We start from the raw sequence: 50,073 nt of genomic DNA, 5'->3' as shown, positions 1-50,073 counted from the left end.
AGCAATCTGCCCGCCAGCGCCTCCATTCCCGGCTCCGCCACCGCCACGCCGTCCTTCGCGCCCACCAGCGCCCCGCCGCCGCTGGACCCGAAGGAGTTCATCTCCAGCGCCAAGAAGGACACCGCGCCGCTCGGCCCGGACACCCTGTTCCCGGGCACGCAGCTGACCATGGACGGCACGGTGTACAAGAAGGGCCCGACGGCCGACACCAAGAGCTGCGCCGCCGTCGCCGGCGGCTCCCTGCCGGGGATCCTCACCGCCAACGGCTGCACCCGCCTGATGCGGGTCACCTACACCAACGGGGGCGTCGCGGCCACCGTGGGCGTCGCGGTCTTCGACACCGCGGAGCGGGCCGCGAAGGCCAAGGCCCAGACCGACGACCGCAGCATCGTGCGCTCGCTGTTCGGCAAGGGCGTCAAACCGTTCTGCGACGGCGCCTTCTGCCGCTCGACGCGGAACTCCTACGGCCGCTACGCCTACTTCACGATCTCCGGCTTCACCAGCGGCAAGAACGTCACCAACAAGGACACCAAGGTCTTCCGCACCGGAAACGACCTGGCCCAGTTCACCGCGAACCAGATCAACCGCCGCGGCCAGGCCCAGGCCTCGGCCGCGGCGGAGCGGTAGCTAACAGGTCGCGCAGCCGGCGGCGCGGGGAAGCGAGCGCTTGTTCCGCGCCTCCCTGTTCCGCGCCGCGAGCAGCTCGTCGGCCGGGTAGCCGACCTCCTCCAGGGTCAGCCCGTGCGGTCGTACGACATGCACGGCGGAGTCCCGCACGCCCGCGGCCAGCACCTTCCCGGGCCACTCCGGCCCGCGGTGCCCGTCGCCGACGAACAGCAGCGCGCCGATCAGCGAGCGCACCATGTTGTGGCAGAAGGCGTCGGCCCGCACGGTGGCGGTGACGATCCCGTCGTCCCCGCGGACCAGGCTCAGCTCCTGGAGGGTGCGGATGGTGGTCGCCCCCTCCCGCTTCTTGCAGTAGGCCGCGAAGTCGTGCTCCCCGAGCAGCGCCCGGGCGGCCTCGTTCATCGCGTCCACGTCGAGCGGCCAGTCGTGCCACAGGACGTGGCCCCGCAGCAGCGGATCCACCCCGCCCGGGTTGTCGGTGACCCGGTACGCGTACCGCCGCCAGACCGCCGAGAACCGGGCGTTGAAACCGCTCGGCGCCTCCCTGAGCGCCCACACCCGGACGTCCTTGGGCAGCCGGCCCGCGAGCCGCTTGAGCAGCTTCTCGTGGTGTTCACGCCAGACGCTCTCCGGCAGGTCGACGTGCGCCACCTGCCCCCGGGCGTGCACTCCGGCGTCGGTGCGGCCGGCGACCGTCAGCTCGTACGTCTCCCGCGACCGCGTCACCGTCCGCAGGGCGTCCTCGATCTCCCCCTGCACGGTCCGCTTCCCGCCGGCCTGCTTGGCCCAGCCGTGGAAGGCGGTGCCGTCGTAGGAGAGGTCGAGCCGGAGCCGGACGTGACCGGGCTGTACTTCGTCACTCACGTGGGAATCCTCTCAGGGCCGCACCCCGTGCGGAAAACCGGAAAGCGGGCCCGCCCCGAAGGGCGGACCCGCTTTCCGTGTCAGGCGGAGCCTCAGGCGTCCTTGGACTCCTCGGCAGCGGCCTCCTCGGCCGGGGCCTCGGTGGTCTCGGCAGCCTTGGCCTCGTCGGCCTCCTTGACCGCACGCTTGGTGGCGGCCTCGGCCTCACCCACGGCGTTCTGCTGCACCGTCAGCGCCTCGACCAGCTCGATGACGGCCATGGGCGCGTTGTCGCCACGGCGGTTACCGATCTTGGTGATGCGGGTGTAGCCACCGGGACGGTTCTCGTACCGCGGGCCGATCTCGGTGAAGAGCGTGTGCACGATGCTCTTGTCCGTGATGACCTGGAGCACCTGACGGCGGTTGTGAAGGTCGCCCTTCTTCGCCTTGGTGATCAGACGCTCGGCGTACGGGCGCAGGCGGCGGGCCTTCGCCTCGGTGGTGGTGATGCGGCCGTGCTCGAAGAGGCTCTTCGCGAGGTTCGCGAGGAGCAGCTTCTCGTGCGCGGCACTGCCGCCCAGACGGGCACCCTTGGTGGGCTTCGGCATGGTTCTTCTCCTGTGTGTCTGCCCTGGCCGTATCAGGTACCAAGGTCAGTATCCGAGCAGGCGGTTGCCTGTCGGAGATCCGGACGACGGCCCCGAGGGGCATGTCGCCCGGAAGGGGCGCGGGGAACTGCGCGACAAGCCACAGCGCACCCGCACCGGAGTACGGACCGGAAGGCCCGAGCTCTTAGTACTGCTCGGTCTCGACGAATCCGGCGTCCGCGTCGTCGTCGGCGCCGAAGGCGTCCGCGGCGGCGGTCGGGTCGAATCCGGGCGGGCTGTCCTTGAGGGCCAGGCCCATGCCGGCCAGCTTCGCCTTGACCTCGTCGATGGACTTCGCACCGAAGTTGCGGATGTCCAGCAGGTCGGCCTCGGAGCGCGCCACGAGCTCACCCACGGAGTGGATGCCCTCACGCTTGAGGCAGTTGTAGGAGCGGACCGTGAGCTCCAGCTCCTCGATCGGCAGCGCGAGATCGGCGGCCAGGGCGGCGTCCGTCGGGGACGGACCCATGTCGATGCCCTCGGCGTCGATGTTGAGTTCACGCGCCAGACCGAACAGCTCGACCAGCGTCTTGCCCGCGGAGGCCATGGCGTCACGCGGACGCATCGCCTGCTTGGTCTCGACGTCGACGATCAGCTTGTCGAAGTCGGTGCGCTGCTCGACACGCGTGGCCTCGACCTTGTACGTGACCTTCAGAACCGGCGAGTAGATCGAGTCGACCGGGATACGGCCGATCTCCTGGCCCACCTGCTTGTTCTGCACGGCGGAGACGTAGCCGCGACCGCGCTCGACGGTCAGCTCCATCTCCAGCTTGCCCTTGCCGTTGAGCGTGGCGAGGACGAGGTCGGGGTTGTGCACCTCGACACCGGCCGGGGGCGCGATGTCGGCGGCGGTGACCAGACCCGGGCCCTGCTTGCGCAGGTACATCACGACCGGCTCGTCGTGCTCCGAGGAGACGACCAGCTGCTTGATGTTGAGGATCAGGTCGGTGACGTCCTCCTTGACGCCCGGCACGGTGGTGAACTCGTGCAGCACGCCGTCGATCCGGATGCTGGTGACAGCGGCGCCGGGGATCGAGGAGAGGAGGGTACGGCGGAGCGAGTTGCCGAGGGTGTAGCCGAAGCCCGGCTCCAGCGGCTCGATCACGAACCGGGAGCGGAACTCGTCGACGACCTCTTCGGTCAACGAGGGACGCTGAGCGATCAGCATGTGTGGATCAGATCCTTCTTTCGTGGACGCCCGCTATTTGACGTCCGACGGAAACCGCACCCGTGAGAAGTGCGGGTACTGCAAGGGTACGGGCGATACGGCCCGTTGCACGGGGCCGTACCGCCCGGAAAACCCTGAAGCAGCCGGTGCGTCAGACGCGGCGGCGCTTCGGCGGGCGGCAGCCGTTGTGCGGGGTCGGGGTGACGTCCTGGATGGAGCCGACCTCGAGGCCCGTGGCCTGCAGGGAGCGGATCGCGGTCTCACGACCGGAGCCCGGGCCCTTGACGAACACGTCGACCTTGCGCATGCCGTGCTCCTGGGCGCGGCGGGCAGCCGACTCGGCGGCCATCTGCGCGGCGAACGGCGTGGACTTCCGGGAGCCCTTGAAACCGACGTGGCCGGCGGAGGCCCAGGAGATCACGTTGCCGGACGGGTCCGTGATCGAGACGATCGTGTTGTTGAACGTGCTCTTGATGTGCGCGTGGCCGTGAGCGACGTTCTTCTTTTCCTTGCGGCGCACCTTCTTGGCAGCGCCCTGACGACCCTTGGGGGGCATCTACTAACTCCTACGGGAGGTGGTCGGTCCTACAGCGAAGACCGTGGACAGGTGTCCGCTGCGGACTACTTCTTGCCCGGCTTCTTCTTGCCGGCGATGGCGCGACGCGGACCCTTGCGGGTGCGAGCGTTGGTGCTGGTGCGCTGACCGCGGACGGGCAGACCGCGACGGTGACGGAGACCCTGGTAGGTACCGATCTCGACCTTGCGGCGGATGTCGGCCTGGATCTCGCGACGGAGGTCACCCTCGGTCTTGATGTTGTTGTCGACGTACTCGCGGATCGCGACCAGCTGCTCTTCGGACAGGTCACGGACGCGGGTGTTCGGGTCGACGCCGGTCGCAGCCAGCGTCTCCTTCGAGAGGGTCCGGCCGATGCCGAACACATAGGTGAGGGCGATCTCCACGCGCTTGTCGCGCGGGATGTCGACACCGGAAACGCGTGCCATTCAATGGCTCCTGGTGAGTCTTTCGGAGGTCTTCCACAGAACCGGCTCCCGGCCGCCGTACTAGGTACGAACCGGGTCCCCGGCCTCCGACCGGGGGTGTCGAGCCGTATCGGGCGGCTCGGGTCCTGCGTATGAACATTTCAGCTCGCGTCGCGCGAATCTCTGCGATGGAGGTGCAGAGGGTGATGGTCGTGCGTCAGCCCTGGCGCTGCTTGTGGCGCGGGTTCTCGCAGATGACCATGACCCGGCCGTGACGGCGGATCACCCTGCACTTGTCGCAGATCTTCTTGACGCTCGGCTTGACCTTCATGGGGTGAGGTTCTCCGGGTCAGTGCCATCGCACCGGGCGGGCCCGGGGCGCGGGCAAGATCTACTTGTACCGGTAGACGATCCGGCCACGCGTCAGGTCGTACGGAGACAGCTCCACCACGACCCGGTCGTCAGGGAGGATGCGGATGTAGTGCATACGCATCTTGCCGCTGATGTGTGCCAGGACCTGGTGGCCGTTCTGGAGCTCGACCTTGAACATGGCGTTCGGCAGAGACTCGACGACAGTGCCCTCGATCTCGATGGCACCTTGCTTCTTGGCCACGCTTCGCCCTTCGAATCGACTACCTTGATCGACTCTCAGGCCATCCCTGGGATTCCCTTGCGGGAGCATGCGGACATGCGGGTGCACGAGAGCCGACGAGTCAGTCTACGTCGGCGCACCCCGAAAGGCGAATCGAGGAAGTCTGCCCTTCGGGGTGATCGTTAAGCAAGCGGATCCGGCGCGGCCGTGATGCCGTACTCGGCGAGCTTGGCCTTGCCCCCGTCGGGGGCGGTGAGGACGAGGGGGCCCTGGTCCGTCAGGGCGACCGAGTGCTCCCAGTGGGAGGACCAGGTGCCGTCGGTCGTGATGACCGTCCAGTCGTCGGAGAGGACCTCGGTCCGCGGGGTGCCGAGGGAGACCATCGGCTCGATGGCGAGGCAGAAGCCGGAGACCAGCTTGGGGCCCTTGCCGCGGCGGCGGTCGACGTAGTTCAGCAGGTGCGGGTCCATGTGCATCTCGGTGCCGATGCCGTGGCCGCCGTAGTCCTCGATGATGCCGTAGCGACCGCCGCCCGGCTTCGGCTGGCGGCGGATGTACGTCTCGATCGCCCGGGAGACGTCGACCAGGCGGTTGCCCTGCTTCATGGCGGCGATGCCGGCCCACATCGACTCCTCCGTCACCCGCGAGAGCTCGACCAGCTCCGGGGAGTGACCGGAGCCGACGAACGCCGTGTAGGCGGCGTCACCGTGCCAGCCGTCGACGATCGCGCCGCAGTCGATGGAGATGATGTCGCCGTCCTTGAGGACGACGTCGTCGGAGGGGATGCCGTGCACGACCACGTCGTTCACGGAGGTGCAGATGGTGGCCGGGAAGCCGCCGTAGCCCAGGAAGTTCGACTTCGCACCGTGCTCGGCGAGGACCTTGCGGGCCACCTCGTCCAGGTCCTTCGTCGTGGCGCCCGGCACCGCGGCCTCACGCGTCGCCGCGTGGATGGCGGCTACGACCAGGCCCGCCGCCCGCATCTTCGCGATCTGCTCGGGGGTCTTGATCTGCACCATGGGGGCCTGCGCTCTCCGTCACTCACGTCGACTGGGGGTACCTGTACAACAGTACGGCCGCGGCGCCCGGCAGGGCACCGCGGCCGTAGGGGCCGGGAACTACTTCCCGGCCTTCTCGCGCTTGAGAGCCTCCAGCGCCCGCTCGGTGATCTCGGCCACCGGGCCCAGGGAGGAGATCGTCACGACCAGGCCCTGTGCCTTGTAGTAGTCGATGATCGGCTCGGTCTGCGTGTGGTAGACCTCCAGCCGCGTGCGGACGGTCTCCTCGCGGTCGTCGTCGCGCTGGTACAGCTCGCCGCCGCAGACGTCGCAGACGCCCTCCTGCTTCGGCGCGTTGTACGACACGTGGAAGACGTGGGAGGAGTCGTTGCGGCAGATGCGCCGGCCGGCGATCCGCTTGACGACCTCGTCCTCCGGGACCTCCAGGTCCAGGACGGCGTCCAGCGTGATGCCCTCGTCCTGCAGCAGCTGGTCCAGCGCCTCGGCCTGCGAGACGTTGCGCGGGAAGCCGTCGAGCAGGAAGCCGTTCTCCGCGTCGGGCTGCTCCATGCGGTCCTTGGCCATCGCGATGGTCACCTCGTCCGGGACGAGGTTGCCGGCGTCCATGTAGGACTTCGCGAGCTTGCCCAGCTCGGTCTGCTGACTGATGTTGGCCCGGAACAGGTCGCCCGTGGAGATGTGCGGGACGGCCAGCTTCTCTGCGAGCCGAACGGCTTGCGTTCCCTTACCGGCACCCGGCGGCCCGACGAGGACGATACGCATCAGCGGAGGAACCCTTCGTAATTGCGCTGCTGGAGCTGGCTCTCGATCTGCTTCACCGTCTCAAGGCCGACACCCACGATGATGAGGATGCTGGTCCCGCCGAAGGGGAAGTTCTGGCTTGCCCCAAAGCCCACCAACGCCATTGTCGGTACGAGAGCGATCAGACCCAGATACAGCGAACCCGGCCAGGTGATCCGGTTGAGCACGTAGCTCAGGTACTCAGCGGTCGGTCGGCCAGCCCGGATGCCCGGGATGAAGCCACCATACTTCTTCATGTTGTCGGCTACTTCCTCGGGGTTGAAGGAGATAGCGACGTAGAAGAACGCGAAGAAAACGATGAGCAAGAAGTACGAAACGATGTAAATCGGGTGGTCGCCCTTGGTCAGGTTCTGCTCGACCCAGGTCTTCCAGCCCGACTTGCCTCCCGCGAACTGCGCCACCAGCGCCGGGATGTAGAGCAGCGAGGAGGCGAAGATGACGGGAATCACACCCGCCTGGTTCACCTTGAGCGGGATGTACGTGGACGTACCGCCGTAGGAACGGCGCCCGATCATGCGCTTCGCGTACTGCACCGGGATGCGCCGCTGGGCCTGCTCGACGAAGACGACGAGCCCGACCATGACCAGGCCCACCGCGATGACGGTGCCGAACTCGATCCAGCCGCCGGCCAGCGTGCCCTGCTTCTTGATGGCCCACAGCGCGGAGGGGAAGGTCGCGGCGATCGAGATGAACATCAGGATCGACATGCCGTTGCCGATACCGCGGTCGGTGACCAGCTCACCGAGCCACATGACGACGGCTGTACCGGCGGTCAGGCAGATGACCATCGTGATGGTGGTGAAGATCGCCGGGTCGGGGACGATCTGGCTGCCCACGGAGCACCTGGCGAACAGAGCGCCGCTGCGCGCGGTGGCGACGAGGCCGGTGCCCTGCAGGATGGCCAGCGCCACGGTCAGGTAACGGGTGTACTGCGTGATCTTCGCCGTACCCGCCTGCCCCTCCTTCTTCAGGGCCTCCAGACGCGGGATGACCACGGTCAGCAGCTGCAGGATGATGCTGGCCGTGATGTACGGCATGATGCCGAGCGCGAAGATCGTGATCTGGAGCAGCGCGCCGCCGCTGAACATGTTGACGAGACCGAACAGGCCCTGATTGCCGGACGCCTCTGTCACACACGTCTGGACGGCCTTGTAGTTGACGCCGGGGAGCGGGATGTGGGTACCGACTCGGTAGACCACGATGATGCCCAGCGTGAAGAGCAGCTTCTTGCGCAGGTCGGGCGTCCTGAACGCCCGGGCGAACGCGGTGAGCACGGTGCCTCCTGCGACCCCCGCGTGTGCGCGCGTGAGGTGACGACTTAGGGGTTGATGGCCTGAAGAACGAGATTACGGCATGCCAAGACAGCGCTGGGTGCCAGCGGCACAGACTACCTACATCAAGTGCGCTTCGGGGTAGTGCTTCACGAGCCCACCGTGGACACCCCACCCCCCTTTATCGAACCCCTGTTCGGAAACCCGTTGACCACAGCATGCACATGCCATAGCATCCGATCACACGGCTGATCGTACGGCCGTACGGCGCCAGAGGCAGCGGCCTGACCACCGCGCTTCACTCTCTGGCGAAAAACCACTGGGGGTTCAACAATGCGCATCAAGCGCTCCATACTGACCGTGACCGCCGCCGTAGCGGCCAGCCTGACGGCCGGGCTGATGCTGGCACCGGCGGCTGGTGCCGCGACGGGTGACGGCAAGTGCACCAGCACGGAACTCTGCGTTTTCAATGACTACGGGCACGAGAAGAGCAAGGGTTACTACGACCTGGACTCGCCGGCCCTGAAGAACTTCCACGGCAGGTACTACTTCAACGACGGTGCCTACATCGGCGACTCGATCTCCAGCTGGATCGCTGGTTCGGGCACTTCCTGTGACGGTTACAAGGTCTTCGTCGACGTCGACTTCAAGGGCGCCAGCCTCAAGATCGACAAGGGCACCAAGGGCAACTTCGACAGCCCCTTCACCGGCCCGTACAACGACATCATTTCGTCGTACTCCAAGTTCGGCTGCTGAGCTCGTCCTCCTCGAACAGCGGAACAGTTGATTCAGCTGCGTGGCCCCCTGCTCCGATGCAGGGGGCCACGCGGCGTTTCCCCCAAGGAGGACACGTGGCACCCCAGAAACCAGCTTCCCTTCTCGCCGTCGGCGCAGTGCTGCTGGCTGGTTGCTCCGGCGCGCATTCCCCGGCCCCGACGCCCCCAGTCGAAAACACCCCCACTGTCCGGATCGTTCACCTTCAAGTGGCCAGGCCACTCGACAAGTACGCACCCGATGACAACGACAGCACCATGCTGAAGCGAGCTGAAGCAGTGGTCGCGAATCGTTGCCTTCGAGACCTCGGCTACGAGAACCACCCTCTCGATGAGCATGCGGTACCAACACCAGAACCCAACGTGTTCGAGTTCTACTGGTTCCCGCAAGCCCGGCGCAGTGGCTACGCCGCCTCCGATGAAATTCCGAAAGGAGCTACCTGGGACAGCACTGCCTCTCAAACCGAGAAAGACCTGCTGTCCGGGAAACTGTCTGTCTACCGGGGACGCCGCGTGCCGAAGGACGGCTGCTATGGAGCGGCGGGACGGGCACTTACGAAGGACGCCCAGCCACCGCGCGTATTCAATGAGCAGGGAATGACCATCACCCGCGTGGCGGATACGAGCCCGCGCGGCCTCATAGCGTCATACGTGAGCGTCATCCGGCGGTCCCTCGCCTACAAGATCGCAGGAGACAGTCGTATCAGAAGAGTCGTGGCCCAATGGTCCGAGTGCATGAAGACGAAGGGATACCAGTACAGATCGCCTGCTCAAGCGGCGACTGACAAACGCTGGCAGGCCGGCACTGACACAGCAACCCACCGAGCGGAAATCACAACCGCGACCACGGACATGGCGTGCAAGAGGAACGTCCGGTACCTGGACGTCGTCGTCGCGGTCGAGTCAGCCTACGAGAATCAATACATCAAACAGCACCCTGCGCGCATGAAGCAGTTCCTTCTCCTGCGTGACGGGTGGCGACGCAACGCCAAGCGAATCCTGAAATGAAAAACGGCCGGGGATGATCTCACTGGTGAGACATCCCCGGCCGCTCTCAATCAGCCGATATCGGCTGTCAGACGAGCTCGGTGACCGTACCGCCGGCGGCGGTGATCTTCTCCTTGGCGGAGCCGGAGACGGCGTCGACCGTCACCTGCAGCGCCACGGAGATCTCGCCCTGGCCGAGGACCTTGACGAGGCTGTTCTTGCGAACGGCACCCTTGGCCACCAGACCCTCGACCGTGACCTCGCCACCCTCGGGGTAGAGCGCGGCCAGCTTGTCGAGGTTCACGACCTGGAACTCGGTCTTGAACGGGTTCTTGAAGCCCTTCAGCTTCGGGAGGCGCATGTGGAGCGGCATCTGGCCACCCTCGAAGCGCTCCGGAACCTGGTAGCGGGCCTTGGTGCCCTTGGTACCACGACCGGCCGTCTTACCCTTCGACGCCTCACCACGACCGACACGGGTCTTGGCGGTCTTGGCGCCCGGGGCGGGACGGAGGTTGTGGATCTTGAGCGGGTTCTGCTCCGCCATGATCAGTCGACCTCCTCGACCGTCACGAGGTGGCGGACGGTGTGCACCATGCCGCGGAACTCGGGGCGGTCCTCCTTGACGACCTGCGTGTTGATGCCCTTGAGACCAAGGGAGCGCAGGGTGTCGCGGTGGTTCTGCTTGCTGCCGATGTAGGACTTGACCTGCGTGATCTTGAGCTGCGCCATGATTACGCACCCGCCCCGGCACGCGCACGCAGCAGAGCCGCGGGAGCGACGTCCTCGAGCGGCAGACCACGGCGGGCCGCGATCTCCTCGGGACGCTGCAGGCCCTTCAGGGCCTCCACGGTCGCGTGCACGATGTTGATCGCGTTGTCGGAGCCGAGCGACTTCGACAGCACGTCGTGGATGCCGGCGCACTCCAGGACGGCACGCACGGGACCACCGGCGATAACACCGGTACCCGGCGAAGCCGGCTTGAGGAGAACGACACCGGCGGCCTTCTCACCCTGGATGGGGTGAGGGATGGTGCCCTGGATCCGGGGGACCTTGAAGAAGTGCTTCTTGGCCTCCTCAACACCCTTGGCGATGGCGGCCGGCACCTCCTTGGCCTTGCCGTAACCGACACCCACGGTGCCGTCACCGTCGCCCACCACGACCAGCGCGGTGAAGCTGAAGCGACGACCACCCTTCACAACCTTGGCGACGCGGTTGATCGCGACGACGCGCTCAACGTACGCGGTCTTCTCGGCGGCAGCAGCGCCGCCGTCACGGCCCTTCCGGTCCCGCCGCTCGCCGCCACCGGCACCGCTTCCGCGGCGCTGGGGTCCAGCCATTGGATTACCTCTCTCTTTCCGCTAGCTACAAGCGGCTCAGAACTTGAGCCCGGCTTCGCGGGCGGCGTCCGCCAGGGCGGCGATGCGCCCGGCGTACTGGTTGCCACCACGGTCGAACACGACGGCCTCGACACCGGCGGCCTTGGCACGCTCGGCGACCAGGGCGCCGACCTGCTTGGCCTGCGCGGACTTGTCGCCCTCGGCACCGCGGACCGACGCGTCCAGGGTGGACGCCGACGCCAGGGTGTGGCCCTTCAGGTCGTCGATCACCTGCGCCACGATGTGGCGGTTGGAGCGGGTCACGACCAGACGGGGGCGCTCCGCCGTACCGGAGATCCGCTTGCGGATCCGGATGTGACGGCGCTTGATCGCGGCGCGCTTGTAGGCGTCGCCCTTGAGGATCTTCTGCCCGTATGCCATGGCTTACTTACCCGCCTTTCCGACCTTGCGGCGGATGACTTCGCCCTCGTACTTGACGCCCTTGGCCTTGTACGGGTCAGGCTTGCGCAGCTTGCGGATGTTGGCCGCAACCTCGCCGACCTTCTGCTTGTCGATGCCCTCGACCGAGAAACGGGTCGGGGTCTCCACCTTGAAGGTGATGCCCTCGGGGGCCTCGACCAGGATCGGGTGGCTGTAACCGAGAGCGAACTCCAGGTTGGAACCCTTGGCGGTCACTCGGTAACCGACACCGCTGATCTCGAGCTTCTTCACGTAACCCTGGGTCACGCCGGTGATCATGTTCGCCACCAGCGTGCGGGAGAGGCCGTGCAGGGCCTTGCTCTGACGCTCGTCGTTCGGGCGCAGCACCTGGAGGGTGCCGTCCTCGCCCTTAGCGATGTCGATCGGCGCGGCAACGGTGTGGGTCAGCGAGCCCTTGGGGCCCTTGACCGAAACCGTACGGCCGTCGATGGTGACGTCCACGCCGGCGGGAACCGCGATGGGGAGCTTGCCGATGCGCGACATAGCTGTTTCCTCCGTTCCCTTCTGCTACCAGACGTAGGCGAGGACTTCCCCACCCACGCCCTTCTTGCCGGCCTGCTTGTCGGTGAGGAGCCCGTGCGACGTGGAGATGATCGCCACGCCCAGGCCGCCGAGCACCTTCGGCAGGTTGGTGGACTTCGCGTAGACCCGGAGACCGGGCTTGGAGATCCGCTTGATGCCCGCGATGGAGCGCTCACGGTTGGGGCCGAACTTCAGCTCCAGGACGAGGTTCTTGCCGACCTCGGCGTCCTCGACCTTCCAGCCCGTGATGAAGCCCTCCTGCTGGAGGATCTCCGCGATGTGCGACTTGATCTTGGAGTGCGGCATCGACACCGAGTCGTGGTACGCCGAGTTCGCGTTCCGCAGACGCGTCAACATGTCTGCGATCGGATCAGTCATGGTCATGAATTGGCCTGTGGCCTTTCTCGCCGGGGTTTCCTATATGCGCCATCCCTCTCCCCGTACTTCTTCAGACGGGACGGGTGCGGTGCGGGGACCTACGGCGTAGTAAGTCGTACGGGCGGCAGAGGCCCAACCCTCCTAGCCTAAGCCATGGGGGGAGGGGCCCCTGCCGTCCGGGTTGCTTACCGAGAGGTCCAGGAATCCCTAAAAGTGGGGATTACCAGGAGCTCTTGGTCACGCCCGGCAGCTCGCCACGGTGAGCCATCTCACGAAGGCACACGCGGCAGAGACCGAACTTGCGGTACACGGAGTGGGGACGACCACAGCGCTGGCAGCGGGTGTAGCCACGCACACCGAACTTGGGCTTGCGAGCAGCCTTCGCGATGAGAGCCTTCTTCGCCATCTCGCTCACGCCTCCTTGAACGGGAAGCCGAGGTGACGGAGAAGGGCACGGCCCTCTTCGTCGTTGGTCGCCGTGGTCACCACGGTGATGTCCATACCCCGGACACGGTCGATCTTGTCCTGGTCGATCTCGTGGAACATGACCTGCTCCGTGAGACCGAAGGTGTAGTTGCCACGGCCGTCGAACTGCTTGGGGGACAGGCCGCGGAAGTCGCGGATGCGCGGGAGCGCGAGCGACAGGGTGCGGTCCAGGAACTCCCACATGCGGTCGCCACGGAGCGTGACGTGCGCACCGATCGGCTGGCCCTCACGCAGCTTGAACTGCGCGATGGACTTGCGGGCCTTGGTGACGGCCGGCTTCTGACCGGTGATGGTGGTCAGGTCGCGGATCGCGCCCTCGATCAGCTTCGAGTCACGGGCGGCGTCGCCGACACCCATGTTGACCACGATCTTGACGAGGCCGGGAACCTGCATGACGTTCTCGTACTTGAACTCGTCACGCAGCTTGCCCGCGATCTCCTCGCGGTACTTCGTCTTCAGACGCGGAGTGGTGGTGGTAGCCATCAGATGTCCTCACCCGTCCGCTTGGCAACGCGGATCTTGTTGCCCTCTTCGTCGAAGCGGTAACCGACGCGCGTGACGACCTTCTGGCCGTCCTTCTCCACGACCAGCTGGACGTTGGACACGTGGATCGGGGCCTCGGTGGTCACGATGCCGCCGGCCTGGGAACCGCTGGCGGTCGGACCGGCCTTGGTGTGCTTCTTGACCCGGTTGACACCCTCGACCAGGACACGGTCCTCGCGGGGGTAGGCCGCGATGACCTTGCCCTGCTTGCCCTTGTCCTTACCGGTGATGACCTGGACCAGGTCGCCCTTCTTGATCTTCATGCTTACAGCACCTCCGGCGCGAGCGAGATGATCTTCATGAACTTCTTCTCGCGCAGCTCACGGCCGACCGGGCCGAAGATGCGGGTGCCGCGAGGGTCGCCGTCGTTCTTCAGAATGACGGCGGCGTTCTCGTCGAAGCGGATGTACGAGCCGTCCGGACGGCGGCGCTCCTTGACGGTGCGAACGATGACCGCCTTGACGACGTCACCCTTCTTCACGTTGCCACCGGGGATCGCGTCCTTGACGGTGGCGACGATGACGTCACCGATGCCCGCGTAGCGGCGACCGGAGCCACCGAGCACACGGATGCAAAGGATCTCCTTCGCACCAGTGTTGTCGGCGACACGCAGTCGCGACTCCTGCTGGATCACGTCTATCTCCTGAATGTCTGCCGGTTCCCCGGGGGCCGCTCAGCGAGCGGCCCCCGGAGCCTGGCGGAACTGTCCTGCGAGGGGCGCCCCGCAGGAGAATTACTTGGCCTTCTCGAGGATCTCGACGACGCGCCAGCGCTTCGTCGCGGACAGCGGCCGGGTCTCCATGAGGAGGACGCGGTCGCCGACGCCCGCAGCGTTCTGCTCGTCGTGGGCCTTGAGCTTGTTCGTACGGCGGATGACCTTGCCGTACAGCGCGTGCTTGACACGGTCCTCGACGGCGACGACGACGGTCTTGTCCATCTTGTCGCTGACGACCAGACCCTCGCGGGTCTTGCGGAATCCGCGTGCCTCGGTGTTCTCAGTCACGTTGCTCTCGCTCATCAGGCGCTCTCCACCGTCTCGATGCCCAGCTCGCGCTCACGCATCAGGGTGTAGATCCGCGCGATGTCCTTACGGACGGCCTTCAGCCGGCCGTGGTTCTCGAGCTGACCCGTCGCCGCCTGGAAGCGGAGGTTGAACAGCTCTTCCTTGGCCTCGCGGAGCTTCGCCAGAAGCTCCTCGTTGCCCAGCTCGCGCAGCTCGGACGCCTTGGTACCGGCCGACATCACGCTTCACCTGCCTCGCGCTTGACGATCCGGCACTTCATCGGCAGCTTGTGGGCCGCACGAGTCAGCGCCTCACGGGCGATCTTCTCGTTGGGGTACGACAGCTCGAACATCACGCGTCCGGGCTTGACGTTCGCGATCCACCACTCCGGAGAACCCTTACCGGAACCCATGCGGGTCTCGGCGGGCTTCTTGGTGAGGGGACGGTCCGGGTAGATGTTGATCCAGACCTTGCCGCCACGCTTGATGTGACGGGTCATCGCAATACGAGCCGCCTCGATCTGGCGGTTCGTGACGTAGGCCGGGGTCAGCGCCTGGATGCCGTACTCGCCGAACGCAACCTGCGTGCCACCCTTGGACATACCGTTGCGCTTCGGGTGGTGCTGCTTGCGGTGCTTGACCCTACGGGGGATCAGCATTTCGGTCAGGCCTCCGTTCCGGTGCTCTCAGCCGGAGCGGCAGCCGCGGGGGCCTCGGCCTTGGGGGCCTCGGCACCGGCAGCCTGCTGCGGCTTGCGACCGCGCCGCTCGCCACCGCGGCCACCACGGGCCGGGCGGTCGGCGCCACCGCGGGCCGGGCGGTTACCCGCACGGGCGGCAGCGTTCTCGGCGCGGACCTCGGCGATGTTCTTGACGTCGCCCTTGTAGATCCAGACCTTCACACCGATGCGGCCGAAGGTCGTCTTGGCCTCGAAGAAGCCGTAGTCCACGTTCGCGCGGAGCGTGTGCAGGGGCACGCGGCCCTCGCGGTAGAACTCCGAGCGGGACATCTCGGCGCCGCCGAGGCGGCCACCGCACTGGATCTTGATGCCCTTGGCGCCGGCCTTCATGGCGGACTGCATGCTCTTGCGCATGGCCCGACGGAAGGAGACGCGGGAGGACAGCTGCTCGGCGACGGCCTGGGCCACCAGCTGAGCGTCCGTCTCCGGGTTCTTGACCTCAAGGATGTTCAGCTGGACCTGCTTGCCGGTCAGCTTCTCCAGGTCACCGCGGATGCGGTCGGCCTCGGCGCCGCGGCGGCCGATGACGATGCCCGGGCGAGCGGTGTGGATGTCCACACGCACGCGGTCACGGGTGCGCTCGATCTCCACCTTCGAGATGCCGGCGCGCTCCATGCCGGACGTCATCATCCGACGGATGGCGACGTCTTCCTTGACGTAGTCCTTGTACAGCTTGTCGGCGTACCAACGCGACTTGAAGTCGGTCGTGACACCGAGCCGGAACCCGTGCGGGTTTACCTTCTGGCCCATTACCGGGTTCCTTCCTTGCTGCTGACGACCACGGTGATGTGGCTGGTCCGCTTGCGGATCCGGTAGGCACGGCCCTGGGCACGCGGCCGGAACCGCTTCAGGGTCGGGCCCTCGTCGACGTAGGCCTCGGAGATGTAGAGGCTGTCGGCGTCGGTGTGGTCGTAGTTGTGCGCGGCGTTGGCGATGGCGCTGTCCAGCACCTTGCCCACCGGCACCGAGGCGGCCTGCGGAGCGAATCGCAGGACGGCCTGGGCCTCCGTGGCGTCCATGCCACGGATGAGGTCCACCACGCGGCGGGCCTTCATGGGCGTGACGCGGATGTACCGCGCCTGGGCCCTGGCTTCCATGGTTGTCCCTTCAGTTACTTACGTGTCTGAATGCGATCCGCTACTAGCGGCGCTTCGACTTCCGGTCTTCCTTGACGTGACCCCGGAAGGTGCGCGTCGGCGAGAACTCGCCGAGCTTGTGGCCGACCATCGACTCGGTGACGAACACCGGGATGTGGGTCTTGCCGTTGTGCACCGCGATCGTGTGGCCGAGCATGGCCGGGACGATCATCGAGCGACGGGACCAGGTCTTGATGACGTTCTTGGTGCCGGCTTCGTTCTGCGTGTCCACCTTCTTCATCAGGTGGTCGTCGACGAAGGGCCCCTTCTTCAAGCTACGAGGCATCTCAACCCGTCCTTAGCGCTTCTTGTTCGTCTTGCGGCGGCGGACGATGTACTTGTTCGACGCCTTCTTGGGCGAACGAGTACGGCCTTCCTTCTTGCCCCACGGGGACACAGGGTGGCGACCACCGGAGGTCCGGCCCTCACCACCACCGTGCGGGTGGTCAACCGGGTTCATGACCACACCACGGACGGTCGGGCGAACGCCCAGCCACCGCTTGCGGCCCGCCTTGCCCCAGTTGATGTTGCTCTGCTCGGCGTTGCCGACCTCGCCGACGGTGGCGCGGCAGCGCACGTCGACCAGGCGGATCTCACCGGACGGCATGCGCAGGTGGGCGTAGGCGCCCTCCTTCGCGAGCAGCTGCACGGAGGCACCGGCGGAGCGGGCGAACTTGGCACCGCCACCGGGACGGAGCTCGATCGCGTGGATCGTGGTACCGACCGGGATGTTGCGGAGGGCCAGGTTGTTGCCCGGCTTGATGTCGGCCCCGGGACCGTTCTCCACGGTGTCGCCCTGCTGCAGGTTGCGCGGGGCGAGGATGTAGCGCTTCTCGCCGTCGGCGTAGTGCAGCAGCGCGATGCGCGCGGTGCGGTTGGGGTCGTACTCGATGTGCGCGACCTTCGCCGGCACGCCGTCCTTGTCGTGACGACGGAAGTCGATCACACGGTAGGCGCGCTTGTGTCCGCCACCCTGGTGGCGAACGGTCACACGACCGGCGTTGTTACGGCCGCCCTTGCTGTGCAGGGGACGGACCAGCGACTTCTCCGGCGTGGACCGCGTGACCTCGACGAAGTCGGCAACGCTGGCGCCACGACGGCCCGGCGTAGTCGGCTTGTACTTGCGGATTCCCATTTCTCAGTCCTCGTCCGATATCGGACGATCCGACCCGCTTACGCGGTCGGACCGCCGAAGATGTCGATACGGTCGCCCTCGGCGAGGGTCACGATCGCGCGCTTGGTCGCCGCGCGCTGGCCGAAGCCGGTGCGGGTCCGCTTGCGCTTGCCCTGGCGGTTGATCGTGTTGACCCCGGTGACCTTGACGTCGAAGACCGCCTGGACGGCCTGCTTGATCTGGGTCTTGTTGGCGTTCGGGTCGACGATGAACGTGTACTTGTTCTCGTCGAGGAGCGCGTAGCTCTTCTCGGAGACGACCGGCTTCAGCAGGACGTCACGGGGGTCCGTGTACGACTTGCTCAGCGGGGTCTCGACGGTGTTCTTGCCCTCGGCGGCGTGGCGACGCGCCTTGGCGACGCGCGCGGCCTTGGCGGCCTTGGCGGCCTTCGAGGCGATAGCGGGGTGACGGATGGCCATCAGACCTCGCTCCCTTCAGTGTCGTTGGCCTTCGGGCCGGCGACGAAGGACTCGAAAGCGGCCTGGGTGAAGACCACGTCGTCCGAGACGAGAACGTCGTACGTGTTCAGCTGGCCCGGCTCCAGGATGTGGACCTGGGGCAGGTTGCGGGCGGACAGCCACGCGGCCTCGTCGGCGCGGTCGACGACCAGGAGCAGGTTCTTGCGCTCCGAGATCTTGCCGAACAGCGACCTGGCGGCCTTGGTGCTGGGGGTCTCGCCCTCGACCACGCCGGCGACGACGTGGATGCGGTTGTGACGCGCCCGGTCGGTGAGGGCACCGCGCAGGGCGGCGGCCTTCATCTTCTTCGGGGTGCGCTGCGAGTAGTCACGCGGCACGGGACCGTGCACGACGCCACCACCGGCGAACTGCGGCGCGCGGGTCGAACCCTGGCGGGCGCGACCGGTGCCCTTCTGGCGGTACGGCTTCTTGCCACCACCACGGACTTCGCCACGGGTCTTGGTCTTGTGCGTGCCCTGACGGGCAGCGGCCAGCTGCGCGACGACGACCTGGTGGATCAGCGGAACGCTGACCTTGGCGTCGAAGATCTCCGCGGGGAGCTCGACGGAACCGGCCTTCTCGCCAGCCGGCGAAAGGATGTCAACAGTGCTCATCGGTTACCTCAGGCCCCCTTGGCCGCGGTGCGGACCAGGACGAGGCCGCCGTTCGGACCGGGAACCGCGCCCTTGATGAGCAGCAGACCCTTCTCCGCGTCAACGGCGTGGACGGTCAGGTTCTGGGTGGTGACCCGCTCGTTGCCCATGCGACCCGCCATGCGGAGGCCCTTGAACACGCGGCCCGGGGTGGCGCAGCCACCGATGGAACCGGGCGAGCGGTGCTTGCGCTGGGTGCCGTGTCCGGCGCCGAGGCCACGGAAGTTGTGGCGCTTCATGACACCGGCGAAGCCCTTGCCCTTGCTCTTGCCGGTGACGTCGACCTTGACGCCGGCCTCGAACACCGCAGCGGTGATCTCCTGGCCGAGGGTGTACTCGCTGGCGTCAGCGGTACGGATCTCGACGAGGTGGCGGCGCGGGGTGACGTCGGCCTTGGCGAAGTGGCCCTTGAGGGGCTTGTTCACCTTGCGCGGGTCGATCTCGCCGAAGGCGATCTGGACCGACTCGTAGCCGTCGACGTCGTTCGTGCGGACCTGGGTGACGACGTTGGGGCCGGCCTTGACGACGGTGACCGGAACAACACGGTTGTTCTCGTCCCACACCTGCGTCATGCCGAGCTTCTCGCCCAGGATGCCCTTGATCTGCTTAGCCATTCTCAGATCACCAGCCCTCAGAGCTTGATCTCGATGTCGACACCGGCCGGGAGGTCGAGTCGCATCAGAGAGTCAACGGTCTTGGGGGTCGGGTCGAGGATGTCGATCAGGCGCTTGTGCGTGCGCATCTCGAAGTGCTCGCGCGAGTCCTTGTACTTGTGCGGCGACTTGATGACGCAGTACACGTTCTTCTCAGTGGGCAGCGGCACCGGGCCCGCGACCGACGCACCAGTGCGGGTCACCGTCTCGACGATCTTCTTCGCCGAGGAGTCGATGACCTCGTGGTCGTAGGCCTTGAGCCGGATGCGGATCTTCTGTCCCGCCATGGCTACTCAGTAGTCCTGTCTTCTCTCACGCTCTGACACCCGGCGGATTCCTTCTGCTGCCTTTCGTTCCTCCGACCCACGCGGTCGGGCGTGTCGCGCTCCCGCTGACATGGATGTCCCTTGTCCGAACATCCCTGCGGGAATGCACACGGCCCTTCCGGAACCGCGGGCCGGGGACCTCTAGGCCCACCGGGCGCCTGGCCGGTGCCGCGCTCACACTTCCCGGAAGATTCCCGTACGTCCGCCCCAGTGCTGCCCGAAGGCAGTTAGGACGACGAGTACTGTGGGACTCGCTTCCGGTCCTCCCGGCGGGAGGCGCGCAGCATCAACACTCGACCGAGCAACTCGGACAGTCTGCCATATGGGGCAGGCCCTCCGCCAATCGAGCCGAAGAGATTACCCCGAAGGTGACGTAGGTCAAACCGGTGCGGGCGTTCCGTGCCCTCACACCGGCGCAGCCGTGGGGTCGGTCACCGCGACCCGGAGGGTGCCGTCGGCCGAGGGGGCCGGCCGGGCCACGGCCCCGTCGGCGCTACTGCGCGCCGCGAGCGAGAGAACTCCGTTCGCCATGGGGACGTGTGTCCGGCTGGAGTGGCCCGGAGCCCGGCGCTCGGCCTGGTCGTCGGAGGCGGTCCGACGGAGGGGGACGGGGCCGGCGGTGACGGTGGCGTCACCGGGCGCGAAAAAAGGAGCCCCGCCGGTCTGCCGACGACCGGGAACGCGAGCAACGCCACCCCGACGGCACGCACCGGAACCCGGCCCCCCGTGCTCCGGTGCCACGGGCGGTCTTTCCCCAAGAAACGACAGGGTGAAAGAACCCCGCCAAGCCCCACCCCTCCCGCCCACGGCGCACACTCACCCGCGAGGGTGAATGCACCCAACTGGGCTGGATCCAGGAGGGGTTGTCTGCCTTACGCTCGGCGCGACACGAACCCACACATGCGTCGGCCCTCGCCGGGACTAGCGATCCCAAGCGAGGGCCTGACCACCGAGGAAGGCTCCAACTTCCCGATGGATGTTGAAGACCCTAGCGCGACCCCGCGCCCCCCGTCCCCCGTTATCGCCGACAACCACCCGAACCGGGGCCGTCACGGCGGCGGGCTCGTCCACGAGCACACCCGCCACACCGCCCGTTTCACGGTGATCGGCAACCACCTGGCCCAGCACCCGGACCTCTCCCTCCTCGCGATCGGTCTGGCCTGCCACATCCAGTCACTGCCGCCCGGCGCCCGCGTCGACATCAAGACGCTCGCCGCCCGCTTCCCCGAGGGCGCGGCCCGTATCGCCGCCGCCCTGCGCGAGCTGGAGGCCCACGGCTACCTGCGCCGCGAACGGGCACGGGTCCCCGGCGGCCGCCTCGTCACCCGCACGGTCTCCTGCAACCAGCCGGGGCGTGGGCACGAGGTGTCCGGGGCCCCGCGGACCCCACGCGCGGCCACCGCGGCGCAGCAGAAGCCCGCACGCCGCGCCGCCCTCCCCGCCGTACCGACACCCGCGTACCCCTCCCCCGTCCTCCTGCGGGCGGCCGCCGACGTCCTCGCCGGCCTGCGCCGCACGGACCCCCGCCTGCTCCTGTCGGCCACCGACGCCGAGCACCTCGCCCCCGGTGTCGCCGCCTGGCTGGAGCGGGACCTCCCACCGGCCGCCGTACGGCATGCCCTGACCTCGGGCCTGCCGACGGAGCCCCTGACCCGACCGGCCGCCCTCCTGGCCCACCGCCTGACGGCCGGGCTCCCGCCCCTGCCCCCGTACCGCGCGCCCGAGGCGCCCCCGGCCGTCCGGCACCCCCTCCAGACCTGCGACGCCTGCGACCGCGCCTTCCGCGCCCCACGACCGGGTCGCTGCCGCGACTGCCGAACCGGTCCCCGGACGGCCGCCTAGCACGAAAGCGACGGTCCCTGCCCCTGGGCACAGACGAGGAGCGGGCGCCGGCAGCTCGTCCGGTTACGGCGAGGACGTGACGATCGCCGACTGGACGATCCCGACGGAGGGTCTGCCGCTCTACGGATGACCCACCCGCCGGCTCTCCCGCGGCCCCAGGTACAGCTCCGGCAGCCCGCCCGTGTCGATCAGCAGGCGCTGCACCACCACCGTCGGGTCCACCATCCAGAACTTCAGCCGGTGGACGCCCGGCTTCGACACGGAGTGCGTCGTCGCCGTCGCGTTGATGTTGTCCGAGGTGTGGCGGGCCCAGACCGTGTTCAGGGCGCCGTCGTCCGCGCCCGCGGTGATGTCCACCGTGCGGATCGGACCGTCGTCCAGCGAGATGCCGTAGCGCAGGCCCGGGACGCCGGGGACGGCCGGGTTGCGGGGGGACAGGTGGGCCCACACGGTCACCTCGGGGGCGGCGGACAGCAGTGTCACCTCGTACTCCAGGTGGGGTGAGTCGCCGCCCGGGGTCCGGCTCGGGGACGTCACCGGCCAGGGGGTCATGCCCGCCCCGGTCCGTCCGATGCCGTCGATACGGCGCCACCGGCCGACGGCGCGGTCGTAGTGCTCGGCGTCGATCGCCACGTAGCCGCCCGCCTCGACGAAGCCCCGTACCCGCACGCCCGAGGGGCGTTCCGCCACACAGCGGACCGGGACCGAGGCCCCCGCGCCGTGCACCGTCAGGGTCGCCTCCGCGCGTCCGGCCGGTGCCCGGGACCAGTCCACCTCCACCTCCAGGCGGACCTGCTGGTCCACCCGGCCCCGGGGGCGGTCCACCCGCAGCCAGGGCACCGGGACCGAGACCTCGTAGGGGAAGGGCGTACGGCCCCGGTTGAAGATCTCCACGTACTGCCGGGGCCGGGTCTGGTAAGGGCTGAACGGCGGCAGGGTCGCGGCCGAGGAGGAGCCTCCCGGCCACCACTGCCCCGCGTCCTCCGCCCCGTCCACGGACACGCCCAGCTCGGCCGCCTCCGGCAGCCCGATCCGTCGCACCGCGGGGAACAGCACGTCCGGCAGGGCGACGTTGTCCTTCTCGGGCTGCTGCCAGCCCGCGTTCGGGCCGTAACGGTCGACGTCCCCGTAGTCGATGTGCGGCTGGGTTTGGAAGCCCTTCCATTTGCCGTCGGCTACGCGGGAGTCGAAGCGGTCGGCCAGGGCGAGGTCCGCCGCGAGGGCGGCTTCGGCCCGGGCCGCACGGTCGTTCGTGGCCGACCGGCCCTGTGCGGCGTAGAGCAGGTTCGTGAACTCGGCGTGCCGCAGCGCGTACAGGTTCGCGGTCGCGGTGACCGCGTAGCCGGCCAGTTCGAACCAGGCGTCCCGCAGTTCCCCCGGCAGTCTCCGCTCGACGCGTTCGGCGCGGCGGCCCAGCTCGTGCCACTCCCCGGTGACCCGTTCCAGTTCCCGGTGCGCGAAGTAGTACGGGGTCTGCTGGTCGTCGTACACGACCCGGTCGCCGGAGAGGGTGATCCGGCGGTTCAGCAACTCGGGTTTGCGGCGGCCCTGGAGTCGGCCGTACTCCGCCAGCAGCGAGGCGATCTCCTTGGCCTGGGCCTCGCCGAAGTTCCGGCGGGCGTAGCGCTCCTCCCACGCGGTGAGGCGGTCGAGCGGCAGACGGGAGGGGTTCCAGGCGTACGACAGGAAGAACTCGGTGGGCAGTTCGTTGCCCTTGAGGTCGCCGACGTTGGCCACCCACAGCCCGTGGTTGCCGTGGGCGTGCGCCTGGTGGAGCTGGTCCCAGACGTTCCTGAGGTTGGCGGTGTCGACCCACTTGTAGTTGCGGCCGGCGCCGACGTAGTCGAAGTGGTAGTAGAGACCGTGGCCGCCGGGACGCGGGCCGTCCGGGTGCCTGCGGATGTTGCCCCAGTTGTCGTCGGTGAGGACCACGGTGACGTCGTCCGGTGCGCGCAGCCCGCGGTCCCAGTAGCGCTGGACCTCCTTGTAGAGGGTCCAGACCTGGGGCGTCTCGGAGGCCGGCCTGCCGGTGACCTCCTTGATGATGCGGCGCTGGTCGGCGATGATCTGCTGCATCAGTTCGATGCCGTCGCCGTCGGGGAGGCTCGTGTCGCCGTTGCCGCGCATGCCGAGGGTGACGACGCCCTCGAAGCCCTGGTCGGCCATGCGCTGGATGCCCGCGCGCCAGTACGCGCGGATCGCCTCCGGGTTGCGGCGGTACGACCATTCGCCCGTGCCCCCGTAAGGGTCGGTCCCGGAGCCGGCGTGCCGGTTCCACTCCTCGATGCCCCGCATCATGGGCGCCTCGTGGGACGTGCCCATGACGATGCCGTACTCGGCCGCCCGTCGGTGGTTGTCCGGGTCGTCCTCCGCGAACGCCCGGCCCCACACCGCCGGCCAGAGGTAGTTGCCCTTCAGGCGCAGCAGGACCTCGAAGACCTTCGCGTAGAAGTCCGCGGTGAAGCCGCCGGGGTGGCCAGGTGCCTTCCCCGGGCCGAAGTACGCAGGCGCCCAGGTGCCGAGCGCCGGGTTCTCGTCGTTGATGAAGACCCCCCGGTACTTCACCACCGGGGTCCCCTGGGTGAAGCGGCCCGGCTTCACCCATACGTGGTGGCGGCGGGCCGGCGGTACGTCGTCCCACCAGTGCCAGGGCGAGACCCCGATGCCGTACGAGACGTCGTACGCCCCGAAGATCGTGCCCCGCGGGTCGCTGCCCGCGATGACGAACGCCCGCTCCACGCCGGGCATCGGGTGGTCCACGACGGTCTGCAGCGACGTCTCCCACCTGCCCCGCACACCCGTGACGTCGAGTGTGCCGGAGCGGATCAGACCGTCGATCAGCGGGCTGCGGCCGATCGTGCCGAGCAGCACCGGGAAGCGGCCGACCGTGCTGCCCGCACGGACGCCGGTCACGCGGGCGAGGTCGGTCCGGAGGTCGTCCGCGACCCGTACGACTCCGGGGTGATCCTGCGGGCTGACCACCACGGGCGCGCCGACCAGGGAGAAGGCACCGCCCGTGAACGAGATGTACGCCCCCGGGTCGGTCACCACGGGGCCGTCCGGACTGTCGGGGCCGCCCTGGCCGTCCGCTCCCCCGGCCCAGGCGCCGCCCCCGGAGGTCAGCACCGGACCGGCGGTGAGTCCCGCCCCCAGTACGGTTCTGCGCGCCACGGACATGCGTCGCCCTCCACTCCCCGCCTCGTCTGCCGGACTGCCATTTGCTCACCGGCATGACAAATAGTGGGGCGCGTGAGCGGTGGGGGGAACGGGTCGGAAGCGCCGAATAGTTTCGAGGAAGGGTGCGGACATGCGAAGAGGCCCGTACGACTTGCGTCGTACGGGCCTCTCCTGAGGTCAGGCAGTGACCTTCAAGCAAGCGGGAACTTACTTGACGATCTTGGTGACCTGGCCGGCGCCCACGGTGCGGCCACCCTCACGGATGGCGAACTTCAGGCCCTCTTCCATGGCGACGGGCTGGATGAGCTCCACCTTCATCTCGGTGTTGTCACCCGGCATGACCATCTCGGTGCCCTCGGGGAGGGTCACCACGCCGGTCACGTCCGTCGTGCGGAAGTAGAACTGCGGACGGTAGTTGTTGAAGAACGGCGTGTGGCGGCCACCCTCGTCCTTGGACAGGATGTAGGCCTGCGCCTCGAACTCGGTGTGCGGGGTGACCGAGCCCGGCTTGATGATGACCTGGCCGCGCTCGACGTCCTCGCGCTTGATGCCACGGAGGAGCAGACCGACGTTCTCACCGGCCTGGCCCTCGTCGAGCAGCTTGCGGAACATCTCGATGCCGGTGACCGTGGTGGTGGTCTTCTCGGTCTTGATGCCGATGATGTCGACGGTCTCGTTGACCTTGAGGACACCACGCTCGATACGGCCGGTGACGACCGTACCGCGACCGGTGATGGTGAAGACGTCCTCGATCGGCATGAGGAACGGCTTGTCGACGTCGCGCTCCGGCTGCGGGATCGACTCGTCGACGGCCTTCATCAGGTTGAGGACGGAGTCCACCCACTCCTGCTCGCCCTCGAGGGCCTTGAGCGCGGAGACCTTGACGACCGGAACGTCGTCGCCGGGGAACTCGTACTCGGAGAGGAGCTCACGTACCTCGAGCTCGACGAGCTCCAGGATCTCCTCGTCGTCCACCATGTCGGCCTTGTTGAGGGCGACCACGATGTACGGAACGCCGACCTGGCGGGCCAGGAGCACGTGCTCCTTGGTCTGCGGCATCGGGCCGTCGGTGGCGGCGACCACGAGGATGGCGCCGTCCATCTGCGCCGCACCCGTGATCATGTTCTTGATGTAGTCCGCGTGACCCGGGCAGTCGACGTGGGCGTAGTGACGCGCCTCGGTCTGGTACTCGACGTGCGCGATGGAGATGGTGATACCGCGCTGACGCTCCTCGGGCGCCTTGTCGATGTTGTCGAACGGGGTGGCCTCGTTCAGGTCCGGGTACGCGTCGTGCAGCACCTTGGTAATGGCGGCCGTGAGGGTCGTCTTACCGTGGTCGATGTGACCGATGGTGCCGATGTTGACGTGCGGCTTAGTCCGCTCGAACTTCGCCTTCGCCACTGGGGTCCTCCTGTGGAGTGGTTCTGTACGCCTTACTTCATCGGCGCCAGGTGATCTTTGCTGTAAAGGCCCGGAACCCGGGGCAAACGCTCACGATTGCGGACGTTTGCCCCTGGAGGCTCCGGAGTCAAGCCTACGGCGTGTGAACGCGGTGCGTTACTCGCCCTTGGCCTTCGCGATGATCTCCTCGGCGACGTTCCGCGGAACCTCGGCGTAGGAGTCGAACTGCATCGAGTAGCTTGCGCGACCCGACGTCTTGCTGCGGAGGTCGCCGACGTAGCCGAACATCTCCGACAGGGGCACGAGGCCCTTCACGACGCGGGCACCAGCCCGCTCCTCCATGGCCTGGATCTGGCCACGGCGGGAGTTGATGTCGCCGATGACCTCGCCCATGTAGTCCTCGGGCGTGGTGACCTCGACGGCCATCATCGGCTCAAGGAGCACAGGGCTGGCCTTGCGCGCGGCCTCCTTGAAGGCCTGCGAACCAGCGATCTTGAAGGCGAGCTCGGAGGAGTCGACCTCGTGGTAGGCACCGTCGTGGAGGATGACACGGACACCGGTCATCTCGTAGCCGGCGAGGATGCCGAACTGCATGGCCTCCTGCGCACCGGCGTCCACCGAAGGGATGTACTCCTTCGGGATACGGCCACCGGTCACCTTGTTCACGAACTCGTACGAGGTGTCGCCACCCTCGAGCGGCTCGATGCCGATCTGCACCTTCGCGAACTGACCGGTACCACCGGTCTGCTTCTTGTGGGTGTAGTCGACGCGCTCGACGGCCTTGCGGATCGTCTCGCGGTACGCCACCTGCGGCTTGCCGACGTTGGCCTCGACCTTGAACTCACGGCGCATACGGTCGACCAGCACCTCGAGGTGCAGCTCGCCCATACCACCGATGATGGTCTGGCCGGTCTCCTCGTCCGAGTGGACCTGGAAGGACGGGTCCTCCTCGGCCAGGCGCTGGATCGCGACGCCCAGCTTCTCCTGGTCGCCCTTCGACTTGGGCTCGATGGCGACCTGGATGACCGGCGCCGGGAAGTCCATGGACTCCAGGATGACCGGGTTCTTGTCGTCGGCCAGCGTCTCACCGGTGGTGGTCTGCTTCAGGCCCATGACGGCGACGATGTCGCCGGCGCCCACCGAGTCGATCTCCTCACGCTTGTTGGCGTGCATGCGGTAGATCTTGCCGATGCGCTCCTTCTTGCCCTTGACGGAGTTCAGCACCGAGGTGCCGGACTCCAGGCGGCCCGAGTAGACCCGGACGAAGGTGAGCTTGCCGAGGTGCGGGTCGCTCATGATCTTGAACGCCAGCGCGGACAGCGGCTCGTCGTCGGACGGCTTGCGGCGGATGACCTCCTCCGGGTTGTTGACCGCGTGGCCCTCGATGGCCTCGATGTCAACGGGGGAGGGCAGGTAGCGCACGACCGCGTCGAGCAGGGGCTGGACGCCCTTGTTCTTGAACGCGGTACCGCAGAACACCGGGGTCACGGTGGTGCCGGTGCCCTTGCCGGACGCGATGGTGATACGACGGATCGCGGCGTACAGCTGCTCCTCGGAAGGCTCCTGGCCCTCCAGGTACAGCTCCATGATCTCTTCGTCGTTCTCGGCCACGGCCTCGAGCAGCTTGCCGCGCCATTCCTCGGCAGCCTCGGTGTGGGTGTCCGGGATGTCGACGGTGTCGTACATCTCGCCCTTGGTGGCCTCGGCGGACCACACGAGCGCCTTCATGCGGACCAGGTCCACGACGCCCTTGAAGTCGGCCTCGGCACCGATCGGGAGCTGCATGACGATCGGCTGCGCGCCCAGGCGGTCCGTGATCATGTCCACGCAGCGGTGGAACTCGGCGCCCGTGCGGTCGAGCTTGTTGACGAAGCAGATACGCGGAACGCCGTAGCGGTCCGCCTGACGCCACACCGTCTCGGACTGGGGCTCCACGCCGGCGACGCCGTCGAACACCGTCACGGCACCGTCGAGCACGCGCAGGGAGCGCTCCACCTCGACGGTGAAGTCGACGTGACCCGGGGTGTCGATGATGTTGATGGTGTGGTCGACGTTCTCCAGCGGCCAGTGACAGGTGGTGGCAGCAGAGGTGATCGTGATGCCACGCTCCTGCTCCTGCTCCATCCAGTCCATGGTGGCAGCGCCGTCGTGGACCTCACCGATCTTGTAGGACACACCGGTGTAGAACAGGATCCGCTCGGTGGTGGTCGTCTTGCCCGCGTCGATGTGGGCCATGATGCCGATGTTGCGCACCTTGGCCAGGTCAAGTGAAGTGGTAGCCATAAGGCTTCAGTCTTCTCTCGGTCTCGATGTGGGTAGCGACTACCAGCGGTAGTGCGCGAAGGCCTTGTTGGACTCGGCCATCTTGTGGGTGTCCTCGCGCTTCTTCACGGCCGCACCGAGGCCGTTCGAGGCGTCGAGAAGCTCGTTGAGGAGACGCTCGGTCATGGTCTTCTCGCGACGGGCGCGGGAGTAACCGACCAGCCAGCGCAGCGCCAGGGTGTTGGCGCGGCCGGGCTTGACCTCGACCGGCACCTGGTAGGTGGCGCCACCGACACGGCGGGACTTGACCTCGAGGGTCGGCTTGATGTTCTCAAGAGCGCGCTTGAGCGTGATGACCGGGTCGTTGCCGGTCTTCTCGCGCAGGCCCTCCATGGCGCCGTAGACGATGCGCTCGGCGGTGGAGCGCTTGCCGTTCAGCAGCACCTTGTTGATCAGGGAGGTCACCAGAGGAGAACCGTAGACCGGGTCGATGATGACCGGGCGCTTCGGGGCGGGGCCCTTACGAGGCATTCTTACTTCTCCTTCTTGGCGCCGTAACGGCTGCGAGCCTGCTTGCGGTTCTTGACACCCTGGGTGTCGAGCGAACCGCGGATGATCTTGTAGCGAACACCCGGCAGGTCCTTCACACGGCCGCCGCGCACGAGCACGATGGAGTGCTCCTGCAGGTTGTGTCCCTCACCCGGAATGTAAGCGGTGACCTCGATGCCGCTGGTCAGACGCACACGCGCGACCTTGCGGAGGGCCGAGTTCGGCTTCTTCGGGGTGGTCGTGAACACACGCGTGCAGACGCCGCGACGCTGGGGCGAACCCTCGAGTGCGGGCGTCTTGTTCTTCTCGACCTTGTCCTGCCGGCCCTTCCGGACCAGCTGCTGGATCGTAGGCACTACTTCTCCGGTTTCTGTGTGCCGATGGGTACAGCTAACCTGGAACGTCGCCGACCCACGCGGTCGGGTGTGTCGAATCCGCCAGACTCCCGCCGCAAGGCGGGAAGGGCGCGAATTACGGTGGCCGCTCTCGGCCCGAGTGCGGTTTGCAGGCACGCACGAGGGCCAGGGCACACCCCAGGCACAAGGTCTGAGCGTACCTACCTCATTCGCTGTGGTCAAAACAAATGGGGTTCGGAGGCCCTGGGCTGCGGAGCATGTCAAGTCGCCGTACCCTATGTGATCTTCGATTCGGAGAACGGCGGCGGCCGGCGGGGCCTCCCGCACCGCCTCAGCCGGGCGGAGCGGCCCGCGCACGGGTCCGGTGGCACACGGACCCCTCCGAGGGCCGTGCCCGCGCCGCAGCGGCCTTCCGGCCGCCCCGAGCCGCCGCTCCCGCGCTCGTCCCCGTCGACGTTCACGGAGGAAGCGGGCGTACATCGCGTCCCGGCCCTGTGCCCGGCCGTCCCGATCCCTTCCCCGGCGGGCCCGCCGCTGGCCTTCGTGCCGGCCCTGACGGGGGCCGTGACGGGCCGCCCTGGCCCTGTGCGCCGTCCGTCCGAGGCTGCACCCGCACCGAGCTCCGGGACGGCGGCGGTCCCCCGAGGCGACCGGGCGTGGCCGGCCATCGGCGCGCTGCTCCCGGACAACGCCGAAGGGCGGCCACCCCGGAGGGTGACCGCCCTTCGGCGGACGTACGCCTTACTGGTTGTACGGACCGTAGTCGTAGTCCTCCAGCGGAACGGCCTGGCCGGAGCCCGTGCCGAACGGCGAGTAGTCGATGTCGTCGTAGCCGACGGCCGAGTACATCGCGGCCTTGGCCTCCTCGGTCGGCTCGACCCGGATGTTGCGGTAGCGGGACAGACCCGTACCGGCCGGGATGAGCTTACCGATGATGACGTTCTCCTTCAGGCCGATGAGGCTGTCGGACTTGGCGTTGATCGCCGCGTCCGTCAGGACTCGGGTCGTCTCCTGGAAGGAGGCGGCCGACAGCCAGGATTCCGTCGCCAGCGAGGCCTTGGTGATACCCATCAGCTGCGGACGACCGGACGCCGGGTGACCGCCCTCCTGGACCACACGACGGTTCTCCTGCTCGAAGCGGGAGCGCTCGACCAGCTCGCCGGGCAGCAGCTCGGCATCGCCGGACTCGATGATCGTCACGCGGCGCAGCATCTGCCGGATGATGATCTCGATGTGCTTGTCGTGGATCGACACACCCTGCGAGTTGTAGACCTTCTGGACCTCGCCGACCAGGTGGACCTGGACGGCACGCTGACCCAGGATGCGCAGCACGTCGTGCGGGTTGGTGGCACCCACGGTGAGCTGCTGGCCCACCTCGACGTGGTCGCCCTCGCGGACCAGGACCTTGGCACGCTTCGAGATCGGGTACGCCGTCTCGTCGCTGCCGTCGTCCGGGGTGACGACGATCTTCTTGGTCTTCTCGGTCTCCTCGATCCGCACGCGGCCGGAGGCCTCGGAGATCGGGGCGACACCCTTCGGGGTACGGGCCTCGAAGAGCTCGACGACACGGGGCAGACCCTGGGTGATGTCGTCACCGGCCACACCACCGGTGTGGAAGGTACGCATCGTCAGCTGGGTACCGGGCTCACCGATGGACTGGGCGGCGATGATGCCGACCGCCTCGCCGATGTCGACCAGCTTGCCGGTGGCCAGCGAACGGCCGTAGCACATCGCGCAGGTACCGACGGCGGACTCGCAGGTCAGGACCGAGCGGGTCTTGACCTCCTCGACGCCACGGCCGACGAGCTCCTCGATGAGGACGTCGCCCAGGTCGGTGCCGGCCGGGGCCAGCACCTGGCCGTCGACCACGATGTCCTCGGCGAGGCAGCGCGCGTACACGGACGTCTCGACGTCCTCCGCCTTGCGCAGCACGCCGTCGGCGCCGCGGTCGGCGATCCGCAGCTTGAGGCCACGGTCGGTGCCGCAGTCCTCCTCGCGGATGATGACGTCCTGCGAGACGTCGACCAGACGACGGGTGAGGTAACCCGAGTCGGCGGTACGCAGAGCGGTGTCCGCCAGACCCTTACGGGCACCGTGCGTGGAGATGAAGTACTCCAGCACGGACAGACCCTCACGGAACGAGGCCTTGATGGGCCGCGGGATCGTCTCGTTCTTCGCGTTCGACACCAGACCACGCATACCGGCGATCTGCCGCATCTGCATCATGTTTCCTCGGGCACCCGAGTCAACCATCATGAAGATGGGGTTGGTCTTGGGGAAGTTCTCGTTCATCGCCTCGGCGACCTCGTTGGTCGCCTTGGTCCAGATCGCGATGAGCTCCTGAGTGCGCTCTTCCTTGGTGATCAGACCGCGCTCGTACTGCTTCTGGACCTTCTCGTCCTGCGCCTCGTAGCCCTTGACGATCTCCTTCTTCGCCTCGGGAACGACGACGTCGGAGATGGCCACGGTGACACCGGAACGGGTCGCCCAGTAGAAGCCGGCCGCCTTCAGGTTGTCGAGCGTCGCCGCCACGATGACCTTGGGGTAGCGCTCGGCCAGGTCGTTGACGATCTCGGAGAGCTGCTTCTTGCCCACCGAGTAGTCGACGAACGGGTAGTCCTCGGGCAGCAGCTCGTTGAAGAGCGCGCGGCCCAGGGTGGTGCGCAGGCGGAACGAGTCACCCTGCTGCCACTCGGGCTCGCCCTCCTCGCGCGCCGGCGGGGTCCAGCCGCGCGGCGGGATGGTGCCCACCGGGAAGCGGATGTCGATCGGCGACTGCAGCGCGAGCTCGCCGGCGTCGAACGCCATGATCGCCTCGGCCGTGGAGCCGAACGCGCGGCCCTCGCCCTTGGTGTCACGCAGCTCGCCGTCGGTGGTGAGGAAGAACAGACCGAGGACCATGTCCTGGGTCGGCATCGTCACCGGACGGCCGTCGGCGGGCTTGAGGATGTTGTTCGAGGACAGCATCAGGATGCGGGCCTCGGCCTGCGCCTCCGCGGACAGCGGCAGGTGCACGGCCATCTGGTCACCGTCGAAGTCCGCGTTGAACGCGGTGCAGACGAGCGGGTGGATCTGGATGGCCTTGCCCTCGACCAGCTGCGGCTCGAAGGCCTGGATGCCGAGGCGGTGCAGGGTGGGAGCACGGTTCAGCAGAACCGGGTGCTCGGCGATGACCTCTTCGAGGACGTCGTACACGACGGTACGGCCGCGCTCCACCATGCGCTTGGCGCTCTTGATGTTCTGCGCGTGGTTCAGGTCGACCAGACGCTTCATCACGAACGGCTTGAACAGCTCCAGGGCCATCGCCTTGGGCAGACCGCACTGGTGCAGCTTCAGCTGCGGGCCGACGACGATGACGGAACGCGCCGAGTAGTCGACACGCTTGCCGAGCAGGTTCTGACGGAATCGACCCTGCTTGCCCTTCAGCATGTCGCTGAGGGACTTCAGCGGGCGGTTACCGGGGCCGGTCACCGGACGGCCGCGACGACCGTTGTCGAAGAGGGCGTCAACAGCCTCCTGAAGCATGCGCTTCTCGTTGTTGACGATGATCTCCGGGGCACCGAGGTCCAGGAGCCGCTTCAGACGGTTGTTGCGGTTGATGACACGGCGGTACAGGTCGTTCAGGTCGGAGGTCGCGAAGCGGCCACCGTCCAGCTGCACCATCGGACGCAGGTCCGGCGGGATGACCGGGACGCAGTCCAGGACCATGCCCTTGGGGCTGTTGGAGGTCTGCAGGAACGCGGAGACGACCTTCAGCCGCTTCAGGGCACGGGTCTTCTTCTGGCCCTTGCCGGTGCGGATGATCTCGCGGAGACGCTCGGCCTCCTCCTCGAGGTCGAAGGACTCCAGGCGCTTCTGCAGCGCCGCGGCACCCATCGAGCCGTCGAAGTACGTGCCGAAGCGGTCACGCAGCTCGCGGTAGAGCAGCTCGTCGCCCTCCAGGTCCTGGACCTTGAGGTTCTTGAACCGGCTCCACACCTCGTCGAGGCGGTCGATCTCGCGCTGCGCGCGGTCGCGCAGCTGCTTCATCTCGCGCTCGGCACCCTCGCGCACCTTGCGGCGCACGTCGGCCTTGGCGCCCTCGGCCTCCAGCTCGGCCAGGTCGGACTCGAGCTTCTTGGCGCGGGCCTCCAGGTCGGCGTCCCGGCGGTTCTCGATCTGCTGCCGCTCGACCGAGACGTGCGCCTCCAGGGAGGGCAGGTCGCGGGTACGACGCTCCTCGTCCACGTACGTGATCATGTACGCGGCGAAGTAGATGACCTTCTCCAGGTCCTTCGGCGCCAGGTCCAGCAGGTAGCCGAGACGCGACGGCACACCCTTGAAGTACCAGATGTGGGTGACGGGCGCGGCCAGCTCGATGTGGCCCATCCGCTCACGGCGCACCTTGGCGCGCGTGACCTCGACGCCACAGCGCTCGCAGATGATGCCCTTGAAGCGGACGCGCTTGTACTTGCCGCAGTAGCACTCCCAGTCCCGGGTCGGACCGAAGATCTTCTCGCAGAAGAGTCCGTCCTTTTCGGGCTTCAGGGTGCGGTAGTTGATGGTCTCGGGCTTCTTGACCTCGCCGTGGCTCCACTGACGGATGTCGTCAGCGGTGGCCAGGCCGATCCGGAGCTCGTCGAAGAAGTTGACGTCGAGCACTATGCGTCAATCCCTCTCAGGGTCGAAAGTCTGTGGTCTGAAACGGGGGCCTGGGGGTCGGCGGGGCCCTGTGGGTGAGGGCCCCGCCGGACTCCCGTCAGACCTCTTCGACGCTGCTCGGCTCGCGCCGGGACAGGTCGATACCGAGCTCCTCCGCAGCGCGGAAGACGTCCTCGTCGGTGTCGCGCATCTCGATGGACATGCCGTCCGAGGACAGCACCTCCACGTTGAGGCACAGGGACTGCATTTCCTTGATGAGCACCTTGAAGGACTCGGGAATGCCGGGCTCAGGGATGTTCTCGCCCTTGACGATGGCCTCGTAGACCTTCACGCGGCCGGTGACGTCGTCGGACTTGATGGTCAGCAGCTCCTGGAGGGCGTACGCGGCGCCGTAGGCCTCGAGGGCCCACACCTCCATCTCACCGAACCGCTGGCCACCGAACTGGGCCTTACCACCCAGCGGCTGCTGGGTGATCATCGAGTACGGACCGGTCGAACGGGCGTGCAGCTTGTCGTCGACCAGGTGGTGCAGCTTGAGGATGTACATGTAGCCGACCGAGATCGGGTCCGGGAACGGCTCACCGCTACGGCCGTCGAACAGCCGCGCCTTACCGGTCGGGAGCACCATGCGCTCGCCGTCGCGGTTCGGGATGGTGTGCTGCAGCAGACCCGCCAGCTCGTCCTCGCGCGCACCGTCGAACACCGGGGTGGCGACGTTGGTGCCGGGGGCGACCTGGTCGGCGCCGATGACCTGCAGACGCTGGGCCCACTCGTCCGCCAGGCCGGAGACGTCCCAGCCGCGGCTGGCGAGCCAGCCGAGGTGGATCTCCAGCACCTGTCCCGGGTTCATTCGGGACGGCACACCCAGCGGGTTGAGGATGATGTCGACCGGGGTGCCGTCCTCCAGGAACGGCATGTCCTCGATCGGCAGGATCTTCGAGATGACACCCTTGTTGCCGTGACGGCCGGCGAGCTTGTCACCGTCGGTGATCTTGCGCTTCTGCGCGACGTAGACGCGGACCAGCTGGTTCACGCCCGGCGGCAGCTCGTCGCCCTCCTCGCGGTCGAAGACGCGCACGCCGATGACCTTGCCGGTCTCGCCGTGCGGCACCTTCAGCGAGGTGTCACGGACCTCACGGGCCTTCTCACCGAAGATCGCGCGCAGCAGGCGCTCCTCGGGCGTCAGCTCGGTCTCACCCTTCGGGGTGACCTTGCCGACGAGGATGTCACCGGCGATGACCTCGGCACCGATACGGATGATGCCGCGCTCGTCGAGGTCGGCGAGGACCTCCTCGGAGACGTTCGGGATGTCCCGGGTGATCTCCTCGGGGCCGAGCTTGGTGTCACGGGCGTCGACCTCGTGCTCCTCGATGTGGATCGAGGAGAGGACGTCGTCCTGCACGAGGCGCTGCGACAGGATGATCGCGTCCTCGTAGTTGTGACCCTCCCACGGCATGAACGCCACGAGCAGGTTCTTGCCGAGGGCCATCTCGCCGTTCTGGGTGGCCGGGCCGTCGGCGAGGACCTGGCCCTCGATGACGCGGTCGCCCTCGTTGACGATGACCTTCTGGTTGACCGAGGTGCCCTGGTTGGAGCGGGCGAACTTGGCCAGGCGGTACGTGATGTACGTGCCGTCGTCGTTGGCGGTGGTGATGTAGTCCGCGGAGACCTCCTGGACCACACCGGCCTTCTCGGCCTTGACGACGTCGCCGGCGTCGACGGCGGAGCGGTACTCCATGCCGGTACCGACGAGCGGGGCCTCCGACTTAATCAGCGGAACGGCCTGGCGCATCATGTTCGCGCCCATGAGGGCACGGTTGGCGTCGTCGTGCTCGAGGAAGGGGATCATGGCGGTCGCGACCGACACCATCTGGCGCGGCGAGACGTCCATGTAGTCCACGTCCTCGGGGCCGACGTAGTCGACCTCGCCGCCACGACGGCGGACGAGCACGCGGCTCTCCTCGAACCGGAGGTCGTTCGTCAGCGGCGCGTTGGCCTGCGCGATGACGAAGCGGTCCTCCTCGTCGGCGGTCAGGTAGTCGACCTCGTCGGTGACCTGGCCGTCGATGACCTTGCGGTACGGGGTCTCGACGAAACCGAACGCGTTGACCCGGCCGTAGGAGGCGAGCGAGCCGATCAGACCGATGTTCGGGCCTTCAGGGGTCTCGATCGGGCACATGCGGCCGTAGTGCGACGGGTGCACGTCACGGACCTCGAAGCCGGCCCGCTCACGGGAGAGACCACCCGGGCCAAGAGCCGACAGACGGCGCTTGTGGGTGAGACCCGACAGCGGGTTGTTCTGGTCCATGAACTGCGACAGCTGGCTGGTGCCGAAGAACTCCTTGATGGAGGCGACGACCGGCCGGATGTTGATCAGGGTCTGCGGCGTGATCGCCTCGACGTCCTGGGTGGTCATCCGCTCGCGGACGACACGCTCCATACGCGCCAGACCCGTGCGGACCTGGTTCTGGATCAGCTCGCCGACGCTGCGCAGGCGCCGGTTGCCGAAGTGGTCGATGTCGTCGGTCTCGACGACGACCGTCTCGCCGTTGTCACCGCTGGTCTCGGTCTCGCCGGCGTGCAGCTTCACCAGGTACTTGATCGTCGCGATGATGTCCTCGACGGTCAGGATGCCCGCGTCCAGCGGGGTGTCCGTACCCAGCTTCTTGTTGACCTTGTAGCGGCCGACCTTGGCCAGGTCGTAGCGCTTCGGGTTGAAGTAGAGGTTCTCCAGCAGCGTCTGCGCGGCCTCACGCGTGGGGGGCTCGCCCGGACGCAGCTTGCGGTAGATGTCGAGCAGCGCGTCGTCCTGGCCCTGGGTGTGGTCCTTCTCCAGGGTGGCGCGCATCGACTCGTACTCGCCGAACTCCTCAAGGATCTGCTCGGTCGTCCAGCCGAGCGCCTTCAGCAGCACGGTGACCGACTGCTTGCGCTTGCGGTCGATACGGACACCGACCATGTCGCGCTTGTCGATCTCCATCTCCAGCCAGGCACCCCGGGACGGGATGATCTTGGCGGAGAAAATGTCCTTGTCGGACGTCTTGTCGATGGAGGAGTCGAAGTAGACACCGGGGGAACGGACCAGCTGCGACACCACGACACGCTCGGTGCCGTTGATGACGAAAGTGCCCTTGTTCGTCATGAGCGGGAAGTCGCCCATGAAGACGGTCTGGGACTTGATCTCACCGGTCTCGTTGTTGGTGAACTCGGCGGTGACGAAGAGCGGGGCGGCGTACGTGAAGTCGCGCTCCTTGCACTCGTCGATCGAGTTCTTCGGCGGCTCGAAGCGGTGGTCCCGGAACGTCAGCGACATCGACCCGGAGAAGTCCTCGATCGGGGAGATCTCCTCGAAGATCTCCTCCAGACCGGACTTGGTGGGGACGTCCTGACCGTTCTCAAGGGCCTCCTCGACCCGAGTCTGCCAGGCGGTGTTGCCGAGCAGCCAGTCAAAGCTCTCGGTCTGCAGCGCGAGCAGGTTCGGAACCTCGAGGGGCTCCTTGATCTTTGCAAAGGAGATGCGCAGCGGGGCGGTGCTGGCGCCGTTGTTCGTATTCGCGGTCGAGGCAGTGCGCGAGGCGGCCAAGAGGGGGTCCTTCCGAGGGCTCGGACTCACTACGCGCGTACCGGTCCCTCTCCCGTACACAGGGACGGAAGCCCCAGGTCAGGGGGGCTCGGTCGACTGTGCTCAAGTGAGGGCAGACCCCTGGTGACGGGCAGGGGACAGCTAACAGGCAGCGCAAAGGGTCAGTGTAGCCACTTGGCACACTGATGTCCAGTGCGGGTTTTCGAAGACCCTCGTTGTCCTCAACGCCCTTGTCAACGCCCTCGGCATCCTGCCCTCAACGCACGGTGATACTGCCCTCTTCGTCGTGGATCCATGCCTCGGATTCGGATCCTTGTGACGACGCGTCCTGAGAATTGCGCGCTGCGTGCGGTTCGTCAAGGGTTCCTTGCCGGAACCGGGTCATCCGGAGACACGACGAAGATCACCTTACCCCCCACGAACACAGGTGCAAGGCAGCCCTCGCCGGGCCCCGGGGAACGCCGAAGGGCGACCACCCGGATGGATGATCGCCCTTCGGTGCGTTCGCGTTACAGCCCTAGCGGGCCGTTTCCACGGTCGCGAAGGTCTTACTTGACCTCGACGGACGCGCCGGCGCCCTTGAGGGCCTCGGCGGCCTTGTCCGCGGCCTCCTTGTTGACCTTCTCCAGGACCGGCTTCGGGGTGCCGTCCACGAGGTCCTTGGCCTCCTTCAGACCCAGGGAGGTCAGCTCACGCACGACCTTGATGACCTGGATCTTCTTGTCGCCGGCACCGGTGAGGATGACGTCGAACTCGTCCTTCTCCTCCTCGGTCTCGGCAGCGGCGCCACCAGCGGCACCACCGGCGACGACGACCGGCGCGGCAGCGGCGGCGGTGACGTCGAACTTCTCCTCGAAGGCCTTCACGAACTCGGAGAGCTCGATGAGGGTCATCTCCTCGAACTGGGCGAGCAGGTCTTCCTGGCTGAGCTTCGCCATGATGGCGGTCCTTCCACTCAAATCGGCAGGTGCCGGATGTACTGGGTAAGGCGGGCGTACGTCGGCCCGCTGCGACCCGCGCCGACGGTGCGGGTCAGAAAGCGAGCCGAATTACTCGGCACCGCCCTGCTCGGCCTGCTTGGCGCGCAGCGCGTCCACGGTGCGGACGAGCTTCGACGGCAGCGCCTGGAAGACGGAGGCAGCCTGGGACTGCTTCGCCTTGAAGGCACCGGCCAGCTTGCTGAGCAGAACCTCGCGGGACTCGAGGTCCGCAAGCTTCTTGATCTCGTCGGCGGAGAGGGCCTTGCCCTCCAGGACACCGCCCTTGATGACGAGATTGGGGTTGTCCTTGGCGAAGTCACGCAGACCCTTCGCCGACTCCACCGGGTCACCGGTGACGAAGGCGACGGCCGTCGGGCCAGCGAAGAGCTGGTCCTCCAGCGTGATCCCGGCCTCCTTGGCCGCAATCTTGGTCAGCGTGTTCTTCACCACGGCGTACTGGGCGTTCTCACCGAGCGACCGGCGCAGCGTCTTGAGCTGCGCCACGGTGAGACCGCGGTACTCGGTCAGCACGGCGGCGTTGGAGCTGCGGAACTTGTCCGTCAGCTCCGCAACCGCGGCAGCCTTGTCGGGCCTCGCCATAGAGCCTCGGCCTCCTTCCGGGTGATTCGGACCGCGCGGACCCGAAGGAGGACTGGGTAAAACGAAACGCCCCGGCGCAGGCGCTCGGGGCGGACTCGACCGGCCGCACACGCGCTCGGCGCGCGCACTCCGGGAGTTCTTCCACAGTCACCTGCGCGGGTCGCCCACTTTTCAGCGGATCCTTCGGCCACCGCACCCTCGTTCGAGCGCACGGCAACGACCAGCGGTCTTTGGCTTCTCGAAGAGACTACGGGACGCAGGCTCGATCGAGCAAATCGACCGTTTGGACCCGGTCCGACTGGGGCAACGGGGGTCTGCCGATCGGGGCAGCACGGGTCTGCCGACTCGGGCGACGCAGGCCTACCGGCCGGGGCAGCACAAGTCTTCCGGCCTGGGCAGCAGGGGCCTGCCGGTCTGGGCTACGGGGGCCTGCCGGCCGGGGCAACGCTGGTCTGCCGGCCGGGACGACGCGAGTCTTCCGGCCTAGGCAGCGGGGACCTGCCGGTCTGGGCTACGGGAGCCTGTCGGGCCGAGGCAACGCAGGTCTACCGATCGAGGCAGCGCGGGCCTGCCGATCGAGGCAGCGCGGGTCTGCCGACCGGGGCGACGGGGGCCTGTCGATCGGGGCGACGGGAGCCTGCCAGCCGGGGCAACGCAGGTCTGCCGACCCGGGCAACGCAGGCCTGCCGAACCGGGCGACGGGCCCCTGTCGGGCCGAGGCAACGCAGGCCTGCCGATCGAGGCAGCGCGGGTCGCCGATCGAGGCAGCGCGGGCCTGCCGACCGGGGCGACGGGGGTCTGCCGGTCTGGGCGACGGGAGCTGTCAACCGAGGCGACGCAGGCCTACCGACCGGGGCAACGCAGGCCTACCGGCCGGGACGACGCAAGTCTTCCAGCCAAGGCAGCGGGGACCTGCCCGTCTGGGCGACGGGAACTTGTCGACCGTGGCAACGCGCGCCTTCCGACTGGAGCGACGGAGACCTGCCGACCGGAGCAGCGCAGCCTCCCGGCCTAGGCAGCGGGAGCCTGCCGATCGGGGGCAACGCAGGTCTACCGGCCCGGGCGACGGGAGCCTGCCGGCCGAGGCAACGCAGGCCTACCGGCCGGGACGACGCAAGCCCTCCGAGCGGGCAGCATCGGCTTCCGACCAAGGCAGCGGAGCCCGCCCACCGGGGCGACGCCGGCCCGCCGACCTGGGAGACGTCGGCCCGCCCACCGGGGCAACGCAGGCCCGCCGACTGGGAGACGTCGGCCCGCCCATCGGAGCGACGCGGGCCCGCCGACCGGGGTAAGGGCTGCTTGCCGCCGGTCCTGGCCCCAGACGGACAGCCGGGCCCCCTCGGGGGCGCTGAGCGCTTCCGAGGGGGCCTGGAGAGCCGTCGGTCAGGGTGACCGCTGCGGACGGATCAGGAGGTGGTGCCGGTGCCGCCCGCCAGTCCGCCGGACTTCATCATGTCCCCGAAGTCCTTGGTGTCGCTCGCCGGGGGCGCCTCGGCGGTGACCTTCACTCCGTAGTCGCTGTAGAGCGTCGTGTTGGTCATGGCGCCGTTGGCCGTGTCGGCCTTCTCGGTCTTCTTGACCAGCAGGTCCTGGTCGTTGATCCAGACGTCGACGGTCTCGGTGGTGACGCCGGCCTGGGTGAGCTGCTTCTTCAGGGCGGACATCTGGTCGGCGCTGAGGTCGCTGGACTTCTCGGCGAGGTCGGCGATGTCGACCTTGCCCGAGTAGTGCGTGGTGTGGGCGCCGGAGACCGTCTCCTCGCCGACCTTCTTGACGTCGCCGGAGGCCAGCAGCAGCTTCACGGACTGGTTCGGCGTGGAGTTCTGGAGCTGGTCCTTCATGTACGACCCGGAGGCGCCGCCGAGCTTGGCGAGGTCGTCGTAGGAGTACTTGATCCAGTGCTTGCCGCCGCCCGCCTGCTGGGCGTACGCGTCGCTCATGTGCGCGTAGTAGGCGTCCGGCAGATACCGGGCCTCCATGGAGGAGGTGCCGGCCTGCTTCATCAGCTCGGCCATCTTGCCGCCGGTGTACGTGATGGTGAGGTTGCCCTTGAGGCCGTCGCCCCAAGTAAGGGCGCCGTTCGCGGTCATCGCCATCACTTCGCCGACGGAGGTCGTGGAGCGCACCTTGGCCGAGTCGGCCTTGTCGGTGGACTTCTCGGCGGAGCGCAGGGCGGCTATGGGGCTCACGTGGGTCATGGTCTTGCCGGCCGCCTTGTCACCGCCCTTGTCCGAGTCGGAGGAGCCGCAGGCGGCCACTCCGGTCAGCGCGGCCACCACCGCGATGGAAAGGGCCGTGCGACGCGCGGTCGTGCTGTTCATCTGCTCCCACCCCAATTGCGTGTCCTGTGCCTGCACCGTAACCCAGGCCACTGACAGTCGTACGAAAGGTCGTACAAAGAAAGGACGGGCCCGGAACCTCGGAGGTTCCAGGGCCCGCCCTGTTCTTTACGCGTCGCTGACGCGGCTACCGGCAGAGCCTCAGGCTCAGACGGCGGCCGGGTCCTCCTCGACCAGGAGGTTGCGAGTGCGGTTCGGGTCGACCGGAATGCCGGGGCCCATCGTGGTGGTGATGGCGGCCTTCTTGATGTAGCGACCCTTGGCGGCGGACGGCTTCAGACGGAGGATCTCCTCCAGCGCGGCGCCGTAGTTCTCCACCAGCTTGGCGTCGTCGAAGGACGACTTGCCGATGATGAAGTGCAGGTTCGAGTGCTTGTCGACGCGGAACTCGATCTTGCCGCCCTTGATGTCGGTGACGGCCTTGGCGACGTCGGGGGTGACGGTGCCGGTCTTCGGGTTCGGCATCAGACCACGCGGGCCGAGGACGCGGCCGAGGCGGCCGACCTTGCCCATGAGGTCCGGGGTCGCGACGACGGCGTCGAAGTCCAGACGGCCCTTCGAGACCTCGTCGATCAGCTCGTCGGCGCCGACGATGTCGGCGCCCGCGGCACGCGCGGCCTCGGCACGGTCGCCGGTCGCGAAGACCAGGACCCGGGCGGTCTTACCGGTGCCGTGCGGAAGGTTCACGGTGCCACGGACCATCTGGTCGGCCTTGCGCGGGTCGACACCCAGACGGAAGGCGACCTCGACGGTGGCGTCGAACTTGGTCGTGGAGGTCTCCTTGGCGAGACGGACGGCTTCGAGCGGGGCGTAGAGCTTCTCCCGGTCGATCTTGGCGTCCGCAGCGCGGAGAGCCTTGCTGCGCTTGCTCACAACTTGCTCCTGTGTGTTCTGAAAGGAGTCGTGGTCCTTGGGCCGAGCAGGCCCTGCCACGTGCGGCTACGTTTCGCGGGCAGCCGCATGACTACGAGTGGGTTGAGGTCAGCCCTCGACCGTGACGCCCATGGAGCGCGCGGTACCGGCGATGATCTTCGCCGCGGCGTCCAGGTCGTTGGCGTTGAGGTCGGGCATCTTGGTCTGGGCGATCTCGCGGACCTGCGCCTCGGTGATCTTGGCGACCTTGGTCTTGTGCGGCTCGCCGGAGCCCTTCTCGACACCCGCGGCCTTGAGGATCATCTTCGCGGCCGGCGGCGTCTTGGTGATGAAGGTGAAGGAGCGGTCCTCGTAGACCGTGATCTCCACCGGGATGACCCAACCGCGCTGCGACTCGGTCGCGGCGTTGTAGGCCTTGCAGAACTCCATGATGTTGACGCCGTGCTGACCCAGCGCCGGGCCGACCGGCGGAGCCGGGTTGGCGGCGCCGGCCTGGATCTGGAGCTTGATGAGCCCCGTGACCTTCTTCTTCTTGGGAGGCATGCTCTCTCCGGGTCCTTACTGAGAGGTTGACTGCCATCCGTGCCTAGGACCTGCACCCATGGGGGCAAGATCACACAGATGGCATACCGCACCACGATAGCCGCTCTTACCACGAGAGAGGAAATCGCCCTGGTCAGGCGGGGTTCGCGGGGTCGGTGGGGTCTTCGGTCCGTCGGTCGCGCCGCACGTGTGCGGCCGCGGCCAACAGGGTGATCACGGTCGCGCCGCCCGGTACGGCGAGCAGCGCGGCCACGGTCCCGCGTCCGGTGTCCTCGGCGAGCACGACCCGCTCCGGCTCGCCCGGCGCGTGCCGTACCTCCACGGTGTCACCGTCGGCGTGTCCACGCGCGCGCGTGCCGAGCGGGAGACCGGCGGTGACCTCCTCGCCCGCCAACGGGAAGGTGACGCCGCACCGGCCCAGGACGCAGGTCCCCGCGTGGAAGGTGGCCTCGGCCGGCTCCGCGCCCCGCAGCCCGGTCCGCAGCCAGGCCGCCGGGAGGAAGACGGCGTACACCGCCGCGAGCAGCGCCAGGGCGGCCACGGCGCCGAGTGCGGCGGGCCGGACACGGCGAGAGCGCCCCGGCGCGGTGCTGACCGGCGGGGCGCTCTCGGGGGACGGCTTCAGTTCTTCTGGATCTGGTCGAAGGACAGCTCGACCGGCGTCTCGCGGCCGAAGATCTCGACCAGACCCTTGACCTTCTTCGAGTCGGGGTTGATCTCGTTGATCGTCGCCTGGAGCGTGGCGAACGGGCCGTCGGTGACGGTGACCGAGTCGCCGACCTCGAAGTCCAGGACCTGGACCTCGACCTTGCGCTGCGGGGCGGGCTTGCCCTCGGCCTCGGCGGCCTCGCGGGCGGCCTTCTCCTCGGCCTCCGGGGCGAGCATCTTGACGATCTCGTCCAGGGTCAGCGGGTACGGGTCGTAGGCGTTGCCGACGAAGCCGGTGACGCCCGGGGTGTTGCGGACGACGCCCCAGGACTCGTTGGTGAGGTCCATGCGGACCAGCACGTAACCCGGCAGCTTGTTCTGCTTGATCGTCTTGCGGTCGCCGTTCTTGATCTGGACGACCTCTTCCTGCGGCACCTCGGCCTGGAAGATGTAGTCCTCGACGTTCAGCGAGACGGCGCGCTGCTCCAGGTTGGTCTTCACGCGGTTCTCGTAGCCGGCGTAGGTGTGGATGACGTACCACTCGCCGGGCAGGGTGCGCAGTTCCTCGCGGAGGGCCTGGATCGGGTCCACCGGGGCGGCCGGCTCCTCGGCGGCCTCCTCGACGGCGGTGTCCTCGTCGGCCCCGGCGTCCTCGCCGGCCTCTTCGTCCTCGTCCTCGCCCTCGGCGTGCAGGGCGGCCTCCTCGGCCGGCTCCCCCGCCTCGGCCTCGGCAGCCTCGAACTCGTCCTGCTCGTCCGCGCCCTCGACGATGTCGAGCTCGTCGTCCGCCGTCTCGGCAGCCAGCCCGCGGGGCTCGGTGGCGTCGTCGTTCAGGTTCGGGTCAGACACGATGGCTGCTTCTTCCTGGATACATAGGGGTGGAACATGCGAAAACGGGCGCCGGTGCCACGGCGCCCTTCGCTCTTGGCTCAGCCGAAGACGTACTTGGCCGCGTGGTCGAGCCCATAGTCAATCACGGTCACCAGGGCGATCATGATGGCGACGAAGAAGATCACCACGGTGGTGTACGACGTCAGCTGGTTGCGTGTGGGCCAGACGACCTTGCGGAGTTCCGCGATGACCTGGCGGTAGAAGGTGGCGAGACGCTTCAGCGGGCCCTTCTTGGCGCGCTTGCCGCCCTTGCGGACCTTCTTCTGGGACTCGGGCACCTCGTCCTGGGCGTCAGGCGTGTCGATGGAGCCCACGGCGTCCGTCATTATCCTCACCTGATCCCGGGTCGTGGCCGTGCCGCGCCCGGTTCCTGAGCCGCACGGCGGTGCAATGCTGTACGTACATGCGCACACATCCTGGCGGTGTGTGTAGCAGGGCCGGAGGGACTTGAACCCCCAACCGCCGGTTTTGGAGACCGGTGCTCTACCAATTGAGCTACGACCCTTTGTGTGTCCCCAACGTACCGCATCCGACCGGGTGCTCGGTGTGCACCGGTTGCGCGGCGGCCGCTGGAGGCCAACGAGGTGAGAGTGTACGTGGTCCGCGGCCCGGCGTCGAACAGAAAGTGCCCGTGGGGAGCGCCGTGACCAAAGATCGTCCTGGCCGGGGGCCGGATTCGGATCCGTGTTCACGCCTCGACCCTTCCTGTTCAGTCTGTGAAACCCGTGTGCCGGGGGCTTTTCGTGTCTGGAACGATGGGCCGCATGAGCGCTGCAACCCCACCCACCGAGCGCCGGGTCTCCGCCCGAGTCGGCGCGATCTCCGAGTCCGCCACCCTCGCCGTGGACGCCAAGGCCAAGGCCCTGAAGGCCGCCGGGCGTCCGGTGATCGGCTTCGGCGCCGGTGAGCCCGACTTCCCGACCCCGGACTACATCGTCGAGGCGGCCGTCGAGGCCTGCAAGAACCCGAAGTACCACCGCTACACCCCGGCCGGCGGCCTGCCCGAGCTGAAGGCCGCGATCGCCGCGAAGACGCTGCGCGACTCCGGCTGGGAGCCCGACGTCTCGCAGATCCTCGTCACCAACGGCGGCAAGCAGGCCATCTACGAGGCGTTCGCCGCGATCCTCGACCCGGGCGACGAGGTCATCGTCCCGGCGCCGTACTGGACGACGTACCCGGAGTCGATCCGCCTGGCCGGCGGTGTCCCGGTCGAGGTCGTCGCCGACGAGACGACCGGCTACCGGGTCTCGGTCGAGCAGCTGGAGGCCGCGCGCACGGAGAAGACGAAGGTCGTGCTCTTCGTCTCCCCGTCCAACCCTACCGGCGCGGTGTACTCCGAGTCCGAGACCGAGGCGATCGGACGCTGGGCCCTGGAGCACGGCCTGTGGGTGCTCACCGACGAGATCTACGAGCACCTGGTCTACGGCGACGCGGCCGCCGTGTCCCTGCCGGGGCTCTTCCCCGAGCTGCGCGACAAGTGCGTCGTCGTCAACGGGGTGGCGAAGACGTACGCCATGACCGGCTGGCGCGTGGGCTGGGTCATCGGCCCGAAGGACGTCGTCAAGGCCGCGACCAACCTGCAGTCGCACGCCACCTCGAACGTCTCCAACGTCGCCCAGGTGGCCGCCCTGGCCGCCGTCTCCGGTGACCTGGAGGCCGTGGCGACGATGCGCGAGGCCTTCGACCGGCGCCGCAGGACGATCGTGCGGATGCTCAACGACATCGACGGCGTGGTCTGCCCGGAGCCCGAGGGCGCGTTCTACGCCTACCCGTCGGTCAAGGCGCTGCTCGGCAAGGAGATCCGCGGCAAGCGCCCGAAGGACACCGTCGAGCTGGCCGCGCTGATCCTGGAGGAGGCCGAGGTCGCGGTCGTCCCGGGCGAGGCCTTCGGCACGCCGGGCTACCTGCGGCTGTCGTACGCGCTCGGCGACGAGGACCTCGTCGAGGGCGTGAGCCGGATGCAGAAGCTGCTGGCGGAGGCACGGGACTAGTTCCCGGCCGCTACGCGCGCGTGCGGGCCGTCTCCCTATAGGGGAGGCGGCCCGCTTCTGTGTGCGAGCAAGACCACGTACGGGGAAACGGCTACCGGGACGGCAGGGACGTACGGCAGGATCTGGGAATGGAGCGTGTACGTGATCTGTCCGAGCTGCCGAAAGCCCATCTGCACCTGCACTTCACCGGCTCGATGCGGCCGGGAACGGTCCTGGAACTGGCCGACAAGTACGGCGTCCGCCTGCCCGACGCGCTGACGGACGCTCTCACCAGCGGGGAACCACCGAAGCTGCGCGCCACGGACGAGCGGGGCTGGTTCCGCTTCCAGCGGCTGTACGACGCGGCGCGCTCCTGTCTGCGCGAGCCGGAGGACATCCAGCGCCTGGTCCGGGAGGCCGCCGAGGAGGACCTGCGGGACGGCTCGGGCTGGCTGGAGATCCAGGTGGACCCGACGTCGTACGCGCCCCGGCTGGGCGGTCTGATCCCGGCTCTGGAAGTCATCCTGGACGCGGTGGACACGACGTCCCGGGAGACCGGGCTCGGCATGCGGGTGCTGGTGGCCGCGAACCGGATGAAGCACCCGCTGGACGCGCGCACGCTGGCCCGGCTGGCGGTGCGGTACGCGGACCGGGGCGTGGTCGGCTTCGGGCTCTCTAACGACGAGCGGCGGGGCATGGCGCGGGACTTCGACCGGGCCTTCCACATCGCGCGGGAGGGCGGTCTGCTGTCGGCGCCGCACGGCGGCGAGCTGACCGGTCCCGCGTCGGTGCGGGACTGCCTCGACGATCTGCACGCCGCGCGGATCGGGCACGGGGTGCGGGCGGCGGAGGACCCGCGGCTGCTGAAGCGGCTGGCCGACCGGGGCGTGACCTGCGAGGTGTGCCCGGCCTCGAACGTGGCGCTCGGCGTGTACGAGAAGCCGGACGACGTCCCGTTGCGCACGCTCTTCGAGGCCGGCGTCCCGATGGCGCTGGGCGCCGACGACCCGCTTCTGTTCGGCTCCCGGCTGGCGGCCCAGTACGAGATCGCCCGCCACCACCACGGCTTCACGGACGCGGAACTCGCGGAGCTGGCCCGGCAGTCGGTGCGCGGTTCGGCCGCCCCGGAGGAGGTCAGGAAGCGGCTGCTGGCCGGCGTGGACGACTGGCTGGCGCGCCCGGCGGCCTGAAGTGGGCGTACGGCGGATAGGCCTTGAAGCAGGTCATCACCTCGACCGGGTGGCCGCCGCCGGGCGTGTCGGCCAGCGGGAACATCGACCCCATGTAGGCCGTGTGTCCCTGACCGACGCCCTTCTGGTGCGGGCCGTGGCCGGCCGCCTGGGCGAGCGAGACCGCCATGCCGGCGAACATGTCCCGGTCACCGAAGAAGAAGAGCGTACGCGCGTGCGTGGCGTGCCTCAGCTCGTCCCGGGAGCCGGTCCGCTCCTGGCGGGCGCGCCAGGCCGCGGCGTCCCGCGCGGTGCGCGCCTCGTCGGTGCGGACGGTGAGCGGGGTGCCCTGCCGTAGCCTGCGCCGCAGTTCGGGCCACTGGCTGGGGCGCAGTCCGAGGCTGTGGTGGGCGAGGACCAGGTCGACCGGTTCGCCGACGCCCTCGTCGGGCGGGACCCCGTCGCGCAGCGGCACGTGGACGACGGTGTGCCGGGAGCAGGCGGCGAAGGAGAACAGGCCGGCGAGCCGGTTCAGCCCGTCGTGGTCGCCGAGCAGCAGGCCGATGGGGTCGGGTGCGCGCAGCGAGGTGTGGCGCAGGGGGTGCCGGGGCTGGACGATCCGGTGCTCGTGCGGTCCGGTGCGGGGCCGGAACTCGCGCAGCCTCAACCGCATGGACGGAACCTCATGGGCAGCATGATCACGACTGTGCGGGCTGAGGGGCAACGGAGATTCCGCCCAGCAGGGTCCGCGCGAGCCGGGCGGCGAACTCGTCCACGGGCGGGCGTTCGCCGCTCTCGGTGGCGTCGTAGGCGAACGCGCGCTGGGCGCAGGCGCCGACGAGCAGGGAGGCGGCGGCGTAGGTGTCGGCGTCGGCGCGGACGCGGCCGGCGGCCTGTTCGGCGCGGAGGTAGGCGTCCAGACCCTGGATGGGCAGGTGGGGCCCGGAGCCGAGGGTGCGCAGGGCGTCGTCGTGGCGCCGTTTGAGCTGGGTCTCGGCGTACAGCGAGGCGGCGATCGGGAAGCTCTGCTCGTAGAAGAGGGCGGCCTGGCGGGCGATGTCGGTGAGGTTCGCCTCCAGCGTGCCCCGGCCGGGCCGGGCGGCGAGGCTGTCGAGGAGCGGGGTGAGCCGGGGCAGGCGTTCGGTGAGGACCCGGACGAACAGCTCTTCCTTGCTGTCGAAGTGCTTGTAGAGGGCGGCTTCGGAGCAGCCGGCTTCGCGGGCGATCTCCTTGGTGGTGGCGCGGGCGAGTCCGACGGTGAGCATCAGCTCGTGGGCGGCGTCGAGGATGCGGACACGCGCCGGCTTCGTCTCCATGGGACTCCGTTCGGGCCTTGACGGGTGGGTGAGTGTTTACCCACTCTAGACGCGAAGGGGGTGAGTGAGTACTCACCCACCAGGAGATCGCAGGGGGAAGGCCAGGCATGAAGCTCACTGTTTTCGGCGCAACGGGAGGGATCGGCCGGGAGTTGGTCCGCCAGGCCCTGGACGCCGGTCACGAGGTCACGGCGGTCGTGCGCGACCCGGCCCGGCTCGGTGTCACCGGCGGCCGCCTGGAGGTCGTCCGCAGCGGCCTGACCGACCCGGAGGAGCTGCGCGGCGCCGTCCGGGGCCGGCACGCCGTGCTGTCGGGGCTGGGCGCGCGCAGCCGCAAGGACGCCGGGGTGGCGACCCGGCTGACCCGTACCGTCCTCGCCGCGATGGAGGCCGAGGGCGTGCGCCGGCTGCTGGTGGTCAGCGCCGGCCCGGTCGGCCCGGCTCCGGCGGGCGACGGCCCGCTGGACCGGGCGGTGCGGGGCCTGGTGTCGGCGATCCTGAAGGACGTCTACGCCGACCTGCGCGAGATGGAGGCCGAGCTGGCCGCCAGCGGCACGGACTGGACGTCCGTGCGTCCGCCGCGGCTGCAGGACAGGCCGCTCACCGGCCGCTACCGCACCGTCGTCGGCGGCTTCCCGCCCCGGGGGCGCTTCATCGCGCGCGCGGACGTCGCGCACGCGATGCTGTCGATGATCGACGCCGAGGAGACCCTGAAGCAGGGGGTCGGGGTGGCGTACTGAGCCGGCGCCGCTAGAGGCTGACGCCCACGGTCACCGGCTCGTTGACCAGCGTGATCCCGAAGGCCTCACGCACCCCGGCGACCACCTCGCGGGCCAGGGCCAGCAGGTCCTCCGTGGTGGCGGCACCTCGGTTGGTGAGGGCGAGGGTGTGCTTGGTGGAGATGCGGGCGGGGCCGGTCCCGTAACCCTTGGTGAAGCCCGCCTTGTCGATCAGCCAGGCGGCGGAGGTCTTCGTACGGCCCGCACCCGCCGGGTAGGCGGGCGGCTCGACGCCGTCGCCCAGCCGTTCGCGTACGCGCGCGTGGAACCCGGCGAACTGCTCGTCGGTGAGGATCGGGTTGGTGAAGAAGGACCCGGCCGACCAGGTGTCGTGGTCCTCGGGGTCGAGCACCATGCCCTTCCCCGCGCGCAGCTTCAGCACGGTCTCGCGGGCGTCGGCCAGCGGCACCCGGTCGCCGGGCTCCACGCCCAGCGCGCGGGCCGTCTCGGCGTACCGGACGGGCGCGGACAGCCCGCCCGCGTCCTCCAGTCCGAAGCGGACCCGGAGTACGACGTAACGCTCGGGATCGGCCTTGAAGCGGCTGTGCCGGTACGAGA

General features: G+C 68.1%; 57 protein-coding genes and 1 tRNA gene (1 of these 58 cut by a window edge). 7 read left to right on the top strand and 51 right to left on the bottom strand.

The genetic code is table 11. From position 1 onward, the window contains the following. A partial coding sequence (locus ACZ7N4_RS25960; protein ID WP_471361938.1) for a hypothetical protein occupies positions 1-627 on the top strand: 627 nt, incomplete at its 5' end. On the opposite strand, the gene truA is transcribed toward ACZ7N4_RS25960, so the two are convergent. The 10 genes from truA to secY all read right to left on the bottom strand — a co-directional run bounded on the left by truA (position 628) and on the right by secY (position 7,952). Beyond that, the gene (gene truA, locus ACZ7N4_RS25955; RefSeq protein WP_471361936.1) at positions 628-1,491 is read right to left on the bottom strand and encodes a tRNA pseudouridine(38-40) synthase TruA; all 864 of its coding nucleotides are present in this window, start codon (positions 1,489-1,491) and stop codon (positions 628-630) included. 92 nt (positions 1,492-1,583) lie between these two features. Then, a complete protein-coding gene (rplQ, locus tag ACZ7N4_RS25950; RefSeq protein WP_189298190.1) occupies positions 1,584-2,078 on the bottom strand; it encodes a 50S ribosomal protein L17 in 495 nt (164 codons plus the stop codon). 184 nt (positions 2,079-2,262) lie between these two features. Then, positions 2,263-3,285: a DNA-directed RNA polymerase subunit alpha gene (locus tag ACZ7N4_RS25945; RefSeq protein WP_003966937.1), complete on the bottom strand. Its 1,023-nt coding sequence runs from the start codon at positions 3,283-3,285 to the stop codon at positions 2,263-2,265. A 151-nt stretch (positions 3,286-3,436) separates the two neighbouring features. After that, positions 3,437-3,841, bottom strand: coding sequence for a 30S ribosomal protein S11 (gene rpsK / locus ACZ7N4_RS25940; protein ID WP_003956432.1), 405 nt, complete (start codon positions 3,839-3,841; stop codon positions 3,437-3,439). A gap of 65 nt (positions 3,842-3,906) precedes the next feature. Beyond that, positions 3,907-4,287 carry a 30S ribosomal protein S13 gene (rpsM, locus tag ACZ7N4_RS25935; protein ID WP_014674386.1) on the bottom strand — a complete coding sequence of 127 codons (381 nt, stop codon included), beginning with the start codon at positions 4,285-4,287 and terminating at the stop codon, positions 3,907-3,909. Between the two features lie 196 nt (positions 4,288-4,483). Then, the gene (gene rpmJ / locus ACZ7N4_RS25930; protein WP_003998809.1) at positions 4,484-4,597 is read right to left on the bottom strand and encodes a 50S ribosomal protein L36; all 114 of its coding nucleotides are present in this window, start codon (positions 4,595-4,597) and stop codon (positions 4,484-4,486) included. Between the two features lie 60 nt (positions 4,598-4,657). After that, on the bottom strand, positions 4,658-4,879 hold the full coding sequence (gene infA / locus ACZ7N4_RS25925; RefSeq protein WP_003948620.1) for a translation initiation factor IF-1: 222 nt from the start codon (positions 4,877-4,879) through the stop codon (positions 4,658-4,660). A 161-nt stretch (positions 4,880-5,040) separates the two neighbouring features. Further along, entirely contained in the window at positions 5,041-5,877 is an 837-nt protein-coding gene (gene map / locus ACZ7N4_RS25920; RefSeq protein ID WP_471361933.1) for a type I methionyl aminopeptidase, read from the bottom strand. Positions 5,878-5,976: 99 nt separating this feature from the next. Then, positions 5,977-6,639 carry an adenylate kinase gene (locus tag ACZ7N4_RS25915; protein WP_471361932.1) on the bottom strand — a complete coding sequence of 221 codons (663 nt, stop codon included), beginning with the start codon at positions 6,637-6,639 and terminating at the stop codon, positions 5,977-5,979. Then, positions 6,639-7,952 (bottom strand): preprotein translocase subunit SecY, encoded by a 1,314-nt coding sequence (gene secY / locus ACZ7N4_RS25910; RefSeq protein WP_471361930.1) that lies wholly within the window; start codon positions 7,950-7,952, stop codon positions 6,639-6,641. The genes ACZ7N4_RS25915 and secY overlap by 1 nt, the downstream gene beginning before the upstream one ends. Positions 7,953-8,282: 330 nt before the next feature. On the opposite strand from secY, the gene ACZ7N4_RS25905 reads away from it, so the two are divergent. Both ACZ7N4_RS25905 and ACZ7N4_RS25900 read left to right on the top strand, forming a co-directional pair. Next, positions 8,283-8,705 (top strand): hypothetical protein, encoded by a 423-nt coding sequence (locus ACZ7N4_RS25905; RefSeq protein ID WP_471361928.1) that lies wholly within the window; start codon positions 8,283-8,285, stop codon positions 8,703-8,705. A gap of 95 nt (positions 8,706-8,800) precedes the next feature. Continuing rightward, positions 8,801-9,730 (top strand): hypothetical protein, encoded by a 930-nt coding sequence (locus ACZ7N4_RS25900; protein ID WP_471361926.1) that lies wholly within the window; start codon positions 8,801-8,803, stop codon positions 9,728-9,730. Between the two features lie 67 nt (positions 9,731-9,797). Here ACZ7N4_RS25900 and rplO read toward each other — a convergent pair whose 3' ends face one another. The 22 genes from rplO to ACZ7N4_RS25790 all read right to left on the bottom strand — a co-directional run bounded on the left by rplO (position 9,798) and on the right by ACZ7N4_RS25790 (position 20,127). Then, a complete protein-coding gene (rplO, locus tag ACZ7N4_RS25895) occupies positions 9,798-10,253 on the bottom strand; it encodes a 50S ribosomal protein L15 (RefSeq protein ID WP_023547373.1) in 456 nt (151 codons plus the stop codon). Positions 10,254-10,255: 2 nt separating this feature from the next. After that, positions 10,256-10,438 carry a 50S ribosomal protein L30 gene (gene rpmD / locus ACZ7N4_RS25890; protein ID WP_003974250.1) on the bottom strand — a complete coding sequence of 61 codons (183 nt, stop codon included), beginning with the start codon at positions 10,436-10,438 and terminating at the stop codon, positions 10,256-10,258. Between the two features lie 2 nt (positions 10,439-10,440). Then, a complete protein-coding gene (gene rpsE, locus ACZ7N4_RS25885; RefSeq protein ID WP_019753099.1) occupies positions 10,441-11,046 on the bottom strand; it encodes a 30S ribosomal protein S5 in 606 nt (201 codons plus the stop codon). A 36-nt stretch (positions 11,047-11,082) separates the two neighbouring features. After that, the gene (rplR, locus tag ACZ7N4_RS25880; protein ID WP_471361924.1) at positions 11,083-11,466 is read right to left on the bottom strand and encodes a 50S ribosomal protein L18; all 384 of its coding nucleotides are present in this window, start codon (positions 11,464-11,466) and stop codon (positions 11,083-11,085) included. Positions 11,467-11,469: 3 nt separating this feature from the next. Next, positions 11,470-12,009 (bottom strand): 50S ribosomal protein L6, encoded by a 540-nt coding sequence (gene rplF / locus ACZ7N4_RS25875; RefSeq protein WP_467927106.1) that lies wholly within the window; start codon positions 12,007-12,009, stop codon positions 11,470-11,472. Between the two features lie 24 nt (positions 12,010-12,033). Continuing rightward, positions 12,034-12,432: a 30S ribosomal protein S8 gene (rpsH, locus tag ACZ7N4_RS25870; protein ID WP_014674378.1), complete on the bottom strand. Its 399-nt coding sequence runs from the start codon at positions 12,430-12,432 to the stop codon at positions 12,034-12,036. A gap of 214 nt (positions 12,433-12,646) precedes the next feature. Continuing rightward, positions 12,647-12,832: a type Z 30S ribosomal protein S14 gene (locus ACZ7N4_RS25865; protein WP_003948630.1), complete on the bottom strand. Its 186-nt coding sequence runs from the start codon at positions 12,830-12,832 to the stop codon at positions 12,647-12,649. A 5-nt stretch (positions 12,833-12,837) separates the two neighbouring features. Beyond that, on the bottom strand, positions 12,838-13,395 hold the full coding sequence (rplE, locus tag ACZ7N4_RS25860) for a 50S ribosomal protein L5 (RefSeq protein ID WP_014674377.1): 558 nt from the start codon (positions 13,393-13,395) through the stop codon (positions 12,838-12,840). After that, complete coding sequence (gene rplX / locus ACZ7N4_RS25855) at positions 13,395-13,718, bottom strand: 50S ribosomal protein L24 (protein WP_030345434.1); 324 nt, start codon at positions 13,716-13,718, stop codon at positions 13,395-13,397. Before rplX ends, rplE begins: the two co-directional genes overlap by 1 nt. 2 nt (positions 13,719-13,720) lie before the next feature. Continuing rightward, positions 13,721-14,089, bottom strand: a complete 369-nt coding sequence (gene rplN, locus ACZ7N4_RS25850; RefSeq protein ID WP_003998823.1) for a 50S ribosomal protein L14 — start codon at positions 14,087-14,089, stop codon at positions 13,721-13,723. Positions 14,090-14,188: 99 nt separating this feature from the next. Further along, a complete protein-coding gene (gene rpsQ / locus ACZ7N4_RS25845) occupies positions 14,189-14,473 on the bottom strand; it encodes a 30S ribosomal protein S17 (protein ID WP_014674375.1) in 285 nt (94 codons plus the stop codon). Next, positions 14,473-14,697 (bottom strand): 50S ribosomal protein L29, encoded by a 225-nt coding sequence (gene rpmC, locus ACZ7N4_RS25840; RefSeq protein WP_003974259.1) that lies wholly within the window; start codon positions 14,695-14,697, stop codon positions 14,473-14,475. Before rpmC ends, rpsQ begins: the two co-directional genes overlap by 1 nt. Further along, positions 14,697-15,116 carry a 50S ribosomal protein L16 gene (rplP, locus tag ACZ7N4_RS25835; RefSeq protein WP_009190136.1) on the bottom strand — a complete coding sequence of 140 codons (420 nt, stop codon included), beginning with the start codon at positions 15,114-15,116 and terminating at the stop codon, positions 14,697-14,699. Before rplP ends, rpmC begins: the two co-directional genes overlap by 1 nt. A 5-nt stretch (positions 15,117-15,121) precedes the next feature. Next, positions 15,122-15,946 (bottom strand): 30S ribosomal protein S3, encoded by an 825-nt coding sequence (gene rpsC, locus ACZ7N4_RS25830; RefSeq protein WP_010036723.1) that lies wholly within the window; start codon positions 15,944-15,946, stop codon positions 15,122-15,124. Then, positions 15,946-16,293: a 50S ribosomal protein L22 gene (gene rplV, locus ACZ7N4_RS25825; protein ID WP_019329637.1), complete on the bottom strand. Its 348-nt coding sequence runs from the start codon at positions 16,291-16,293 to the stop codon at positions 15,946-15,948. Before rplV ends, rpsC begins: the two co-directional genes overlap by 1 nt. Before the next feature lie 43 nt (positions 16,294-16,336). Continuing rightward, the gene (gene rpsS, locus ACZ7N4_RS25820) at positions 16,337-16,618 is read right to left on the bottom strand and encodes a 30S ribosomal protein S19 (RefSeq protein WP_030641188.1); all 282 of its coding nucleotides are present in this window, start codon (positions 16,616-16,618) and stop codon (positions 16,337-16,339) included. Between the two features lie 12 nt (positions 16,619-16,630). Then, positions 16,631-17,467: a 50S ribosomal protein L2 gene (gene rplB / locus ACZ7N4_RS25815; RefSeq protein WP_030601203.1), complete on the bottom strand. Its 837-nt coding sequence runs from the start codon at positions 17,465-17,467 to the stop codon at positions 16,631-16,633. A gap of 38 nt (positions 17,468-17,505) precedes the next feature. Then, complete coding sequence (gene rplW / locus ACZ7N4_RS25810) at positions 17,506-17,925, bottom strand: 50S ribosomal protein L23 (RefSeq protein ID WP_189298177.1); 420 nt, start codon at positions 17,923-17,925, stop codon at positions 17,506-17,508. Beyond that, positions 17,925-18,578 (bottom strand): 50S ribosomal protein L4, encoded by a 654-nt coding sequence (gene rplD, locus ACZ7N4_RS25805; protein ID WP_471361917.1) that lies wholly within the window; start codon positions 18,576-18,578, stop codon positions 17,925-17,927. Before rplD ends, rplW begins: the two co-directional genes overlap by 1 nt. 8 nt (positions 18,579-18,586) lie before the next feature. Then, positions 18,587-19,231, bottom strand: coding sequence for a 50S ribosomal protein L3 (gene rplC / locus ACZ7N4_RS25800; RefSeq protein ID WP_059252066.1), 645 nt, complete (start codon positions 19,229-19,231; stop codon positions 18,587-18,589). A 17-nt stretch (positions 19,232-19,248) separates the two neighbouring features. Beyond that, entirely contained in the window at positions 19,249-19,557 is a 309-nt protein-coding gene (rpsJ, locus tag ACZ7N4_RS25795) for a 30S ribosomal protein S10 (protein ID WP_003948644.1), read from the bottom strand. A gap of 444 nt (positions 19,558-20,001) precedes the next feature. Next, positions 20,002-20,127 (bottom strand): hypothetical protein, encoded by a 126-nt coding sequence (locus tag ACZ7N4_RS25790; RefSeq protein WP_471361914.1) that lies wholly within the window; start codon positions 20,125-20,127, stop codon positions 20,002-20,004. 441 nt (positions 20,128-20,568) lie between these two features. Between ACZ7N4_RS25790 and ACZ7N4_RS25785 the strand changes: the two genes are divergently transcribed. Further along, positions 20,569-21,438: a helix-turn-helix domain-containing protein gene (locus ACZ7N4_RS25785; RefSeq protein ID WP_471361911.1), complete on the top strand. Its 870-nt coding sequence runs from the start codon at positions 20,569-20,571 to the stop codon at positions 21,436-21,438. 120 nt (positions 21,439-21,558) lie between these two features. On the opposite strand, the gene ACZ7N4_RS25780 is transcribed toward ACZ7N4_RS25785, so the two are convergent. The 16 genes from ACZ7N4_RS25780 to ACZ7N4_RS25705 form a co-directional block, all read right to left on the bottom strand. Continuing rightward, positions 21,559-24,615 carry a glycosyl hydrolase 115 family protein gene (locus tag ACZ7N4_RS25780; protein ID WP_471361909.1) on the bottom strand — a complete coding sequence of 1,019 codons (3,057 nt, stop codon included), beginning with the start codon at positions 24,613-24,615 and terminating at the stop codon, positions 21,559-21,561. Positions 24,616-24,822: 207 nt separating this feature from the next. Next, positions 24,823-26,016, bottom strand: a complete 1,194-nt coding sequence (tuf, locus tag ACZ7N4_RS25775) for an elongation factor Tu (RefSeq protein ID WP_014674366.1) — start codon at positions 26,014-26,016, stop codon at positions 24,823-24,825. Between the two features lie 156 nt (positions 26,017-26,172). Then, complete coding sequence (gene fusA, locus ACZ7N4_RS25770; protein WP_471361905.1) at positions 26,173-28,299, bottom strand: elongation factor G; 2,127 nt, start codon at positions 28,297-28,299, stop codon at positions 26,173-26,175. A gap of 39 nt (positions 28,300-28,338) precedes the next feature. After that, positions 28,339-28,809: a 30S ribosomal protein S7 gene (gene rpsG / locus ACZ7N4_RS25765; protein WP_003998848.1), complete on the bottom strand. Its 471-nt coding sequence runs from the start codon at positions 28,807-28,809 to the stop codon at positions 28,339-28,341. A gap of 2 nt (positions 28,810-28,811) precedes the next feature. After that, on the bottom strand, positions 28,812-29,183 hold the full coding sequence (gene rpsL, locus ACZ7N4_RS25760) for a 30S ribosomal protein S12 (RefSeq protein WP_003948652.1): 372 nt from the start codon (positions 29,181-29,183) through the stop codon (positions 28,812-28,814). Positions 29,184-29,924: 741 nt separating this feature from the next. Next, complete coding sequence (locus ACZ7N4_RS25755; protein WP_471361902.1) at positions 29,925-33,824, bottom strand: DNA-directed RNA polymerase subunit beta'; 3,900 nt, start codon at positions 33,822-33,824, stop codon at positions 29,925-29,927. A gap of 97 nt (positions 33,825-33,921) precedes the next feature. Continuing rightward, complete coding sequence (gene rpoB / locus ACZ7N4_RS25750) at positions 33,922-37,407, bottom strand: DNA-directed RNA polymerase subunit beta (RefSeq protein ID WP_471361900.1); 3,486 nt, start codon at positions 37,405-37,407, stop codon at positions 33,922-33,924. 548 nt (positions 37,408-37,955) lie between these two features. After that, positions 37,956-38,345 carry a 50S ribosomal protein L7/L12 gene (rplL, locus tag ACZ7N4_RS25745; protein WP_471361897.1) on the bottom strand — a complete coding sequence of 130 codons (390 nt, stop codon included), beginning with the start codon at positions 38,343-38,345 and terminating at the stop codon, positions 37,956-37,958. Positions 38,346-38,456: 111 nt separating this feature from the next. Next, the gene (gene rplJ / locus ACZ7N4_RS25740; RefSeq protein ID WP_014674354.1) at positions 38,457-38,987 is read right to left on the bottom strand and encodes a 50S ribosomal protein L10; all 531 of its coding nucleotides are present in this window, start codon (positions 38,985-38,987) and stop codon (positions 38,457-38,459) included. A 1,406-nt stretch (positions 38,988-40,393) separates the two neighbouring features. After that, entirely contained in the window at positions 40,394-41,308 is a 915-nt protein-coding gene (locus ACZ7N4_RS25735; RefSeq protein ID WP_471361894.1) for an SCO4651 family lipoprotein, read from the bottom strand. Positions 41,309-41,473: 165 nt separating this feature from the next. Next, on the bottom strand, positions 41,474-42,199 hold the full coding sequence (gene rplA, locus ACZ7N4_RS25730; RefSeq protein WP_471361892.1) for a 50S ribosomal protein L1: 726 nt from the start codon (positions 42,197-42,199) through the stop codon (positions 41,474-41,476). Positions 42,200-42,307: 108 nt separating this feature from the next. Next, a complete protein-coding gene (rplK, locus tag ACZ7N4_RS25725) occupies positions 42,308-42,742 on the bottom strand; it encodes a 50S ribosomal protein L11 (RefSeq protein WP_055493153.1) in 435 nt (144 codons plus the stop codon). 133 nt (positions 42,743-42,875) lie between these two features. Continuing rightward, a complete protein-coding gene (locus tag ACZ7N4_RS25720) occupies positions 42,876-43,283 on the bottom strand; it encodes a hypothetical protein (RefSeq protein WP_471361889.1) in 408 nt (135 codons plus the stop codon). An 80-nt stretch (positions 43,284-43,363) separates the two neighbouring features. Then, positions 43,364-44,239: a transcription termination/antitermination protein NusG gene (gene nusG / locus ACZ7N4_RS25715; protein WP_471361887.1), complete on the bottom strand. Its 876-nt coding sequence runs from the start codon at positions 44,237-44,239 to the stop codon at positions 43,364-43,366. 80 nt (positions 44,240-44,319) lie between these two features. Further along, positions 44,320-44,607, bottom strand: a complete 288-nt coding sequence (gene secE, locus ACZ7N4_RS25710) for a preprotein translocase subunit SecE (RefSeq protein ID WP_471361884.1) — start codon at positions 44,605-44,607, stop codon at positions 44,320-44,322. A 106-nt stretch (positions 44,608-44,713) separates the two neighbouring features. Continuing rightward, positions 44,714-44,786 (bottom strand) — tRNA-Trp (locus ACZ7N4_RS25705). Positions 44,787-45,045: 259 nt separating this feature from the next. Here ACZ7N4_RS25705 and ACZ7N4_RS25700 point away from each other — a divergent pair. Then, positions 45,046-46,272 (top strand): pyridoxal phosphate-dependent aminotransferase, encoded by a 1,227-nt coding sequence (locus tag ACZ7N4_RS25700; protein WP_471361881.1) that lies wholly within the window; start codon positions 45,046-45,048, stop codon positions 46,270-46,272. 128 nt (positions 46,273-46,400) lie between these two features. Then, entirely contained in the window at positions 46,401-47,441 is a 1,041-nt protein-coding gene (locus ACZ7N4_RS25695) for an adenosine deaminase (protein WP_471361878.1), read from the top strand. Here ACZ7N4_RS25695 and ACZ7N4_RS25690 read toward each other — a convergent pair. Both ACZ7N4_RS25690 and ACZ7N4_RS25685 read right to left on the bottom strand, forming a co-directional pair. Then, the gene (locus ACZ7N4_RS25690) at positions 47,386-48,093 is read right to left on the bottom strand and encodes a hypothetical protein (RefSeq protein ID WP_471361877.1); all 708 of its coding nucleotides are present in this window, start codon (positions 48,091-48,093) and stop codon (positions 47,386-47,388) included. The genes ACZ7N4_RS25695 and ACZ7N4_RS25690 overlap by 56 nt on opposite strands. A gap of 25 nt (positions 48,094-48,118) precedes the next feature. Then, on the bottom strand, positions 48,119-48,736 hold the full coding sequence (locus ACZ7N4_RS25685; protein ID WP_471361874.1) for a TetR/AcrR family transcriptional regulator: 618 nt from the start codon (positions 48,734-48,736) through the stop codon (positions 48,119-48,121). 107 nt (positions 48,737-48,843) lie between these two features. Between ACZ7N4_RS25685 and ACZ7N4_RS25680 the strand changes: the two genes are divergently transcribed. Further along, positions 48,844-49,476, top strand: coding sequence for an NAD(P)-dependent oxidoreductase (locus ACZ7N4_RS25680; RefSeq protein ID WP_471361872.1), 633 nt, complete (start codon positions 48,844-48,846; stop codon positions 49,474-49,476). A gap of 10 nt (positions 49,477-49,486) precedes the next feature. On the opposite strand, the gene ACZ7N4_RS25675 is transcribed toward ACZ7N4_RS25680, so the two are convergent. Beyond that, on the bottom strand, positions 49,487-50,073 hold the 3' portion of the coding sequence (locus tag ACZ7N4_RS25675; protein WP_471361870.1) for a UDP-N-acetylmuramate dehydrogenase. It continues 469 nt past the right edge of the window; 587 of the gene's 1,056 nt are visible here — the last part of the coding sequence; its start codon lies beyond the right edge, outside the window; the stop codon is at positions 49,487-49,489.

This window comes from Streptomyces sp. NPDC107654 (assembly GCF_055639035.1).
The sequence above is the reverse complement of the archived record's forward strand: the minus strand, read 5'-3'. Positions and strand labels throughout refer to the sequence as shown.

What these genes read in the sequence shown, in the direction of transcription:
- ACZ7N4_RS25685 (WP_471361874.1), bottom strand. Translation starts at nt 48,736, where the DNA reads ATGGAGACGAAGCCGGCGCGTGTCCGCATCCTCGACGCCGCCCACGAG.
- ACZ7N4_RS25785 (WP_471361911.1), top strand. Translation starts at nt 20,569, where the DNA reads ATGGATGTTGAAGACCCTAGCGCGACCCCGCGCCCCCCGTCCCCCGTT.
- rplP (WP_009190136.1), bottom strand. Translation starts at nt 15,116, where the DNA reads ATGCTGATCCCCCGTAGGGTCAAGCACCGCAAGCAGCACCACCCGAAG.
- ACZ7N4_RS25865 (WP_003948630.1), bottom strand. Translation starts at nt 12,832, where the DNA reads ATGGCGAAGAAGGCTCTCATCGCGAAGGCTGCTCGCAAGCCCAAGTTC.
- rpmC (WP_003974259.1), bottom strand. Translation starts at nt 14,697, where the DNA reads ATGTCGGCCGGTACCAAGGCGTCCGAGCTGCGCGAGCTGGGCAACGAG.
- rpmJ (WP_003998809.1), bottom strand. Translation starts at nt 4,597, where the DNA reads ATGAAGGTCAAGCCGAGCGTCAAGAAGATCTGCGACAAGTGCAGGGTG.
- ACZ7N4_RS25790 (WP_471361914.1), bottom strand. Translation starts at nt 20,127, where the DNA reads ATGGCGAACGGAGTTCTCTCGCTCGCGGCGCGCAGTAGCGCCGACGGG.
- rpsJ (WP_003948644.1), bottom strand. Translation starts at nt 19,557, where the DNA reads ATGGCGGGACAGAAGATCCGCATCCGGCTCAAGGCCTACGACCACGAG.
- rplD (WP_471361917.1), bottom strand. Translation starts at nt 18,578, where the DNA reads ATGAGCACTGTTGACATCCTTTCGCCGGCTGGCGAGAAGGCCGGTTCC.
- ACZ7N4_RS25700 (WP_471361881.1), top strand. Translation starts at nt 45,046, where the DNA reads ATGAGCGCTGCAACCCCACCCACCGAGCGCCGGGTCTCCGCCCGAGTC.
- fusA (WP_471361905.1), bottom strand. Translation starts at nt 28,299, where the DNA reads ATGGCTACCACTTCACTTGACCTGGCCAAGGTGCGCAACATCGGCATC.
- ACZ7N4_RS25695 (WP_471361878.1), top strand. Translation starts at nt 46,401, where the DNA reads ATGGAGCGTGTACGTGATCTGTCCGAGCTGCCGAAAGCCCATCTGCAC.
- ACZ7N4_RS25780 (WP_471361909.1), bottom strand. Translation starts at nt 24,615, where the DNA reads ATGTCCGTGGCGCGCAGAACCGTACTGGGGGCGGGACTCACCGCCGGT.
- rpsM (WP_014674386.1), bottom strand. Translation starts at nt 4,287, where the DNA reads ATGGCACGCGTTTCCGGTGTCGACATCCCGCGCGACAAGCGCGTGGAG.
- rpsE (WP_019753099.1), bottom strand. Translation starts at nt 11,046, where the DNA reads ATGGCTGGACCCCAGCGCCGCGGAAGCGGTGCCGGTGGCGGCGAGCGG.
- ACZ7N4_RS25905 (WP_471361928.1), top strand. Translation starts at nt 8,283, where the DNA reads ATGCGCATCAAGCGCTCCATACTGACCGTGACCGCCGCCGTAGCGGCC.
- rplQ (WP_189298190.1), bottom strand. Translation starts at nt 2,078, where the DNA reads ATGCCGAAGCCCACCAAGGGTGCCCGTCTGGGCGGCAGTGCCGCGCAC.
- rpsK (WP_003956432.1), bottom strand. Translation starts at nt 3,841, where the DNA reads ATGCCCCCCAAGGGTCGTCAGGGCGCTGCCAAGAAGGTGCGCCGCAAG.
- ACZ7N4_RS25680 (WP_471361872.1), top strand. Translation starts at nt 48,844, where the DNA reads ATGAAGCTCACTGTTTTCGGCGCAACGGGAGGGATCGGCCGGGAGTTG.
- rplW (WP_189298177.1), bottom strand. Translation starts at nt 17,925, where the DNA reads ATGGCCATCCGTCACCCCGCTATCGCCTCGAAGGCCGCCAAGGCCGCC.
- rpmD (WP_003974250.1), bottom strand. Translation starts at nt 10,438, where the DNA reads ATGGCGCAGCTCAAGATCACGCAGGTCAAGTCCTACATCGGCAGCAAG.
- rplX (WP_030345434.1), bottom strand. Translation starts at nt 13,718, where the DNA reads ATGAAGATCAAGAAGGGCGACCTGGTCCAGGTCATCACCGGTAAGGAC.
- map (WP_471361933.1), bottom strand. Translation starts at nt 5,877, where the DNA reads ATGGTGCAGATCAAGACCCCCGAGCAGATCGCGAAGATGCGGGCGGCG.
- rpsH (WP_014674378.1), bottom strand. Translation starts at nt 12,432, where the DNA reads ATGACCATGACTGATCCGATCGCAGACATGTTGACGCGTCTGCGGAAC.
- rpsC (WP_010036723.1), bottom strand. Translation starts at nt 15,946, where the DNA reads ATGGGCCAGAAGGTAAACCCGCACGGGTTCCGGCTCGGTGTCACGACC.
- rplO (WP_023547373.1), bottom strand. Translation starts at nt 10,253, where the DNA reads ATGGCGGAGCAGAACCCGCTCAAGATCCACAACCTCCGTCCCGCCCCG.
- rplC (WP_059252066.1), bottom strand. Translation starts at nt 19,231, where the DNA reads ATGGCTAAGCAGATCAAGGGCATCCTGGGCGAGAAGCTCGGCATGACG.
- rplF (WP_467927106.1), bottom strand. Translation starts at nt 12,009, where the DNA reads ATGTCGCGCATCGGCAAGCTCCCCATCGCGGTTCCCGCCGGCGTGGAC.
- rplK (WP_055493153.1), bottom strand. Translation starts at nt 42,742, where the DNA reads ATGCCTCCCAAGAAGAAGAAGGTCACGGGGCTCATCAAGCTCCAGATC.
- rplR (WP_471361924.1), bottom strand. Translation starts at nt 11,466, where the DNA reads ATGGCATACGGGCAGAAGATCCTCAAGGGCGACGCCTACAAGCGCGCC.
- rplV (WP_019329637.1), bottom strand. Translation starts at nt 16,293, where the DNA reads ATGGAAGCCAGGGCCCAGGCGCGGTACATCCGCGTCACGCCCATGAAG.
- rpsQ (WP_014674375.1), bottom strand. Translation starts at nt 14,473, where the DNA reads ATGAGCGAGAGCAACGTGACTGAGAACACCGAGGCACGCGGATTCCGC.
- secE (WP_471361884.1), bottom strand. Translation starts at nt 44,607, where the DNA reads ATGACGGACGCCGTGGGCTCCATCGACACGCCTGACGCCCAGGACGAG.
- rpsS (WP_030641188.1), bottom strand. Translation starts at nt 16,618, where the DNA reads ATGCCTCGTAGCTTGAAGAAGGGGCCCTTCGTCGACGACCACCTGATG.
- ACZ7N4_RS25915 (WP_471361932.1), bottom strand. Translation starts at nt 6,639, where the DNA reads ATGCGTATCGTCCTCGTCGGGCCGCCGGGTGCCGGTAAGGGAACGCAA.
- ACZ7N4_RS25735 (WP_471361894.1), bottom strand. Translation starts at nt 41,308, where the DNA reads ATGAACAGCACGACCGCGCGTCGCACGGCCCTTTCCATCGCGGTGGTG.
- rplJ (WP_014674354.1), bottom strand. Translation starts at nt 38,987, where the DNA reads ATGGCGAGGCCCGACAAGGCTGCCGCGGTTGCGGAGCTGACGGACAAG.
- rplB (WP_030601203.1), bottom strand. Translation starts at nt 17,467, where the DNA reads ATGGGAATCCGCAAGTACAAGCCGACTACGCCGGGCCGTCGTGGCGCC.
- rplE (WP_014674377.1), bottom strand. Translation starts at nt 13,395, where the DNA reads ATGGCTACCACCACCACTCCGCGTCTGAAGACGAAGTACCGCGAGGAG.
- ACZ7N4_RS25690 (WP_471361877.1), bottom strand. Translation starts at nt 48,093, where the DNA reads ATGCGGTTGAGGCTGCGCGAGTTCCGGCCCCGCACCGGACCGCACGAG.
- rplL (WP_471361897.1), bottom strand. Translation starts at nt 38,345, where the DNA reads ATGGCGAAGCTCAGCCAGGAAGACCTGCTCGCCCAGTTCGAGGAGATG.
- ACZ7N4_RS25945 (WP_003966937.1), bottom strand. Translation starts at nt 3,285, where the DNA reads ATGCTGATCGCTCAGCGTCCCTCGTTGACCGAAGAGGTCGTCGACGAG.
- rpsG (WP_003998848.1), bottom strand. Translation starts at nt 28,809, where the DNA reads ATGCCTCGTAAGGGCCCCGCCCCGAAGCGCCCGGTCATCATCGACCCG.